Annotated in this window: 54 protein-coding genes (1 of these 54 only partly in view); 11 read left to right on the top strand and 43 right to left on the bottom strand. The window is 50.9% G+C overall.

The window, feature by feature from the left end; genetic code table 11:
• The 22 genes from CRP01_RS37595 to CRP01_RS37480 all read right to left on the bottom strand — a co-directional run.
• Positions 1-1027 carry the 5' portion of a gliding motility-associated C-terminal domain-containing protein gene (locus tag CRP01_RS37595; RefSeq protein WP_099155256.1) on the bottom strand. 557 nt of this gene lie to the left of the window's left edge, so 1027 of the gene's 1584 nt are visible here — the first part of the coding sequence; it begins with the start codon at positions 1025-1027; its stop codon lies off the left edge, out of view.
• Between the two features lie 51 nt (positions 1028-1078).
• The gene (locus CRP01_RS37590) at positions 1079-2290 is read right to left on the bottom strand and encodes a DUF4272 domain-containing protein (RefSeq protein ID WP_099155255.1); all 1212 of its coding nucleotides are present in this window, start codon (positions 2288-2290) and stop codon (positions 1079-1081) included.
• Between the two features lie 68 nt (positions 2291-2358).
• Positions 2359-3009: a hypothetical protein gene (locus CRP01_RS37585; RefSeq protein WP_099155254.1), complete on the bottom strand. Its 651-nt coding sequence runs from the start codon at positions 3007-3009 to the stop codon at positions 2359-2361.
• A 53-nt stretch (positions 3010-3062) separates the two neighbouring features.
• Positions 3063-3767, bottom strand: coding sequence for a hypothetical protein (locus CRP01_RS37580; protein WP_099155253.1), 705 nt, complete (start codon positions 3765-3767; stop codon positions 3063-3065).
• Between the two features lie 260 nt (positions 3768-4027).
• On the bottom strand, positions 4028-5335 hold the full coding sequence (locus tag CRP01_RS37575) for a T9SS type A sorting domain-containing protein (protein ID WP_170110719.1): 1308 nt from the start codon (positions 5333-5335) through the stop codon (positions 4028-4030).
• Between the two features lie 302 nt (positions 5336-5637).
• Positions 5638-6261 carry a hypothetical protein gene (locus CRP01_RS37570; protein ID WP_099155251.1) on the bottom strand — a complete coding sequence of 208 codons (624 nt, stop codon included), beginning with the start codon at positions 6259-6261 and terminating at the stop codon, positions 5638-5640.
• A gap of 54 nt (positions 6262-6315) precedes the next feature.
• The gene (arr, locus tag CRP01_RS37565; RefSeq protein ID WP_099155266.1) at positions 6316-6765 is read right to left on the bottom strand and encodes an NAD(+)--rifampin ADP-ribosyltransferase; all 450 of its coding nucleotides are present in this window, start codon (positions 6763-6765) and stop codon (positions 6316-6318) included.
• A 377-nt stretch (positions 6766-7142) separates the two neighbouring features.
• Positions 7143-7709, bottom strand: coding sequence for a dihydrofolate reductase family protein (locus tag CRP01_RS37560; protein ID WP_099155250.1), 567 nt, complete (start codon positions 7707-7709; stop codon positions 7143-7145).
• Positions 7710-7774: 65 nt separating this feature from the next.
• Positions 7775-8227: an SRPBCC domain-containing protein gene (locus tag CRP01_RS37555; RefSeq protein ID WP_170110718.1), complete on the bottom strand. Its 453-nt coding sequence runs from the start codon at positions 8225-8227 to the stop codon at positions 7775-7777.
• Between the two features lies 1 nt (position 8228).
• Entirely contained in the window at positions 8229-8567 is a 339-nt protein-coding gene (locus CRP01_RS37550; RefSeq protein ID WP_099155248.1) for an ArsR/SmtB family transcription factor, read from the bottom strand.
• A 278-nt stretch (positions 8568-8845) separates the two neighbouring features.
• A complete protein-coding gene (locus CRP01_RS37540) occupies positions 8846-9676 on the bottom strand; it encodes a 3'(2'),5'-bisphosphate nucleotidase CysQ family protein (protein ID WP_099155246.1) in 831 nt (276 codons plus the stop codon).
• Between the two features lies 1 nt (position 9677).
• Positions 9678-10625: a phosphotransferase gene (locus CRP01_RS37535; protein WP_099155245.1), complete on the bottom strand. Its 948-nt coding sequence runs from the start codon at positions 10623-10625 to the stop codon at positions 9678-9680.
• 117 nt (positions 10626-10742) lie between these two features.
• Positions 10743-11189, bottom strand: a complete 447-nt coding sequence (locus tag CRP01_RS37530; protein ID WP_099155244.1) for a hypothetical protein — start codon at positions 11187-11189, stop codon at positions 10743-10745.
• Positions 11183-11710 carry a hypothetical protein gene (locus CRP01_RS37525; RefSeq protein ID WP_099155243.1) on the bottom strand — a complete coding sequence of 176 codons (528 nt, stop codon included), beginning with the start codon at positions 11708-11710 and terminating at the stop codon, positions 11183-11185. Before CRP01_RS37525 ends, CRP01_RS37530 begins: the two co-directional genes overlap by 7 nt.
• 89 nt (positions 11711-11799) lie before the next feature.
• Positions 11800-12552 (bottom strand): hypothetical protein, encoded by a 753-nt coding sequence (locus tag CRP01_RS37520; RefSeq protein WP_143473715.1) that lies wholly within the window; start codon positions 12550-12552, stop codon positions 11800-11802.
• 89 nt (positions 12553-12641) lie between these two features.
• Positions 12642-13118 (bottom strand): DUF6714 family protein, encoded by a 477-nt coding sequence (locus CRP01_RS37515; protein WP_099155241.1) that lies wholly within the window; start codon positions 13116-13118, stop codon positions 12642-12644.
• 46 nt (positions 13119-13164) lie between these two features.
• Positions 13165-14004: a hypothetical protein gene (locus tag CRP01_RS37510; protein ID WP_143473714.1), complete on the bottom strand. Its 840-nt coding sequence runs from the start codon at positions 14002-14004 to the stop codon at positions 13165-13167.
• Positions 14005-14012: 8 nt separating this feature from the next.
• Positions 14013-14468, bottom strand: coding sequence for a hypothetical protein (locus CRP01_RS37505; protein WP_099155239.1), 456 nt, complete (start codon positions 14466-14468; stop codon positions 14013-14015).
• Positions 14469-14511: 43 nt separating this feature from the next.
• Positions 14512-14964: a hypothetical protein gene (locus CRP01_RS37500; protein ID WP_099155238.1), complete on the bottom strand. Its 453-nt coding sequence runs from the start codon at positions 14962-14964 to the stop codon at positions 14512-14514.
• Between the two features lie 63 nt (positions 14965-15027).
• Entirely contained in the window at positions 15028-15381 is a 354-nt protein-coding gene (locus tag CRP01_RS37495) for a hypothetical protein (protein WP_143473712.1), read from the bottom strand.
• 501 nt (positions 15382-15882) lie between these two features.
• Complete coding sequence (locus tag CRP01_RS37485) at positions 15883-16479, bottom strand: TlpA family protein disulfide reductase (protein WP_099155235.1); 597 nt, start codon at positions 16477-16479, stop codon at positions 15883-15885.
• 141 nt (positions 16480-16620) lie between these two features.
• Positions 16621-17022 (bottom strand): hypothetical protein, encoded by a 402-nt coding sequence (locus CRP01_RS37480; RefSeq protein ID WP_099155234.1) that lies wholly within the window; start codon positions 17020-17022, stop codon positions 16621-16623.
• 301 nt (positions 17023-17323) lie between these two features.
• On the opposite strand from CRP01_RS37480, the gene CRP01_RS37475 reads away from it, so the two are divergent.
• A complete protein-coding gene (locus CRP01_RS37475) occupies positions 17324-18439 on the top strand; it encodes a ligand-binding sensor domain-containing protein (protein ID WP_170110717.1) in 1116 nt (371 codons plus the stop codon).
• A 513-nt stretch (positions 18440-18952) separates the two neighbouring features.
• Complete coding sequence (locus tag CRP01_RS37470) at positions 18953-20047, top strand: thioredoxin family protein (protein WP_099155232.1); 1095 nt, start codon at positions 18953-18955, stop codon at positions 20045-20047.
• 73 nt (positions 20048-20120) lie between these two features.
• Here the strand turns inward: CRP01_RS37470 and CRP01_RS37465 are convergent, their stop codons facing one another.
• Together CRP01_RS37465 and CRP01_RS37460 are read right to left on the bottom strand one after the other, a co-directional pair.
• Entirely contained in the window at positions 20121-20657 is a 537-nt protein-coding gene (locus CRP01_RS37465) for a hypothetical protein (RefSeq protein WP_099155231.1), read from the bottom strand.
• The gene (locus tag CRP01_RS37460) at positions 20657-21421 is read right to left on the bottom strand and encodes a cyclase family protein (protein WP_099155230.1); all 765 of its coding nucleotides are present in this window, start codon (positions 21419-21421) and stop codon (positions 20657-20659) included. The genes CRP01_RS37465 and CRP01_RS37460 overlap by 1 nt, the downstream gene beginning before the upstream one ends.
• On the opposite strand from CRP01_RS37460, the gene CRP01_RS42055 reads away from it, so the two are divergent.
• A complete protein-coding gene (locus tag CRP01_RS42055) occupies positions 21420-21698 on the top strand; it encodes a hypothetical protein (RefSeq protein ID WP_143473711.1) in 279 nt (92 codons plus the stop codon). The two genes, CRP01_RS37460 and CRP01_RS42055, sit on opposite strands and share 2 nt — an antisense overlap.
• 78 nt (positions 21699-21776) lie before the next feature.
• Here CRP01_RS42055 and CRP01_RS37455 read toward each other — a convergent pair whose 3' ends face one another.
• A complete protein-coding gene (locus CRP01_RS37455; protein WP_099155229.1) occupies positions 21777-22493 on the bottom strand; it encodes a LytR/AlgR family response regulator transcription factor in 717 nt (238 codons plus the stop codon).
• Positions 22494-22565: 72 nt separating this feature from the next.
• Positions 22566-23591, bottom strand: a complete 1026-nt coding sequence (locus CRP01_RS37450; RefSeq protein WP_143473710.1) for a sensor histidine kinase — start codon at positions 23589-23591, stop codon at positions 22566-22568.
• Between the two features lie 260 nt (positions 23592-23851).
• Here CRP01_RS37450 and CRP01_RS37445 point away from each other — a divergent pair, with 260 nt between their 5' ends.
• Positions 23852-24991 carry a DUF2911 domain-containing protein gene (locus CRP01_RS37445; RefSeq protein ID WP_099155227.1) on the top strand — a complete coding sequence of 380 codons (1140 nt, stop codon included), beginning with the start codon at positions 23852-23854 and terminating at the stop codon, positions 24989-24991.
• A 130-nt stretch (positions 24992-25121) separates the two neighbouring features.
• On the opposite strand, the gene CRP01_RS37440 is transcribed toward CRP01_RS37445, so the two are convergent.
• Positions 25122-25460 (bottom strand): RNA recognition motif domain-containing protein, encoded by a 339-nt coding sequence (locus CRP01_RS37440; RefSeq protein ID WP_099155226.1) that lies wholly within the window; start codon positions 25458-25460, stop codon positions 25122-25124.
• Positions 25461-26122: 662 nt separating this feature from the next.
• Between CRP01_RS37440 and CRP01_RS37435 the strand changes: the two genes are divergently transcribed.
• Complete coding sequence (locus CRP01_RS37435) at positions 26123-26749, top strand: DUF2306 domain-containing protein (RefSeq protein ID WP_099155225.1); 627 nt, start codon at positions 26123-26125, stop codon at positions 26747-26749.
• Between the two features lie 71 nt (positions 26750-26820).
• On the top strand, positions 26821-27165 hold the full coding sequence (locus CRP01_RS37430) for a putative quinol monooxygenase (RefSeq protein ID WP_099155224.1): 345 nt from the start codon (positions 26821-26823) through the stop codon (positions 27163-27165).
• Positions 27166-27196: 31 nt separating this feature from the next.
• Here the strand turns inward: CRP01_RS37430 and CRP01_RS37425 are convergent, their stop codons facing one another.
• From CRP01_RS37425 to CRP01_RS37390, 8 genes are all read right to left on the bottom strand, one after another.
• A complete protein-coding gene (locus tag CRP01_RS37425; protein WP_099155223.1) occupies positions 27197-28888 on the bottom strand; it encodes an L-lactate permease in 1692 nt (563 codons plus the stop codon).
• Between the two features lie 278 nt (positions 28889-29166).
• On the bottom strand, positions 29167-29460 hold the full coding sequence (locus CRP01_RS37420) for an RNA recognition motif domain-containing protein (protein WP_099155222.1): 294 nt from the start codon (positions 29458-29460) through the stop codon (positions 29167-29169).
• Between the two features lie 262 nt (positions 29461-29722).
• On the bottom strand, positions 29723-30229 hold the full coding sequence (locus CRP01_RS37415; protein WP_099155221.1) for a cupin domain-containing protein: 507 nt from the start codon (positions 30227-30229) through the stop codon (positions 29723-29725).
• A gap of 223 nt (positions 30230-30452) precedes the next feature.
• The gene (locus tag CRP01_RS37410; RefSeq protein WP_099155220.1) at positions 30453-30728 is read right to left on the bottom strand and encodes an RNA recognition motif domain-containing protein; all 276 of its coding nucleotides are present in this window, start codon (positions 30726-30728) and stop codon (positions 30453-30455) included.
• A 210-nt stretch (positions 30729-30938) separates the two neighbouring features.
• Positions 30939-31457 (bottom strand): LPS assembly lipoprotein LptE, encoded by a 519-nt coding sequence (lptE, locus tag CRP01_RS37405; protein WP_099155219.1) that lies wholly within the window; start codon positions 31455-31457, stop codon positions 30939-30941.
• A 109-nt stretch (positions 31458-31566) separates the two neighbouring features.
• Positions 31567-32853 (bottom strand): sigma-54 interaction domain-containing protein, encoded by a 1287-nt coding sequence (locus CRP01_RS37400; RefSeq protein ID WP_099155218.1) that lies wholly within the window; start codon positions 32851-32853, stop codon positions 31567-31569.
• Positions 32854-32872: 19 nt separating this feature from the next.
• Entirely contained in the window at positions 32873-34312 is a 1440-nt protein-coding gene (gene miaB / locus CRP01_RS37395) for a tRNA (N6-isopentenyl adenosine(37)-C2)-methylthiotransferase MiaB (RefSeq protein ID WP_099155217.1), read from the bottom strand.
• 241 nt (positions 34313-34553) lie between these two features.
• On the bottom strand, positions 34554-36788 hold the full coding sequence (locus CRP01_RS37390; RefSeq protein ID WP_262510347.1) for a TonB-dependent receptor: 2235 nt from the start codon (positions 36786-36788) through the stop codon (positions 34554-34556).
• A gap of 468 nt (positions 36789-37256) precedes the next feature.
• Between CRP01_RS37390 and CRP01_RS37385 the strand changes: the two genes are divergently transcribed.
• The 3 genes from CRP01_RS37385 (at position 37257) to CRP01_RS37375 (ending at position 40675) form a co-directional block, all read left to right on the top strand.
• Positions 37257-38066, top strand: coding sequence for a T9SS type A sorting domain-containing protein (locus CRP01_RS37385; RefSeq protein ID WP_099155215.1), 810 nt, complete (start codon positions 37257-37259; stop codon positions 38064-38066).
• Positions 38067-38246: 180 nt separating this feature from the next.
• On the top strand, positions 38247-40061 hold the full coding sequence (locus CRP01_RS37380) for a T9SS type A sorting domain-containing protein (RefSeq protein ID WP_099155214.1): 1815 nt from the start codon (positions 38247-38249) through the stop codon (positions 40059-40061).
• Between the two features lie 53 nt (positions 40062-40114).
• Positions 40115-40675 carry a hypothetical protein gene (locus tag CRP01_RS37375; protein WP_170110715.1) on the top strand — a complete coding sequence of 187 codons (561 nt, stop codon included), beginning with the start codon at positions 40115-40117 and terminating at the stop codon, positions 40673-40675.
• Positions 40676-40873: 198 nt separating this feature from the next.
• Here the strand turns inward: CRP01_RS37375 and CRP01_RS37370 are convergent, their stop codons facing one another.
• The 3 genes from CRP01_RS37370 to CRP01_RS37360 form a co-directional block, all read right to left on the bottom strand.
• Positions 40874-41797 (bottom strand): sugar phosphate isomerase/epimerase family protein, encoded by a 924-nt coding sequence (locus tag CRP01_RS37370; protein WP_222845911.1) that lies wholly within the window; start codon positions 41795-41797, stop codon positions 40874-40876.
• Between the two features lie 77 nt (positions 41798-41874).
• Positions 41875-43155, bottom strand: coding sequence for a Gfo/Idh/MocA family protein (locus CRP01_RS37365; RefSeq protein ID WP_099155212.1), 1281 nt, complete (start codon positions 43153-43155; stop codon positions 41875-41877).
• 24 nt (positions 43156-43179) lie between these two features.
• Positions 43180-46101, bottom strand: coding sequence for an alpha-L-rhamnosidase-related protein (locus CRP01_RS37360; protein WP_099155211.1), 2922 nt, complete (start codon positions 46099-46101; stop codon positions 43180-43182).
• Between the two features lie 259 nt (positions 46102-46360).
• Here CRP01_RS37360 and CRP01_RS37355 point away from each other — a divergent pair, with 259 nt between their 5' ends.
• Positions 46361-49210, top strand: a complete 2850-nt coding sequence (locus CRP01_RS37355; RefSeq protein ID WP_099155210.1) for a M16 family metallopeptidase — start codon at positions 46361-46363, stop codon at positions 49208-49210.
• A gap of 101 nt (positions 49211-49311) precedes the next feature.
• Here the strand turns inward: CRP01_RS37355 and CRP01_RS37350 are convergent, their stop codons facing one another.
• The 4 genes from CRP01_RS37350 to CRP01_RS37335 all read right to left on the bottom strand — a co-directional run bounded on the left by CRP01_RS37350 (position 49312) and on the right by CRP01_RS37335 (position 55131).
• A complete protein-coding gene (locus tag CRP01_RS37350; RefSeq protein ID WP_099155209.1) occupies positions 49312-51465 on the bottom strand; it encodes a prolyl oligopeptidase family serine peptidase in 2154 nt (717 codons plus the stop codon).
• A 57-nt stretch (positions 51466-51522) separates the two neighbouring features.
• Positions 51523-53010 (bottom strand): T9SS type A sorting domain-containing protein, encoded by a 1488-nt coding sequence (locus tag CRP01_RS37345; protein ID WP_099155208.1) that lies wholly within the window; start codon positions 53008-53010, stop codon positions 51523-51525.
• Between the two features lie 213 nt (positions 53011-53223).
• A complete protein-coding gene (locus CRP01_RS37340) occupies positions 53224-54234 on the bottom strand; it encodes an isopenicillin N synthase family dioxygenase (RefSeq protein ID WP_099155207.1) in 1011 nt (336 codons plus the stop codon).
• 39 nt (positions 54235-54273) lie between these two features.
• Positions 54274-55131, bottom strand: coding sequence for a glycoside hydrolase family 16 protein (locus CRP01_RS37335; RefSeq protein WP_099155264.1), 858 nt, complete (start codon positions 55129-55131; stop codon positions 54274-54276).
• Positions 55132-55196: 65 nt separating this feature from the next.
• Between CRP01_RS37335 and CRP01_RS37330 the strand changes: the two genes are divergently transcribed.
• The gene (locus CRP01_RS37330; RefSeq protein ID WP_099155206.1) at positions 55197-56513 is read left to right on the top strand and encodes a sulfatase-like hydrolase/transferase; all 1317 of its coding nucleotides are present in this window, start codon (positions 55197-55199) and stop codon (positions 56511-56513) included.
• Positions 56514-56878: 365 nt separating this feature from the next.
• Here the strand turns inward: CRP01_RS37330 and CRP01_RS37325 are convergent, their stop codons facing one another.
• A complete protein-coding gene (locus tag CRP01_RS37325) occupies positions 56879-57088 on the bottom strand; it encodes a hypothetical protein (RefSeq protein WP_099155205.1) in 210 nt (69 codons plus the stop codon).
• Positions 57089-57135 lie beyond the last annotated feature (47 nt).

Genomic DNA, 57135 nt, shown 5'->3' with positions numbered 1-57135 from the left:
AGGTTTGGATGGTCTGCACAAACTGACTGGGCGGAGCGTAGCGGTAGGCCTTCGAAACCTTACACCCTTCGGGATCCTCCAGTCTGACCTGGTAACTTCCCCGGCCCGGTGGATTGAACAAACTACTTTGAGTGGCCTGGGGAATGGCTACCCCGTCTTTGTACCATTGGTAGCTGTATCCCTCCTGGGGGGTGATCTGAAAAACCAGATCATCCGTGCAGGCCTGCCCCTTGGCCTTTATCCCGAGATCAAAGTTGGTATTCTCCTTCAGGACCAGCTGGTCCACCAAATGGTAGGTATTATTCGTCGCGGAGCGCAGGCGGCAGGACGGGCCAAAAGCTACGGCCCTGATCTCCCGGTTGGGACGTACCTTGAACTGCGATTTCACCCATTGGTTTTCTCCGGAAACACTTACCGATCCCAGCTGGATCCAATCGGGACTGTTGGCCGGGCAGCCGAAAGCATTATCGCCGATCCCGAACGGTAGCGCGGCGCAATCGCTGGTCCCGAACAGGGCCAGTTCAATATCCGGCGAGGTGGTTTTGCTCAAAAAACCGGTATAGAACTCCAGACGGTATAAAGTGTCGGTTTCCAGAGGGGTTTCCAGGCAGATCCCGACGTATTCTTTCAAAGCGGGGATGTAGTTACCGGTGAACGATCCGTCGATTATGCCGACGTAGCCATCGCCGTCGGGTAGCGGCAGCGGCGGATGATGGGATCCTACATAATCGCAGATATGATAATAATCGGGCGTTCCTTCCGAGGCCTGTTTCCATCCGCTTGCGCAGTCTATTTGTGAATGATGGTCCGGGCAACAGTCCTGCTCTTCAAAAGATGGGTTGGGGATCAGGGAAGGTTGTTCCAGCGGCTCGCAGTAGCAATCTTCATCATTCAGGTCGATCCGCCCATCCTGGTCGTCATCGAGACCGTTGTTACATATTTCCGGACCCGGTAGGCTCACCGGAGCGGAAACGGTGAAGTTAATCCATACGAGGGCCCATAAACATAACTTGAGTTGGGGGGGCATAGGAAGGTCTAATTGCGAATAGTCAGATCGGATTATATAATAACCATTTGATCAGGTATTCGTCTGAACGTCATCCCAATCCTGGTCCTGATAGTTCGTCAGCCAATTTAAGGAATAATGTCTTTCATAAATAATAGCGGGATTAATATTTCCCGAAACCGCCTGACCTTTTATCCTGGCATCGACGCAGGCCCAGTTCATTCGGAAGGTGCGGTCCAATTCATCCAGTATTTCCGATTTGCTTCTTAATGCAACCGAACTTTCAAATTCCGCTCTCGATGGATGAAAGATCTTTCCGACTACGGTCTGGACCTCACAGATCTCATTGGGATATTTTAGCTCGTCCATTTTCCCCAATGCCCAGAGCATCGTATAGAGGCTTTCGTACCGCCAGGTAGCGTACGCCCTTTCCCGCTCATCGAGTGATGTTGCCCGGTAGATATAGTTTTCTTTCGGTGAGAACGAATCGATCTTTTTATCGGCAACGGCCCGGTTCAAATGTTCCTGCTCGATGCCTTCTCCCTTTACCGCGGTGATCAGCAGGGCGTACGCCCGGTCAATGACTGCTTCCAGCGCCCTTAGGTCAATAGTTGCCGCTGCGGGAGAACAGGGTAGGTTTTTATTGACCTTTATGCCGTTGGTCTCCAGAAAGGCTTCCGACTTTGCTTTTCGCTCCAGCTGTTCCGCCGTATATTCCGCTCTGGGGGGATCGTGGTATTTGGCGTTTACATTAACTTCGATATCCTGAATGTCACAGTGCCCTTGGGTGTCCAGGATCAACTCCAGGTTTTTATCCACGAAGTGTTGCCCGTTCGATCGGTTGAATACCCGGTTTGGCTGGGCAAAAACGAAGCCGTCCAATTTGTGGACGATCTTTCGTAAAACTGATTCGAATTCAGGAGTCATGGCCGGTTCCGCCATGAATGGGATCTCACAGTTCACCGACATCACTTTGTAAAGGAACTTATCCCTGACCGCCTCGTTGTCGGCGGGAAGCGATTGAATGAAGTTAACCATCCCCACCAAATTCTGACTGAGGGCGCAATCCGCTTGTTCGAGCTTATACGATGGGTTTTCCCGCTGCCGGTAGTTGATCTTCAGGGTTTTAGTCTTTCCGAAAAGGCCGCCCTTGATGGTTGCGATCAGGGATTTATGGAGTCCGCCGTCGTTGTATTCGATCCTGGCTTTGGGCAGGCCGGCTTTAACGATCTGCACTACTTTTTCAAAGTCAAGTTGGTGACTGTAGATGGTACAATTTTCCATTTGGTGTGTTTTGCTAATTTTTTACTTTAATTCAGTCTAGGGAAACTTAAAGGGTATTTGCTTCCCCTTTATTCCAAATCGAATACTACTTCAAACAACTTCAACTGGATGGTATCCGCCGGTTGGATCCATTGATCATGGGTGGATACGATCTCTTCCAGCAGCTCCTGTTCGGTTTTCTCCAGGCGGGCGGCTTCGGTTATGGTTAAAGCAAAATATTCCCTTTGCGCCTGGAAGTTGTCGTAGTAATTGAAATTATAGGCAAAACCCCGGTTTTCAATTGTAGATCCGTCCTTATCTGGATACCATGCGTAAGGAATTCCCGGTCCTGCTTCTCCAAAAACATAGTATATTTCGTTATTGATGTACGGTGTGATCGTATCCAAAGCGGGGAAACCGTCTACAGCCCGCGATACCACCCGCATGAGAGAGTCACTTTCAAAGGTGAATTCCAGGAACGGAAAAAATAGATCGTAATAATCAATGATTGCGGTCTCAATTTCTGCATCATCATAGTATTCGGGAAAACTGATACCCGGCAATTCGGTAAAGTTGGTGCCGCCTTCCCAACGATAATATTTCGATTCATGCTGCTCCAGACCGGCGTATAGATAAGTTCGGGGATAATCTTCCCCTGATTTCTCCGGGCCGTCCGACTTTTGACAGGATACCGCTAAAATTGCACATCCGAGTAACGCGATTAGTTTAGTTGTTTTCATGTAATTTTTTTTAGAGAAAATATTCAATTGGGAGATGGATTGCGGTCTTTCATCTACAAGCTATATCCCAGCCCGATCCGCCATTCGTTAAAGAAATCCATGATCAGATTACTATACAGGAACTCGTTTTGGCGTACCGTCAGATTGGGATTATCTCGCTGGCCCTTATCCCAATAGTAGGCCGTATTGATGGGGGTAGCCGTGAGGGTGAGCGAAAGTCTGGAGGAAAAATAAAGGTCAAAACCGAGGAAAACCGGCAGTTCTCCGCCGTAGTAGGTATGTTGAGCGGGATAACCGAAGGCCCCGCTTTCGTTGGTCTTCTCCCGGGCGTAGAACAGCCGGGGACCTATACTGAAGTAGTATTTAAACCACCGCTTCCGGGCCAGTGGTTTGAACAGTAGGGTTTGGTAGCGGATGAAGATCTCCCAGTTTTCATCCTGGGCATCCTCCAGTTTGGGGCGGTAGTACCCGATTTCGTATTCCCGAAACCGAACCGGGTTAAGATCCCGGCGCCAGGCAATCGAAATACCGTAGGAGCGGAGTCCCGGTATCCGGGATTCAGAACGCTGCGGCATCATGGATGCGGGATCGCTGCCGAGGCGGGTATACAATTTCAGGGAATTTGCCCGATAGGGCGAATGAAGACTGTTGAGGAGGTGGGGATCGATCGGATCGGTCTGAGCCAGCAGGCTGATTGCGGAAAAAACGCCCAGTACGGTCAGCACGGCGCTTTTCCGGATGAATCGGGAAAAGGTCATAAAGTTTACTTATCAGAGATTACGCAATATGGGACACCGGACAAGCCGGGCCCTGGGCCAAAAATAATGGCTATTTCCGGAAAGAAAAATTAAATGGCGGGGTATTAAATTTTTCTCGTTTGCAGGCGGCCTTTGGCTCCTGCTGATATTCTAAAGACAGGAGTTATCCCTCCTAAAATTGGGGACAACTCCTGTCTGTTCATTACAAATAATTACTTCCGGTTGGATCAGCTACATCCTCATTATCGATCTGCTACCCTTTAACGGGCAATCACCATCTGCCGACTGGCTTTCAGGTCCCCATCGACCACCAGGGAATAAGTATACATCCCCGAACTGAATGCCTCATTGGAAATTTCCAGGGTGCCGGCATCGGCGGGTGTCAATTTATACTGCTGGATCAGTTTACCGCCGGTATCAAATATTCGGATCTCCGCCGACTGACTCGTTGCGGGAATAGAGTAGGGGATTACCGTGTGATCTCTTGCGGGATTGGGCCGGTTCTGTCCCAGCTGGAAGATCTGCCCGCTGTCTGCCGGTACCTCGGAATTGGTTTGATCCTGGGAAGCCGGTTGTTCTTTTTGTAAAGTGGACGGGGGGCGGTATCCGGCGGGAAGTACTTCGCTGGCATCCCGGATGATCCGAAAATCCTCATAGCCCTTCCGTACTCCTTTGACCTCCCAGTCGAAACCGAAATTGCCACGTCCGCCTTTGAGTTCCTTGACGCGGATCCCTTTAGCCGTTTTTTCGATCACGGCCAGTCCGTAGGTATCCGCCGAATGTGGGGTAAGGATCACCGTCATGGTCTCGGGATTGACCACCAGTTGAAAGTGATCGGAAAAGGGGATGAATGTTTCTCCATACTGCAGGTTGGCGCTTCCCCGTTCGTAGGCCGCTGCTTCCGGACCTTCCAGACTGGCATACCAGATCTCCTTGCCCGGCTGCTCCGGATGGGCCATGCGAAAACTCTTGGTGTTACCGAATACCTCACCGGTACCGTCGGCATTTACAATCATCCCCACCTGGATGAATCCACTACCATCTATACAGTACATATATCCGTTATTGGGAAGACTGGACGGTGAGCTCAGTCCAGTATTAATACTGCCGTTTGCACCTCTGGTCTCGACGAGGCCGGCCCCGTTAAAATTAACGTACATATTGGTCCGTGCGGTACCGTTGTCATAAACGGACACATAACCGCGGGTCGGATTGCCTGTATCCGGACCGGCGGAAAAGATCAAACCGGTGCCGGTACCTCCGCTGAGATTGAAGGTGCCGGTACCGCCGATTCCGTTATATAACTGCGTGGTCAGCCAACCGTCGCTGTTAAAATTAGCCAGCCCGTCCCGATTTAGGAACGTACGGAGGTAAGAAATCCCGTTGGGCTCATCCTCATCGGTGAATATCAGATGGGTCGAATGTAATTCTCCAAGGTTCACCAGCGCTCCCGCATCGATTTGGCGCATGTGCAGGAACTCGGGTTGCAGGTTAGATTGGTAGGTGAGCTGTCCGCGACTTTGGAAAACGATCAGACTTAGCAAAACAGAGTACAGTAATGTTCTCATAGAATAGGGCTTTAGATGAACAATTAATGAAGGAACTGGTTTAAACTTATTCATCTGGACTGCGACCTAAAGTCTTGAATCTCCTGGACTTCAGCTTTTTTTCGTCCCAGACCTTTCCCAGTACGGGCCCGTATGGGCAGGTATGAAACTCAAAAAGAGCTTCGCCAGTAAATCCAATACTTTGGCCTCGTCTGCAGCCAATAAGATTAAACCAGTTCCAGGTAATATACCAAATACGCCCAGAGAAATTACCGGCTACAATGCCTTTTTAAGCCAGCCCTTACTTATTTTTGATCCAGCCTTTACTGGTCGGAGATCATTAAACCGTTGCTTTGGAGCACCAACTCGGTCGTATCGGTTTTTTCCTGGTAACAGAAATCAGAGGCATAGGTAGAGATCTTTCCCTTTTTCAGATAGGATTCCGTACGCATGCAGCCTTCCGCAATCTCATCGTAGGCAATGGTTGCAAAATCTATGACTTCATAATCTTTGGAAAAATTCACCAGACTTGTAAATAACTCACTATCACCTGGCTGCACGCCAAGGATCAGCGAAATAAACCGATCGGAAATATTCACTCTTTCCCGGATCCATACTTTATCAACGGTTTTTAGATCATGGGGATAGATCCGTTCCAGGCCTAAAAAACGGATCCAATCCGCACTTAGCGGTTCGTGCTCAGCAACATTGTCAAAGTTCGTCGAATCGTAAAATGGCAACTCCCGGACTTCCAGATCCTGGATCAGGGCCATGAGTTGGGAGGTATCCCGAACTAATTTTTTCGGGTCGTTGTCTGCGTTTGAGCCGTCAGCAGACAGCTGAGCGGCATGTGTCGATTCCTTGTCCTGGGGAGCAGCCTGACAGTGGAAGAAGCTACACGATACGATCAGAGCCAGCGAGCAAAAAACGATATTTCGGATATTCATGATTTTAGGTTTTTTGGTCTATTGTGTCATGTAGGCTCCTTTTCGTTCCCTGCTTTATTCGTCATTTAATGAATTGATGCCCTGTTCGCGGAGTTTCGCCAGGCTTGCTTTCATCGCTTCCAGTTGCTCGGGAGCATGCCCCTGCCACACTGTTACTTCTCCCACCACCCGGAACGGTTGGGTGGAACGGTAGGACATGGTCGGGTTCCCCGGAAATTTTCTATCGGTCAGATCGGGATCGTCTTCGATCTCCCCGGTAGGCTCTACCAGATAGATCCTTCCTTTGCCCGTCCCCATTGCCAGTTCGGCTCCCCAGATCGCGGCATCCAGGGTAGAGCTGAGGAAGACGTACTTTGCATTTTTTCTTTGGTCGAAATTGGAATTATAGCCGGCCTTGATCAGATCGCCAAGTTGGAGGTTCGCTTTGGTACCGTGGAAATAGGTTTGGGCAAAGGGCCGGGCCCCGGTTTCATTGGATCTTGCTTCGTCTTTTCTTTTCGCCATGGTCATTTTTGGATGGTTAATGGTTCTGCTTCTGCCTTTAAACAATCGAATTCGTGCACGATTCGTTCCATAACGGGAAACTTTGCATAAGTTTGGGGTAATCACCCCTCGTGCCGTAGGGCTGTTCAGTTCTCAAATTATTGAATATAAAAAAATGGCAATAGCAATTTCAATAACTCAAAATCAGGCGAAAAGGCCAAAATCGGAGCAGAAAGCTGCCTTTTGCTTGCTATTGCTATTGTGCTTGACATTGTAATTGAAAAATTCGCATTGCGTGTTTATAGAACTGAACAGCCCTGCCCCTCGTGCCGGGCAGTTGGCAGGGAATCAAAGGTAAGCGATTATGTGAACCGCTTATTTCCTAATTCTGCTTATGATCACTCCACAATATAATTCAGTTCCGTCACCCCACTGGCAAACTGCCGGGTACTCAGTAGTTTCAGGTTGACTTTTTCTTGCCTGTCGGCAAACAGCGGGGTTCCCTGCCCCAGAATGACGGGATTGACAAATAACCAGTAGCCGTCAATCAAATTTTCTCGCATCAGCGCCCGGGTAGCGGTCGGGCTGCCGAATACCAGGATGTCTTCGCCCGGCTGTTGTTTTAGGGCATTGATGCGATCTACAAGCTGGTCACTGATAATTTCGGTATTGGTCAGGTCCGAAGCCTGCAGGCTTTTCGATAAGACGACTTTGTGGACCTCTTTGTACCATTTCGAATGATCGATATCGTGCTTGGTGGCGTTCGGTTGGTCGGCGGCGGTCGGCCAGTAGGCTTCCATCATCTGGTAAGTTACCCGTCCGTACAGGGCCGTATCACCGTCGTTTATGCGTTGACCGACATGGTCGAAGAGCTCCTCATCGACTTTAGCCCAATTGAGTTCTCCGTTGGGGCCCGACACGATACCGTCAAGCGAAATGTGCATGAATGAAATTACTTTTCTCATATAGTTTTTTGAGTTGTTTGCTTTCTATGGTGTTGAATTTCAGGGTTTGATCCGTTTGGACCAGTTCACGTCTGTTGTTGTTGTTGCAGATACTGTCCAAGTCGCTCCATGTTCTGCACGAGACCCACATCGACTTGGAAAGCTCGGATGGCTTCTTCCATGGTGGGCACCGAATCAAAGATATTCTGCCAGATCACTTTGGTGCGGTCACCTTCGGAAAATAACCGGACGGTAATGATGAACTTTGGATGTTGTCGGTGTTCCATAACAATATTTTCCTTAGGCGTTACTTCCAAATAGTGAAAGGTATTCACGAAGTCGGTACCGTCCGGCCCGTGCATGGTGAATTCCCATTCCCCACCTTTCCGGACCTCCATTTTCCGGATGGTATTGGTAAACCCCTCCGGTCCCCACCAGATCTTGATGTATTCCGGGGTGGTCAGGACTTTCCAGAGCAGTTCGACGGGAGCTTCGAAGGTTCTGGTGATCTCCATCGTTCTTTGGCTGATGTCTTCCACTTTATTTTGATTTTGATTTTGGTTTTGACTTTCCCTGTAATTCATCCAGGAGATTATCCAGCCGGTCCAGTCGGCTGTTCCACAGATCCCGGAACGGTTCCAGCCAGTCTGCCACCTGTGCTAACTCTTGCGCTTCCAGTTTGCAATAGCGTTCTCTACCCACTTTTTTGATCGTGATCACCCCGCATTCCTGCAGGTATTTTACATGCAGGGAAACGGCCTGACGGGTCATTGAAAAACTATCGGCCAGTGTGTTTACATTTTTGGGCTCGGTAGTTAATGACATCAGTATGCTCCTCCGCGTGGGATCGGAAATGGCGTTGAATACATCTCTCCTCATGCTGTTTTTGTTTGAATACGCAAGTAATTACTTGCAAATATATGTGCAAGTTTTTGCTTGCGCAAATTTTGGCTCTAACTTTTTTTTTGGAATTGGGTTTTGGTTTTTGGAAGAGTGCCTTGGAGACGGGAGTGGGAGAAGGGGAGAGTGGGGGACGGGGAGACTCGGAGACTCGGGGAAGGGGAGACTGGGGGATGGTGCCTATTGCTAAAAATTGGACGGTGGTTTTTCAATTGGCATTTTTTGGCAAGGGTGGCGAGTGACAGTAGGATAGCCAATTATCCGGGGGTGATTAAATTCTTGTAAAAGACGCCCTGGTGGTTCATAAAAGTGCCATCTTTCTTGTTCAGATCCAGTTTACCGCCCGCAAAATTGGTGGCCGGTAGCCCCAGTTCCTGATAGATGCAGGCCGTAGCCGCATAGTCCCAGATGCTGCCTCCGCCGCGTTCCTTTTTCGGGAACTTTAACATACAGGCCGGACCGTTCTCCAGCACCAGAATGCCATTCAAAACGGAACCCGCTCCGGCGATTTCCCGGACGCCCTTCAAATTGAATTGCTCGACATATTCGTATAGCAGCTCTTCAATTTCGTCCGCACGGGGCGTATCGTGCAGACGTCGGTCGGTACAGTAGCTCAGATGATCATTGGCCGGCTTAATTACCCAGGGTGCCTCATTTTTGTAAGCTCCATGGCCCCGGACCGCATGGTACAAGTTGTCCGTACTGGGATCGTACACCACGCCAATAACCGGGCTGCCGTCCCGGGCGATCAACGCGATCGCTACCGAAAAGCCCGGCTGTTTATTGATAAAAGCCAGCGTTCCGTCCATGGGATCGATGCACCAGAAGTAATCTTTTTCGAACCGACTGCCATCATCCTCGGTCTCTTCCGACAGCAGGGCCAGATCGAACGCGTCAAAGGTAGGACGCAGGTGTTCCAGAATAATGGTTTCGCAGGCTTTGTCGACGACAGTTACCACCTGGGAGGCGTAACTTGTCCCACCCGTCTTTTTTTCCACCGTTACGTCATCGTCCGTATAATGCCGAATGACTTTTCCGGCAGCGAGCGCTGCTTTGATCGCGATATCGTTAAGTTGTAAAAGGTCCATGTTATAAACTATTGATCACTGCTGCCGTTACCCGTTCACTATAACTGTTAATCTTCCAGTGACCCGGACTCCAACCTTTCAGGAACCGATGAAAATCCGCCCAGGCTACCCGGTACAGTGACCGCCATTCCTGCTCCAGGGCGTCGTTTCTGGCCCCAATTGCAGCTTGTAAGTGCTCGAAATAAGTATCCAGGATCTGTGCTTCTAAGCGTTCACACTCCCTTTCGTCCAAACAACTGCCGATAAAGTAGGCCACATCCTTTATCCCGCATCCGCCACCAACGTACTGAAAATCAACCCCGGCCACCCCTCCGTCGTGAGCAAAGCAGAAGTTGGCCAGCTTGGCGTCTCCGTGCACGAAGGTTTGGTATTCACAGTTGTTCAGTTTTTCGTCAATGGCCGGAGCCGCGGCCCGTAAGCGGGCATCCCCCAGTACAGCCAGTTCCTGGGGCCTCGTTGCCAGATGCCAGTAGGTACCGACTTCCCAAAGTCCGTCCGGAGTTTTTCCCAGGTAGCTTGCGTGGAATTGGGCCAGCCAGGCCAGGCAGGAAGCTATGTCTCCCCAACCGACCGTACGCTTGCGCAGGGGATAGCCCGCTGCATCCAGATCTTCGAGCACCATCAGTACCTCGTCGTTTTGCGTTTCTACAGCCAGGCACTGCGGCAGCCGGGCCGCGCTGTCCGAACTGTAAGTAGCGTACCAGGTCGTTTCTACGGTATAGGATTTTACCTTTCGCTGGTGGCCGATATCCGTATTCCAGCCGCGGGGATGGGCCTTCGTTCCGGGGAGCTGCACGTGTTTCACAACTACACTTTCGACCGCAGCGTTCTCCAATCCGACCCGCATGATCTTTCCGTATCCACTCCACAATTCCTGGATCGTCTCCTGGACCGTTAGAGAAGATGCTCCGGTGCTTTGCAGAATGACCGACTTGAAATATTCATTCATAGGGGCGCAAAGATAATCAGTACCGCCGACTTCCAGTCGGCGGAAGTTCCTGACTGGAAGTCGGCAGCTGTTTTGATGGGGAAAACCAGCGGTCGTGCGTGAGTATTTCACCGCGCTTTACATTTTCCCACGCTTAAAATTACCGTAACTCGTAGCTATTCGGGTCCAGTAATTCTTTTGCTTATTCTCCGGCCAGATCAGGCACCAGACTTCCGGTTCATCCGGATTTCTTCGGTAATCAAGGCCAATGGGTTGATCGGAACCCAGTCCAAAATCTGCGATCAATATGATCCTTCGGGGATCGATCGTGCGATCTTCAGCTTTAGTGCTACGCGCTCCAAGCAGCAGCTCAAATTGCTCCTTATCCTGAAACTCAATTCGGGAAAAAGCATTCGTTTCGCTAAGCATTGTCGCCCCGTCGTAATAATGGATGTCCAGATCTAAATTGATGTTGTAGTTTTCCAGCAAACTTCGGATCTGGCGGTCAAACTGTCCTTCGGTCCAATCACCATTTTTAACGTCCCGAATGAGTTCCGTGGGTAGATGCAGGTGGTTAATTACCATCTTCCTTTTTTGAAAAATACGTTGTGAAATTTTGGTGACCAAAACACCAGATAGAAACTCCAGTTACTTCGGTAGGTGGTCGGATTGCTGGTCAGAATGTGGTGGGTCGGCTGTTCCATTTCGATGATCAGTCGGTCCGAGGGATGGTTTCCGGGATCGGTTGTCCTGATGGTCCCACGGTACGTTTTTAATATTTTGTCCTGATCGGTAAGATAGAAAAAAATGGAGTCCTGCTCGGTTATTTCAAAACGAAAATGATCGTATTGCCAAGCTGATTGTTTCCCAGGAAAATAGGTTCGGTTAATGACATATTTTCCGTAGTAATCTTCTTTATCCAATTCTGTTTTTGCCGTCAGCCAACGCACTATTCCCAAGAAAAATACCAGTCCAAAAATTCCAAGCCAGATCTGCCGCAGCATTTTGCCAAACAGGAGCTTGCCCGAGAGCAGCCAGGCTAACAGCAGTATTCCCGTAAATGGGAGAATGATGAAAACGATGAATAGCGCGAATCCGAATCCCATTTTTTTGTTTTTAAAGGGACAATAAACTCGTTTATTTAGTGAATGGGGTGTTCCCTGATAAAGCCTTGACAGTCATGCTTAAACTCCCCCTACCGCACCTGCAAATAACTCTCAAAAACCGGATTCCGGCTACCATCGTGTTGACACCGGACCCAGCCCAGCAGCGGCACACCCTGATCGTCCACCAATTTGATAGGAATATACAATATCTTTTCCCGGGTCCATTTGTCTTGTAATCCGGCCACTTCCTCGAGGCAGTCCTTGGCGCCGGGGTTGGGTTTGGGTTTCGTGAAGGGAGTACGGAACTGTTCCCAAAGGAGGTGGTCATCGATCACGGATTCTGCTTCCAGGCCTTCTACGTAGCGCACCCGGCCGGCGTAAAAAACGGTGTCGTGATCTACAGCAAGATCTTCCGGAGAAAAGTCGCTGCAATTTTCCCGGCAATCTTCCAGTACCTTTCCTTCGTAGGGGCCGTAAAGCAGGTGGCACATGCTGTATTCCCGCTGGAATAGCCCAAAGAAGGCGCGGTCATGGAGCGCCCGTAGAAACAAACCCGGCCGGTAGTGCGAGGGGGAATAGGAAAGGGTGGCCATAAATTCAAAATCCGCCACACCGTCCAGGTTGATATCCAGATTCAGTTTGGTGGAATCCCCGCGATCGGGATTGGGAACTTCCAGCAGGAGTTCCTGCAAGGTCCCGCAGACATTTTCGGATAGGCGGCCGGCGAGGAGCGTATCGGATGGGACGACCTCGCAGGGAACGGAAGGCAATCCGTCATCCGTTACTTGCTGACAGGCCCAAAATGCCAGGAGCAATAATCCGAAGAGCGCGAGACGAGACATAAGCTTTTAGGACTAAATTAATCAGCGCCAATCAGGTGAACAAATCCCGATTCGCGTTTAGTCGGCCGGATGCCATCCCATTAACCTTTTTAGGTCCAGTGATCCTTGATGGATTGCCGGATCGCTTCCCGTTTTGGAGAATAGCCGCTGCCTTCGACGTGCGACTGCAAAAAGGACCGTACGCAGGCGATTTGATCTTTACTCAGCAGAGGGATTAATTCCTTACTGGTTTCCCGACTGGCTAGCTGAGACGGTAAAGAGGCAACAACCGCCGAGCCGGAGCTGTCGTCTCCCTCGATATAATGGATCATACAGACCGGTAGATAAAACCGCAGGCCTTCGGCGTCGAGGAAGGAGAGCACCGATTGATACCGTAGGTCAATGATCAGATCCAGAGGTATGTTCTCCCAATTTTCTTTTTCATCGAGCTTTCTGACGGCTGCTCGTTCCTGATCACTGCCGTAGTCATCGATTATAGGTGCTTCCCGCCAGGAAACTCCGTCTCCCAGTTGTACTCCGGCAAAGGCCGACCGGATCTCATTGATCAATTTTCTAGTACGTTCCATTGTACTTTACTTTGAGTTGTTTTGAGTGGATTACTCCCTAACCGCATCATTCCCGGTAAATCCAGCCACTCTCTTTATACGCTTTATAACTTCGCTTTAGGGACTTTTTATCCAGATCTTCCCGAAATTTTCTTTTAACGTAGTAAAAACACCCCTCGCATTTGATCAGGGTATTGCTGATCATATTCAGTTTTTCTATTAGTTCCAGTTCCTGCCTACTGCGTGGTATGCCTTCCTGCTCTAAGTAGTACAAGCCTTCCGTTGCGTAGGCCTGGATCTCGGGATCAAATGACAACAGCCAGTTGCTCAATACCGCTTTATTCTTTTCATTCACCAGATCCAACATCCGGAGGGCGTAGGTTGGAGGCACCCCACCAATACTGCACCAATGTCCGAAGATCTTTATTTCCAGGGGAAACAGGAGATCGTCGCTCAACGCAATGGTACCGAAATCCTGCTCTTTCAACTGTCGGAGTTCCAGCATTTTTTCCCGGTCGGTATGTCGGAAGTTGATATCCTCGAGTCCACTTTCATACAGTTCCAGAGCTATGATTTGTCCATTCCAAAGGATGAGGGAAAAATATTCCTGGGATTTGGTCTGTAAGAAGTCTACCCACCATATCTGGTGTTCCGCGCCGTATTGCAAATTCCTCCGGACAATGGAAATGCTTTGATCGTCAACACCAAAAGCCTGCAACTGGGTTCCCAGATCAATGAGGTTTCTGATCTGCCGGGCGGAGCACGCTGCTTTGATCGTTTCAACCTTCAGACTGTCCTGTATCCATTTATCCTGATAGGACTGCCCCGTTGCGGCACAGGCAAAACCGAGGGATATCACAAAGATCAGGATGTATTTCATCATTTTGTAGTGATGTATTGATCGCATAAGTATTGTCAGCTTTCTCCGCTCCAGGTACACTGGCCATTCGCCCAGACCATCGAAATGACCTCCGGGTTTTCCGGATCGTAGGCTTCGAAGAGCAGATCAAACTCATTTTGGTCTACGTCCAGGGGATAGATCTGTTGCAGGTACCACTTTTCCTGCCACGCCCGTAGCTTGCCAGCCTCCGGATGGTCGGTTGGTAGTTGTCCGACAAGTTGTTCCTGGATCTCATCCAAGTTGTCCATGATCTGGTGAATGGCGTCCAACTGGGCGGGAAACGGCCCCCGGGCGTTACCCTCTACAATAAGTAGCGCAGTTCGCTTCTGTCGGGGGAGTTGTAATTCCGTGGCCCAGGAGTGTGATCCGGAAGAATCTGACGATCTGATCCGGGTAGTGAATGTACCGATTTTTTGATCGGTCACGCGTACCTTTTTGCCCAGAAAAAAGTCCTTTAGTTTTTCGATCATTGCTTGGTAAGGTTGGGTTGCCTGGTGCCAGTCTCTAGGCATGTCAGTTTTTTCCGTACCAGTCTACTTCATATTCCTTCAGGATGGAGCCCATCGGTTTCTCTGCGTGTAAAGTTTTGAAGAGATCGGTTTCCTGCCTACTCTGCTTACCGCCGCCGATCCGGATCAGCGCATCGATGTAACGGATAAAATCTTTCGATTCGTCACCGAAGCGTTCACCTTTTAAGATCACTTTATCGACCGGATAAACGCCGCTTCTGACCCGCAGTGCCTGCCGGGCCGAAAAACCTACGGTCGTAAAGCCGAATTGCCCGGACAGCTCGTACGCTATTTTGGGCACTCCCGAATTGGTATAACCACTGACGATCTCAATGTTTTTGGACGGGTGCTTTTGTCTGATCCGCTGGAACAGGTCCTGCAAAATTCGCTGGGCAGCCTGCTGGTCAAATTGGTTGCGGCTGAATCCGACTATCCCGTATTTGATGGTTTGTGTCAAGGTGGTTACTTTAATAGGGCGTATGATCTGAAGTTTTCGACTTCAGCCCTTTGGGGAGTTTACTTAAAAGTAGTGAAATCTTACCTTATCGGTAGACTCCAATCGTTCGAGCATTGAGATCATCGCTTCTATATCCTTTTCAAAATCTGAACTTAGGTTTTTGGTGTTGGGTCCCGATTCTACACCCCCGAAATACCTTTGCTGGCGTGGATCATCGAATCGGAATTTTTTACTGCTTACCGGCTCTTTTTTCAGACGTTTTTTCAGCCGGTTTAGTTCCCGGAGTAACCGATCGGATGATTGCCAGGCCTGCTCCATTCCCGATTTTATACTCGATAGATCGAATTCCGGCATTTCTTCCCAGGAGACTTTTTCGAATTCCCAGGGATTCATATCCTGGAATAGAGCTATTGGCATTCCATAGTAGGTTAAGATATTACACAGCACGGCACCGGTGCCCCTTTCGCTAAAATTAATGAGTTCCCGTCCGAATTGTCGGTTCAGAATAACCGAATGGTCAGTTTTATTCCTTACCTCAATCATAATATCCAAACTCATAGGTCGAAACGATTTAAAGAGCGGAAGCCATCCTTAGGCCAAAAAGGTTAGTAAAAAATAAAAGCATGGTAGCAGGCTAATGGTCATCCAGAGTACCTTCTAGTGTAAGGTGTTTGCCGATGTTTTCAGCTGTATTATGGTATTGGCAATGGCCGCGGGGACAGCACCCAGCGCTAGCAATAGCCCCAGAGGTTTACCGAGAGAGTACAGCCATCTCTGGTCCGAAAATCTGTAAGATTCAGCCAGATTTCCAATTAGTATTCCGGCCAGGAAACTGCCCAGAATGATTAAGGCAACCGTTCTTTCCCTTTGTAGATCATTAAACTTATGTCTCATAACCATCACTCAATTGCCTATCCATTAATCCTCCGCCAATACCTCCCTAATCCGTTTAATAAGTTCGTCCCCCTCACTGGGCTTGGGAGCATCGTGATCTACGACCTTTCCTTCCCGATTAACGATCATGTAGGTGGGATACGTAAATCGGGGTGAGTATTGATCAATATCCTTCATGAGCTGGAACACCTGGTCTTTACCGGTCAGATAATGATCACCGGTGAGGTTGAAACTGTTCACGACCTTTTTCCAGTTCTCCAGGACCGGGGCTTGTATTTCATTGGCGAAGTACACGTACTCGACCTCCTGATCCGCCAGTGCCGCTTTGACCGCTTTTAGATGAGGGAACTGGGCAACACAGGGTTTGCACCAGGTGCCCCAGATATCGACCACCAAAACTTTGCCCCGGTACTTTTCCTGTTGCAATACGCCTAACATACCCAACTGGAAAACCGGTTTGGGATAGAAGTTGATCTCGGCCGTATGCCGGTCTTTGGTGATATCAGCTTTATTTTCCGTTGGGGGAGAAAGCAGTTCGGAGCGCATTTCGGGCTCACCGGCGGCAGTGCAAAGCAGCAAACTGATGATGACCGGGATAGCAGTGATCTTGAATTTTTTCATAGCGCGACTGGTTTTAATTTATTGCTTCCAAGGAAAAAGGGGGTGGTATAAAGGGATATTGATCTACCTGTCCGCATATGGGAGGTAGTTCCTGAATTGATCTATGGGTAAATGATCGCGGAACAGGCGTACCTACATTCGCTAATCCCTCATACCATATTGATCGATCAGTTGTTGTTCCCCCGGTTTGAGTGTGAAACTCAGCTCCAGCCAGGCCGTACCCCTGATCCCTTTCAGGGAGACGCCAGTTTCAGTTTTGGTAAGCGTGAACAAAAAGTCACTGAGTTCCTCATCGGCTACCGCCGGTTCCTTCCTGATTTCCGTCATGCCGTATTGATCAATGGCCTGAGCGACGGTCTTGTTTTCATAACTGAGATCCAGCCACGCACAGCCTTCGGTGCATTTCATCTTGATCTCACCGTCGTTTTTTTCGATGACGATCTTAAAATCCTTGAGATTGGCAGACATTCCAGGATCAGCGGTGGGGGTGTTGAACAGCAAGAGCGTGGATGCCAGTAGAAAATTTAGGAAGAGAAGGTTCATAGAGTGCACGTATTTATTTAAAGGAAAAAATGATTGCAGTTTCCGTATTGTACCAATGAAAGTTAGAACAAAATTTAAAGAGTAGCAAGGATTCTATTGCTGGGATCGTAAGTGGTTAAGCCAATTATTGCACGCTGCGACCCGAACTGCTAGATTTTTTCGCCTGCTAACTGCCCCCTTTCCGGTAAGTCCGGTCAGCATTAACACCTTTTTACATCAATTTACAATGTACCCTGAGGTCCGGAGCCGGAGTCCGATATATTTGGGAAAATTAATTTTACATCAGGTCAAACACCAACTTATGCTACGAATAAGCTGCTGGATCCTTACCGGCCTTTTCCCAATCAGCCTCCTTATTTTTTCCTGTAATGGTCAGGCGCAATCTCCCTCCACAACGGAACCAGAACCGGTTTCGGAAACCAAAATACCCAAATACTACGAACTGAGTGATGCCGTACGCTGCGCTTTTCTGGACCAGGACGGGATCATGTGGTTTGGTACCAATAACGAAGGGCTTTACCGGCTGGAGGATTCGGTTTTCACGCAATATACCGTAGAGGATGGTCTGTGCAGCAATTATATTTCCTGTATCGAGGCCGACGACCGGGGGGATTTATGGTTCGGAACCGATGCGGGGCTCTGTCGCTACAACGGGCAGACGTTTACGCCGGTGCCTATTCCCTGGGACGGTAACGAAGATCTGTGGGGACCGGGAATGAACGCCAATCTGGTACTTTGTTTACTAAATGATCAAAAGGGACTACTTTGGTTGGGGACCTGGGGCAATGGAGTCCACCGTTTCGACCCCCGCCGGGAGACGGATACCGGTACCTACGAGTTTTCCAGCTATTTGCAGGATCAGGGATCACTCTACGAGGATAGCCTGCACCGCAACGTCATCCAAAGCATGCTGGAAGACCGGGAGGGGAACATCTGGCTCACCTCCATGAGCCATGGCGGGGTAAGCCGCTACGACGGAAAGACTTTTACTCAGTTTACAATGGAAGACGGTCTCAGCGACGATATGGTTTTTTCCTGCCTGGAAGACCACGAGGGGAACATCTGGCTGGGCATGCTGGGGAACCGCGCGGGAACCCTGCAAAAATACGATGGCCGGTCGTTCACCGAATTCCGGGAAGTGGATGGTTTGTGCAGCCGGAACATCATCAATATGTTCGAAGATCGCACGGGAAAACTGTGGCTGGGCAGCGGCAGAGGGGAATTATGTATCTACAACCCTAATGCTGCCGGCGAACTAAAATTCTCGGCCTTTACCAACGCGGACGGTAAGACCTTCAATAAGATTAGATTTATCACGGAAGATGCATCCGGTAATATCTGGTTTGGGGGCAATTATGGTCAGTTGTACCATTACGATGGCCATACCTTAAACGATTTTACCCAGAAGGGGAGCTAATCCCGACTTTAGCATTTTCAGTGAAGAGATTCAGTGCTCTCGAAAGCTGTAATCTAATTTTAAATCGAAATATCATAAACCGGATGGCTTAAAATCGCGCTTTGAATTCGCCGTCTCACTTGATAGAGGAATGCCATTTTACCTCCAGGTCTCTGCCCTTCCCCGACCTGATCTCGATTATGCAGCTACAAATATTTCAGGGATATGCCCTTATGAATGTCAGCAGCGTAGCTGGGAAAATATTTGCAGGTCTGTAAGAGGGGTTACATCGAAGGGCGTAGCTCTGGCCATGTATTGATCTGGAATGTCCGTTTCCCTGTTCTAATTCCCGGACGCCACTTAGTATGCTATAATGACTTGACATTCAGTGAAAAATTAACGGAACGGGTGAACCGGCCGATCACTTTCCCAGTTATGGATTAGAATTGTTCACGGCTATTCGCCAACGGCGAACCTTCGCATGTTGTAGTCATTCCTTTGTGGTATTCAACTAACCCTCAACCCGCTCTTAAAATGAAAAAAACGCTCGCTCTCGCTCTCTTTGTATTCATTGGAGTTTACGCATTCCCCCAGCCTAAAGAGAGTGCCTTTCTGGTTACTTTCGCAGACAGCGTTGCTACCAAGATCAAAATTTTTCCCGCCGACGGTGAAAGTATTGAAATTGCCAGTGACACTGCCCGACAGTCGATTCTGAAGTTTACCGCCAATTGCATCCAGCGTTCGAAGATCTGTGTCTATTATGAGGATGCTTATATGTGGAGAGATGCTTTTTATTATGACGATACGGTGCGGATCCGGATCGTAAAAGACGATTCTGATCTGGAATACATCCCAATCGTGGAATCCACTTATAACGACCAGTTCCTTCCGGTATACGGGCAGTTCCAGGAACTAAGCGGAGGGATCGGGTATCAGGTCAATCATAACGATAGTCTGTTTATGGACAGCCTGGTGCACCAGATCATTCCGGCATACCGTAAAAATGCCCTGCAGGCCTACGATTCGCTCGTCCGGCAGGATCTCCCCGTAGCTTACCTGGCTTTTATTTTAAACATGATCTACGACGGACTATACGCCAAATTCAATTACTCACCGGAGGAAGCGAATGCATTGATCAAATCGGTGGATCAGTTAATGGCGGAGCCATGCGCAGTACCCGACCTGGAATCATTGATGTATAAAACGAACAGTTTATTCGCCGACGACCAACGGGAATTATACCACCGGATCAGAACGGATAGTTCGGATAATTATCGGAAGATCCGCGAGGCGATGGCCGACCACAAATACGTGGTATTGAATTTCTGGATGAAGAGTTGCGGCCCCTGCCGAAATTTCAACCAGGAAGTTTCCGAAAGATACGAGCAGCTGCAGTCCGCCGGCATTGAGATCATCAATGTGAATGCGGATGCTTTTGACGAAGAGTGGTTATCCGCGGGTAGCTACGATCAATTGCGGGGATTAGATCTCTACGGCGGCCCGTTTTATCCCCTGCTCAACTACTATAATCCCCAGGGCTATTTCCCGTTAAAAGTGATCTATGATGGCGACGGAAATTACGTGGAGCATCCGACCCGTACGGTTGACGAGCTTTTGGCGCTACCTTAGAAACCAATGACGGTTTTCTGATCTGGAAGTTTGCCTTGCGCAGTACATGTTTTCAGTTTTCGGGTATTGTGGTTTATTCTTCCGCCCGCAAGCGAAAACCGTATTCACTGTGCGGGAAAGTGAACTCAATGACCTTTTGTACCGTATCGATGGCGATCACCTGGGAATAAACACAGCACGAACGGATGCGGCCATTCTCCAGTCCGCCAAATTCGAAGTACCTAAAGTCCGCTGGTGATCCCAACAGCAGTTCGTATTCCAGGAGCTGATCATCGTTCATCCATTGCATACGACCGTTTTTCAGCTTCACTTTGTCGCCTGTATTTAATTCCAGCTGCACGCCGGTAGATTGAAGCAGGGCATAATTGCAATTCGCCGGCTGGTGATTCGGTTGGCAATAAATGCTATCGATGATGAATGTATCCAGACTGCCCGTCTGCCCCAAATCATCCTGATCGGTGATGATCTCCCGGAACAGATCGTGTAGTAATCGTTGCTCTTCGGAGATCCCGTACAGCCAGGGCATTGGGTGACCACTGGAACCTTCTTCTTTTTTGCAGCCGGCCAGGCAGAAGAGCAGGCAAATGAATAAGATAGCTGGCAGTTTCATTATTCGCGGATTAACGCAACTACTCTGGCCGGAGCACCGGAGCCCCCCTTGATCTTCAAAGGGAATGCAGCGACTTCAAAACCCTGGGTCGGTAGGGCATCCAGATTCGTCAATTGTTCCATATGGCAGTATTCGTGATCTACACCGACCAAATGCGCTTCCCAGAACAATTCGGAATTGTTGCTTTTCTTGGCTTCACTGATAAGATAGGGCAGGGGGAGGTCCCATCCCCACTGGTCGATCCCCATTACTTTTATGCCCTGCCCGATCAACCATTCGGTGGCTTCGGCGCTCATGCCGGTACCTTTGTAGAAGAAGTCTTTGGTGCCCATCAGTTTATCCCGGCCCGTTTTGATCAGCACGATCATGCCCGGTTCCAGGGTGATATTTTCCCGCTGCAGAAAGCCTTTGATATCGGCAGTCGTTATGGGATCAAAATCCTCCTTATGCGCCATATCGATCACCACTCCGGGACCGTAGCACCATTCCAGCGGAACCTGATCGATCGTTTTGGCGGCCTGGCCCATACAGGTGGGCGAGTAATGCCAGGGCGCGTCCATATGGGTAGTGGAGTGAACGCCCATTTTTTTGATCACATCATCGGCCCAGCCACTGAACTTTTTGGGGAATAGCCGAAAGGGCAACCCAAACAGGCGTACCAGCCAGCGGGCACTCTTATGGGCTTTGTGCTTGATCTTCACCTTCATAAAGAATGGATCTCCGGCGTTGTACTGGATGGTTTTGGACAGATCGATGATTTGCATGGTTTTGAGTTATTTAGGCGTAAAATCCGGGATAGCAGCTATTCAAAGATCAGAAAAATCTCCGGAAGCAAAAATCGAAAACGGTGCAAGGGAATATGCGGGGGGAAGAAAAGACGGTCTAGATCCGGATGTAATAATAGTCAAATACCAAAGCCGTCCAAAAGATGAGCATTCCGTAAAGTGGCCGGTTCCGGATGCAGGTGTTTTTTCCGGACTCGAACTGCTGTTTTACCCGGGTCCAACTGGTACCGTCTTCTGGCTGCTACTGCCTGAATAATCCGGAAGAGATCAACACAAAATAAAAAGCCCGGGGCCAATATTCACAAAAACAAGCTGATATTACCCGTCAAGCCCTTCACAGCCGATGCTCCATCAGTATGGCCAGTGCTCGGTCCTTGTACTGCCGTCCGATCGGAATCTGTTTTTCCCCGATCTCAACGTATTGCGGGGAAAAAGCCTGCACGTGGAGCCGGTTGATCAGATAGGAGCGATGGATCCGTAAAAAGCGATCTTCGGGTAGTTTTTCTTCCAGTTGACTGATCCGCTGGTGCGCGATGATCCGTTGATCCTGCGTGATCACTTTAGTGTAGTCCCGGATACTTTCGATGAACAGGATCTCCTTTAAAATAACCTTCACCAGTCGCTTTTCGGTTTTCAGATACACAAATGCTTCTTCGAAAATTGGGGAGGGGCCCGCCGCAGTTACGGCTGTTTGCGGCAACTGACCGCAGACTTTATTGATGGATTTAAGAAAACGGGCAAAGGTGATCGGTTTCAACAGATAGTCCGCCGCGTCCAGCTGAAAGGCATCAAAGGCATATTCCTTGTAGGCCGTAGTGAGGATGATCTTCGGCCGGTGCTGCAGGGTTTTGATCAGGTCGATGCCCGTCAGTACCGGCATCTGGATGTCGAGAAACAGAAGATCCACCCGTTTCTGGCGGAGAAAAGCACCGGCATCCAGTGCATTGGCGCACCGTCCGGCCAGTTCCAGATCCGCCATGGCCTGGATATGACCTTCCAGCAGGTCGAGGGCAAGTGGTTCGTCGTCTACGATCAGGCATTGCAGTTTCATGCGGGTGCATTTAAAACGGGGGAGGAATGGGGCGTCAAAAACTTCGGGTCAGTGTAACCCGATTCGGCCCATTCACTGCCCCAGGTCTATTTTTAAAACGATCAGATGACTTTCCGGACTTTGGGTGACTCGCAGTTCGTGCCGTTCCGGATAGATCAGATCCAGTCGTCGTTTAACGTTCTTCAGGCCGATCCCCTCTTTGTAGCCCATTACATCCTCCTGGCTGCTGGGCAGGCTGTTCTCTACTTTAAAAGTCAATTGCTCTCCCTGCACCGACAGGTGGATGGTGATCCAGCAGGCCGTCAGTCGGCCGCTGACCCCGTGTTTAAAGCTATTCTCCACAAAGGGGATCAAAATAAGCGGAGCGATCTGCAGGCCGTCGGTAAGGTCAGAGCGGGTGAAGGCAATCTCCAGTTTCTCTCCGTAACGGATCTTTTCCAGTGATATATAATTACGGAGGTATTCGATCTCGTTGCTCAGCGGCACAGTGCGGTGATTGGCATCGTAGGACATGTAGCGCAAGAGGTCGGATAGTTTTTCGACGACTTCCGGGGCGTGGTCGGATTTGCGCAGGGTTAGCGTATATAAGTTATTGAGCGTATTGAACAGAAAGTGCGGGTGGACCTGGGCTTTAAGGAATTTAAGTTCGGCTTCCAGGCGGGCGTGACTCAACTCCTGGATGTATTTTTCCCGCTGGTGCCAGAAGCGGAGCAGCTTCAGTGCGAGCGCGAGCGCCAGGATATAGGCGTTGAGGATAATACTCGAAACGACCCACATCCAGCTCCAGGCTTCCTCGCTGGTTTCGGCGTGGATCAGGTACATGATCCGGCTTTGCAGCGCCGCAAATACCATGACCACCAACGTACTGAAAATAAAGAAACGCAGATAACTGCGCCGCAACAGATAGCGGGGGAAAAGTGCGTAGAACACAATATAGACCGGCAGCATTTTGAACGGAAGGCTCAAGAGTTGTTCCTGGATCGCACTGCCGAAGGGCGCATTCGAGAGCACGGTGAAAAGCAATAAATGGATCAGCCAGAAAGCCGTGTGCAGCCCCAGCCTTATCCATTTGTTCTTCGAAAATAGCAGGTCCTCCATGATACCGTTATGCACCAGGTGCCGAAAATAACGGTCTGTTCCCAATTGGCCGCATCTATCTAGACCAACGCCCGGTATTTTCGTCAAACGACCGTTTTCCCGGACGGAAGTAGCCGGACGCCCCCAGTGGTTGAGTATCGATCCAGCCGGTGATTGGGCGAAAAGCCCGGCCGGTTGCCCGCAGGAAGTTTAAGTTTGAAACGGATCACTTCTACGGGAGTGAAATGTAATTACCCGACTTTTTAAAAATCACCTGCAACATGAGATCATTTTATCAAAACTTTTTTCTGATCGTTTTATCCCTACTTTCATTCGCTCCGCTGAGCCGGGCCCAGCTCACGGTACCGCAATCCAGTCCCAAAGCAAGGATCATGCAAACCATCGGCCTGACCGAAGTGACGGTGGAGTATTCCCGGCCCAACGTGATCCTCGATGATGAGGATCGTACCGGAGCCATCTGGGGTAAACTGGTACCCTGGGAAACCACCCCGAATCAAATGACCGGCAAATCCTATCCCTGGCGGGCGGGCGCGAATGAGAATACCGTAATCGCTTTTTCCAGTGATGTGCAGATTGAAGGAAAAGACCTGCCGGCCGGCAGCTACAGCTTTCATGTCATTCCGCACGAAGACGGGACCGCTACCCTGATCTTTAACCGCGACGACCACCAGTGGGGCAGTTTTAATTACGATGAAAGCCAAGATGCCCTCCGGGTGAAAGTGGAAACGAAGGAAGGAGCCCAGACCAATCAGCTCACCTATTATTTCCCGGAAGTCAGCAAGGAATCGGCCGTTTGTGAATTAGCCTGGGAACAGAAGCGCTTCCCTTTTACCATCGGCGTGAATACGCACGAGGTGGCTCTGGAACACATGCGGCAGGAGCTCGGCCAGTCCACAGGATTCGTCTGGCAAACTCTGAACACGGCGGCGAATTACTGCCTGGACAACGAGGTTGAACTCGAACAGGGCCTGCAATGGATCGATCGGGGTATTCTGTATTTTGGTGGGAATTTTACCATGCTAAACACCAAGGCTCGGCTACTGGAGAAAATGGGCAAAGCGGAAGATGCTGAGACGTTCCGCAAAAAGGCCGTCGCCATGGGTACCGTCAGAGAATTGTACATCAACGGCAGTACTTTAGTCAATGCGGGCGAAACGGATAAGGGGCTGACCATCCTGCAAAAGGCTTATGACAAATACCATGCACTGGGCTATAACGATCCGGTGGATGAGTGCCTGGTCAATCTGGGCCTGGCTTCGGCCTACGCCGCAAAAAAGGATCGGAAAATGGCCCTGAAATACGGCAAGGCCGGGATCGAAAAAGCGCCGCCCAACCTCAAGGCCGTGGCCGAGGGATTTGTGGCCAAACTCCAGGAGCCCGACAGCTCTTCCGGTAACTGATCGGTCAGAGCAGCGCCGGCCTCAAAGCAGATCATAAGTGGTCGGCAATAAGAACCCCCGGATCGGTACGTTTGTCCGATCCGGGGGAACTGTATTTTTATCGAAAGGGAAGATCAATTCCCATCCGAGATTAGTAGTTACGGCCGTAACCACCTCCGTAGCCGCCGCCACTGTAGCCACCGCTGTAACCGCCACTGCCGCCATAACCGCGGTCCCGGCTTCTGCTTTTGCGGGGTTCTGCTTTTTTCACTACGATCTGGCGACCGTCCAATTGCTGATCGTTCAGGTTGTTGATCGCGGCCTGGGCATCTTCGTCATTCGGCATTTCCACAAACCCGTATCCTTTGGAACGACCGGTATAGCGATCCATAATGATCTTCACGGAGTCAACGGCTCCAAATTCTTCAAACGCGTAGCGCAGGTCACTCTCAAGAGTGTCATAATTTAATCTGGCAACAAAAATATTCATAATAAAAAGTAAAAAATGAAATGAGCAATTTAGCAGGTAGGATAGAAAGAATTCAGTACGAGAGAATAACTAACAACTAGACAAGAAAATTAACTCAAAAATTAATGGTTCTCCACTAAGTTAGGAAAAATTGAGCAGAAATCGGGACGAAGCGCCGAATTTCTGAGGATCGAACTCGCATAATATGAGCCACTTAGCTCCAAATTCTTGCCCTTTGCAAGCATTCTTTCGGTAAATCAGGCGCAAAACTCCATTCCCATTCGGAAAATCCGGCGGACACATCTGGAAAAGAATAATTTTCCCGATATTAGACAATCCTCATTACCCCAATTGCAACGTTCGACCCATGTTTTTAAACCGCCGGTATGCCCTGGTTTTTCTGCTACTCTGCAGTTTTTCCTGCAGTGATCGGCCATTGCGGAAATCCTATCTCACTACATTTAACCTTTCTTTCGCCCGGGAGTATGGTCAGAAACCTTCCGAGACACGTATCTGATTGAATATGAGTGTATAGTTGCCGGGTTGGCCATAAGGCCGATACAAATATTCCAATCCCGTTTGATCGAATTCAGCCAATCTGTGACGAGTCCGTGCAAACAGTGGCTCGCTTCCCATCCTACCTTTACCTACAGTTGATAAACTTCCAATTTAATCCGGTAGTTATGAAAAAACAGTACTACTTAGGCATCTGGGGATTGATCATTGCGGTCAATTTTTATTACATCTATAATTTCCCGCTTAATTATTTTAATGTCGAGGCCTGGCAGGCCGCCTTCGGTCCGATGTTGATCACCCACATTGTTTTTGGGTTGATCGCCATTGTGGTCGGACCCTTCCAATTCTTCCCCTCCATTCGTAAAAAGCACCCGCATTTCCACCGGCTCAGTGGACGCGTTTATCTGTTCTCCATCTTAATCGCGTCGATCGCCGCTATCTGGCTGGCCGTCTTCCACAAGATCCTGGTGGATAAACATTACATCTTTGCCCTCGGTGGAATTGGACTGGCGGTAGCCTGGCTGACGACTTCCGGTATGGCGCTCTGGGCCGTCAAAAAGCGGCAGTTCGATCAACACCGGGAATGGATGGTTCGGAGTTATGTTGTGACCTGCGGTTTTACCACCTTCCGGATCGTGGCCGTTAACCTGAATGCCTACATTCAAATGGATGGATTTGTTATCGGAGATATCATGGCCTGGGCCTGCTGGGCGGTCCCGCTATTGTTTGCCGAAGTGATCCTGCAGGCCCGGAAAATAAACAGAGCGGAAAAGTTATCGCCCGGCATGAACTAGCATCCAGCAGCAGTTAAGAGGAAACAGTGAGCAAGTCTCAAAACACAATTTCCACCTAAAATCAAATACAAATGGACCCATTACAAGTGATCGTTACCATGCACATCCACGCTGGTAAAAGCGAAGAGCTAAAAAACATTGCGACAAAATGTATGGCTTCAAGCCGGGAAAAAGATCCGGGCACCCTGCAATACGACTGGTATTTTAATCCGGATGAAACGGTCTGTACCGTGATTGAACGCTATCAAAGTTCCGAAGCGCTACTCGCCCACATTGGCAACCTGGGGGAGCTGTTCGGTCAGATCCTGGCGATTACCGATTTCTATCCGGCGGTTTTCGGCGAGCCCTCGGAAGCACTGGTGCAGGCAACTGCGGCCCTGCAACCTAAAGTGCACCAATTGTATCAGGCACTTTGATGGCCCTAAGCCTCATTTATTTGCACACTGATCACTGCAAAGGATCACTTATACCGAGCAGCCACAGCGCGATCAGCCCGATCAATCCGGTAAGGAATACGTAGTATAGGGTAGGAATGATCGTCTTTCGCAGCACATTGCCTTCCTGTCCGAGCAGTCCGACCGTGGCGGAGGCGGCCACCACATTGTGAATGGCGATCATATTGCCGGCTGCCGCGCCGACGGCCTGCAGGGCCAGAACGAAGGAGGCCGAAAAGCTGAGCGATTTCGCCACGCCGAACTGAAACAGGCTAAACATCAGATTACTCACGGTATTGGAACCGGCGATAAAAGCTCCGAGTGCACCAACAGAGGGTGCAAACAGCGGATAGATCCGGCCTACGCGATCGGCTACCCATTCGGCCATCGCGATGGGCATACTCTCCATCCCGGAAGGATTCATTCCGGAATTGATGTAAATACGCACCATGGGCACCGTAAAGATCAGCACGAAGCCCGCGCCGAGAATGATCTTGCCCGAATCGGCAAATGCAGCGCTGATCTCACCCGGCTTCATCCGGTGCAGATAGTAGGTGATCCCCACGACCAGTAAAAATACCGTTCCGGGTAAATAGAGAACCGCGGAGCTGCCACTGATAGAAGTACCGAAAATGTTGTTCCAGTCCACCGTTATACCGGATAACCAGGCCTTGAGCGGGAGCTGACTCACACGGGTCAGCACCAGAAAACCCGCCACCAGCAGATAGGGCGTCCAGGCCCGGGCGAAACTCATCGGCTTTTTACCGACCGGATCGGTAATATCCATGCGCAAACTACCCAGCCAGTGGGCGGGCCATTCGCTACTGGGGGCAAAATCCCAGCTTTGCCGGGGCAACAGCCAGCCTTTCCGGGCCGCGGAGACCACAATGGCCATGCCGACCAGTGCGCCCAACAGACTGGGGAATTCCGGACCGAGAAAGATTCCCGTCAGCAGGTAGGGGATCGTAAAGGCGAGGCCACCGAAAAGGGCAAACGGCCAGATGGCCAGGCCTTCCCGCCAGGAGCGGTTCTTGCCGAAAAAGCGGGTCATCATCGCCGACATAAAGAGTGGCATGATCGTCCCGACCAGGGTGTGCAGGATAACTACATTCGTCGTAATGATCTGAATATAATCACTAAAACTAAACCCCTGCGCGGCTAGTTGCTCCCTTAATTCTGGATGATCCAGGCCTCCGCTGATCCCGACCAGAATGGGGGTACCTACCGCGCCAAAAGTAACGGGTGTGCTTTGCACCATCATCCCCAACATAACGGCACCCATGGCGGGAAAACCCAGGGCGACCAGCAGGGGCGCAACGATCGCAGCCGGAGTGCCGAAACCGGCCGCGCCCTCAATAAAGGAGCCGAACAGCCAGGCGATGATCACCAGTTGTACCCTTCGGTCGGGACTGATATCCGAAAAGCCGTTGCGGATCACGCTGACAGCGCCGGAATATTTCAGGGTGTTCAGCAAGACCAGCGCTCCGAAAATAATGTACAGGATGTTGAAAGTAATGAAGAGGCCCTGAACCGTGGATGCGGCCAGATCGGTACCACTCATCTCCCATCCCCAGAAGGCGATGAGTAGCGTCAGGACATAAACGACGGGCATGGCCCGTTTGGCGGGTTGCCGGAAGGCGACCATCAAAACGGCGGCCGTCAGGATCGGCAAGAGGGCTAAAAGGGCTTGTAGGCTTAGTGACATGTCTGCTTCGATTGCTTTGCGAAGCTCTAATTTAAAGATTTACCGCCCTTTTTCTAAGAGACTTTTTGAAAACCTCTCACTGGGTTACCCGTACGGGCCGCCACTTTGCACCTATTTTTAACTCCGTAGCTGGGCTATGCAGTGAAAAATAGCTTTCAATTGACGCCAAAATCCGGGTTTTTCTCCGGCAGCAGAAGTTTTCAAACAGTCTCTAAAAAAACAAAAGCGCCCTCCGGAAAACCGGAAGGCGCCTTTATTCCTAAAGTGGAATTTTCGGATCAGTAGCTACTACCGCTGTAGGTACTGCTGTAAGTATTACTGCTGCGGCTGTTCCGCGGATTGGCTTTTTTCACCACGATGGTTCTGCCGTCGAGATATTCGTCGTTCAATTCGGCGATGGCCTCTCTGGCTTCACTGTCGTTCGGCATTTCTACAAAACCGTAACCTTTGGACTGGCCGGTGTAATGATCCGTAATAACTTTGGCGGAGTTTACTTCTCCAAATTCTTCAAATGCGTAACGAAGGTCACCCGCTTGGGTGTCATAGTTTAATCTAGCAACAAAAATGTTCATAAATAGAAATAAAAATAAATAGTGAATTGAGCAATTTAAAAGGTAGGATGGAAAGAATTCAAAACGAGAGAATAACTAACAACTAGACAAGAAAATTAACTCAGTAAAAAATGATTCACCACTAAGATAGGAAAAAATAAGCAGAAACCAGAATAAATGGGCAGGTTTCTGAGGATTAATGCCTTAAAAATGAAGGTTTAGGTCATATTGGGCCTAAATTACTCTTGTTTTCGGGACTCTCCGCACGCAGCGGGTCCTGGATTTATTTCCACAGATCGGTCAGAGGGCCGCGGACACCGTAAACCGGATCCTGTTCGGGTAGCGGTACCCGTTGGATATTGTCCATTTTGATCGGTCTTTCTTCGGCTTTTCCGTAACAAAGGTCCCAGTCCATTCCGTTCGGATAAGCACCTACTACCTGAAAATCGGCGCTGCTGTCCTGATTAAAATGCCCGACTCCGGCCGGGATCACGATCACGTCACCGGCACTGACCTGAACCTTTTCACCCGCCTCTCCTCCCAGGATCAAAGTTGCCTGGCCGCCGGTGACACCGAGTACCTCGTGCGTAATACTGTGGTAGTGATGAAAGTTGTAGACCCCGTTCACCCAGCTGTTGCGCCAGTTGCAGCTACGGAAGAGCTCCCGGCAGGCAGCGGGCGATCGCTGTTCCGGAAGTAGCACCTGCCGGTAATAGAGTAGTGGAAGGGTAGGGTGGTTGGGAATTTTGCCGTCATCAGCAAAAAGAAAAGTCTTTGGATCGGTTTTCATGGTATCGGGTTATCGAGATTTCCAATGGATTGGCAAAGTTACCCGAATTTGTTGCAGCGATCAACTCTCCATGCAGTTGGGTGGAATGAAATTCGGATAGCACGAGTATCCTGCAGCAGTGGCTCTTAGACGCTAAAAAGCCCCCCGGAAATCAATCCGGGAGGCTATTCTTCACTTTATACTTCGAGGGCTTGATCCACCCGAATTATATCGCATGCAGTTGTTAGTATCTGCCTCTTCCACCGCCTCCGCGGTTTTCACGAGGTTCAGCCTTTTTAACAACGATCGTTCTTCCGTCAAATTCGCGGTCGTCCAATTCGGCGATCGCATCTCTGGCCTCATCATCGTTCGGCATCTCAACGAAGCCAAATCCTTTTGAGCGGCCGGTGAATTTATCCATGATGATCTTCACGGAATCAACTTCACCAAATTCTTCAAACGCATAGCGCAGATCACCCTCTTGGGTGTCAAAGTTAAGCTTTGCAACAAAAATGTTCATACAAACAATTAATAAGTGAAATGAGTAAACTTAAAGGGTAGGATAAAATGGATTCTAAAAGAATTCGAATTACGCTAGACTTGAAAATTGACTCTAATATTTTAACGGTGCAAACTTACACTAAATAAAGCTTATGTTGGTTTTTTTCTGAACCTAATTCGCAATTTTTTTCAAAAAAAATCAGCAATTGGTTCACCAGCTACCGAAAAGCTACCAATCTGTAAACGCCTTGTTGAAAATATCCTCCATCATCTGATCGGAGATCACCTCGATGGCCTCGTCCTGTATGGAGGAAAGGTCCGTATTGCTGGGATAATCGTAAAAGAAGGAAAAGTTGCTTTTCCAGCCTTTTTCTTCGTCCTTGTAATTGATGTATTCGATAGCCGTTACGATCGTAAGGCGGTTCACGGCGGTTGATTCCCGGTTGTTGCCTCCCTGGGGCGCTTCGGCCGTTACCCGGAAATCAACCAGGGTACCCACAAATTCGATGTCCGGATCTACATCCGACTGCACGAGCCGGGATTCCCGGCGTACCTTTTCCCGCAGCGCTTCCGCCAGGGTTTGGGGAAGGATGGGAGGGGAGTTCAGCGCATTATTTTGGAAATTACCCACATAGTAGGTCTTCATTACCGTGTAATCCACACTGATGCCGGAAAAGGTGTAGCAGGAACTAACCATGCTCAGCAGGAGCAGACCGGCAATAAATGGAAATGGTTTAGATTGGAACATGCTAATGAATTAGTGGAAAATGGCTTAACCAAAATTAAGACTAAGAAAAGACGAATGTATACAATCGGACTCACCTTAACCTTTTGTTGAGCATACGCCTGCGCTGCGCCTACAATTCGTACTGCTTAATCTTGCGGTAGAGCGTCCGCTCGGAAATGCCGAGATCCTTTGCCGCTTCTTTCCGCCGACCGTTATGCTTTTTCAGCGCTTTGCTAATAAGGTCTTTTTCGTGATCCTCGAGGGATAGGTTTTCCTCTACCTCCTCCATATCGTCAAATACCTCCTGCTTCTTCTGGGTACCGAGGATGATCGGCTGGTGGTGATGCTCCAGCTCTTCCTTGAGGGCTTCGGCACTATCCACTTCCGGGTAGTGGGAATGATCGGATGTGAAAACGTTGCTGTCAATACTTCCGGGATTCAGGGCGCGCAGTCCCCGCATACTGCTGGTATTGGAGGGGACCTGAAGGTCGTTGTTCTTGATGAGCCCGTACACCAGGGATTTCAGGTCATTGAGATCCCCTTTCATATCGAAAAGCAGTTTGTAGAGTATTTCCCGCTCCTGTAATTCCTGCTCGGAAGATCCGTTGGCCAGGGCCGGCAGGTGCCGGCTGGTCAGATTGGGAATGTATTGCACCAGCTTTTCGCCGTTGATCTCCCGGTCTTCGACCAGTACGGAGAGTTGCTCCACTACATTTTTCAGTTCCCGGATATTACCCGGCCAGCTGTAGTTTTCCAGCACGGAGCGTGCGCTGCTGTCGAGTTGGATGGGTTCGGTCCGGTATTTCTCGGCAAAATCCAGCGCAAATTTCCGGATCAGCATGTAAATGTCTTCCCGGCGGTCCCGGAGGGCCGGCAAAAAGATCGGCACGGTATTCAAGCGGAAATAGAGGTCTTCCCGGAATTTGTTTTTCTTGATGCGGTCCTGGAGGTCAACATTGGTGGCGGCAATGATGCGCACGTCAGTTTTCTGGACCTTATTGGAACCCACCCGGATGAACTCTCCGGATTCCAGTACCCGCAGCAGAAAAGCCTGGGTATCCATCGGCATTTCACCGATCTCATCCAGAAAGATCGTGCCGCCGTCGTAGGATTCAAAGTATCCTTTGCGCTCCCCGGTAGCGCCGGTAAAGGCTCCTTTCTCGTGTCCGAATAGTTCGGAATTGATGGTGCCTTCGGGGATGGCCCCGCAGTTGATCGCGATGAATTTGTTGTGCTTGCGCGGGCTGTTGTCGTGGATGATGCGCGAAAAGATCTCTTTACCAACGCCGCTTTCCCCCTGGATCAATACGGACAGATCGGTATTCGCTACCCGCAGGGCCGTACTGAGCGCCCGGTCGAGAGATTCCGACCGGCCGATGATTCCATAGCGTTGCTTTATACTTCGTAGGTTCTCCATTATTTGTCAGTGGTAACGATCAGTCAACAATTTCTCCGATAAGGGTCGCGCTGGTCACTTCGTTGACTTTTACGTAACAGTAATCCCCGGGCTGAAGATCACTCTTCTTGGGAAAAACCAGCATCTTATTCTGCGTATTCCGTCCTTTAAAGTCCTGATCGGACTTTTTGGAGTCGCCTTCGATCAATACCTTAAAGGTTTTTCCGATATCCTTCTGGTTGTGCTGCAGGGAAGTTGCGGTCTGCAACCTGACGATCTCCTGGAGGCGTCTTTTTTTGATCTCCTCCGGGATGTCATCTTCGAATTTCCGTTCGGCCAGCGTACCCGGTCGCTCGGAATACATGAACATGTACGACATGCTGTACTGCGCGAACTCGATCATGCTCAGCGTTTCGGCGTGCTCTTCCTCCGTTTCCGTACAGAACCCGGCGATGATATCGGAAGAAATGGCACAATCGGGCATGATCTCGTAGATGCGGCGCACTTTATCCATGTACCATTCCCGGCTGTAAGTCCGGTTCATCAGGTCCAGTACCCGGCTGTTGCCGGATTGGACCGGCAGGTGGATGTATTTGCAGATGTTCTCGTTTCTGGCCATTGTGTACAGCACCTCGTCCGTGATATCCTTCGGGTGAGAAGTAGAGAAACGGACCCGCAGGTCCGGATGCACCTGGGCTACCATTTCCAGCAATTGGGCGAAAGTGACCGGGGCGCCCGTTTCGGGATTTTCCCATTTGTAGGAATCCACGTTCTGACCGAGCAGGGTCACTTCCCGGTAGCCCTTTTCGTAGAGATCAGTGGCTTCGGCTACAATACTGAAGGCGTTCCGGCTCCGCTCGCGGCCGCGGGTAAAAGGTACCACGCAAAAGGAACACATATTGTCACAACCGCGCATGATGGAAATAAATGCAGTAACGCCATTGCTGTCCAGCCGCAGCGGACTAATATCCGCGTAAGTCTCTTCCCGGGACAGGAATACATTGATCCCTTTATCGCCTTCTTCGGCGGTGGAAATAAGTGCGGGCAGGTCCCGGTAGGCATCGGGTCCGACTACCAGATCTACGAGTTTTTCCTGTTCCAGGAACTTGCTCTTCAGGCGCTCGGCCATGCAGCCCAGTACACCCACGAGCGTACCCGGACGGGATTCCTTGACCTTGTCAAAGATCCGCAGACGCTTGCGTACCGTTTCTTCCGCTTTTTCCCGGATAGAGCAGGTATTGATCAGGATAAGATCGGACTCTTCCATGTTGCGCGTAGGCCGGTAACCGGATTCCGCCAGTATGGATGCTACGATCTCACTGTCGCTAAAGTTCATCTGGCAGCCGTAGCTTTCAATGTAGAAATGCTTATTGCCGGCATCGGCCGTATTGGCTGCCTCTCCCTGGAAAAAGACTTCGCCCTGTTTGCTTTCGTCAATTTCCTTTTTCAGTCCTTCGAGAGTCGGATTGTCGTTATACATACATCAATTTCCTTTTGCGATTTGCGCCGCAAAGGTAAATAGAAAAACTGACAAAATGTCACTTTTTTTGTGTTAAAGTAGAAAAGGGGAGGGGAGGGAAAGTTAGGAAGGATCAAGGCGGAAAAGTAAGGCCGTAACATCACTTTTCTGCCCATTGATCTATCCGGACAAACCTTAAATTGATTGAGTCCTGAGGTATTCAATACGGTCAGGACCCAACCAATTTGCGAGCCATAAATATTTAGAATTTAAAATCCAGCCGTGCCGTCAAATTTCGTGGACCTTCCAGCAACCCCGGACGGATGCTGTACTCCCGGTTGGTCAGGTTTCCCAGGATCATGCTCAACTTGATATCTTCGGTAAAGCGGTAGGCCGCCCGGACATTGTGTACCAGATAGCCCTGATTGTTCATCCGGAAACTTTCCAATCCGGGAACGATGAGATTAAAGATCCGGTCGATCGCTTCGATCTGGCTGCCGGAAATGGTTTCCCATCCCAGACTAAAACGCCGGAACCGGCTTTCCAGGTCGAGCTTGAACGTATGCCGGGACCGGTACTTCAAAATATTGTCCTCCGAAGAAGAGTTATTGGCATTCACCTGACCACGACTGCCCGTCTCGCCGGCGGGGATCTGCGTATTGTCAAATTCTTTAAACCGTGGATCGATGTAGGTATAACCCGCCAGTATGCTGGTAGGTAGCCCGAAAAGACTGCCGCGACCGGCTACGGTGAATTCCATACCCTTGATCTCCGTACCACCGATATTCGAAGCCTGGAAGCCAAATCCAACCAGGTTGAATTCCATCATATCCTCGTAGCGCATCAGGAAGCCGGAGATGTCGATAAACCCTTCAAAGGAAGACAGCCGGAAGCCCTGTTTGATCCCGATCTCGGTTGACCATCCCGTTTCGGAGCGCAGGGTAGGATTGGGCGTAATGAAAAACCCACCGGCATCGGTGAAGATGAATTTTTCGGCAACCGTCGGGAAGCGATATCCCTGTCCCCAGGAGGCGCGCAAAAAGGTATAATCCGCCAACTCGTAATTCAGGCCGAGCCGGAATACTGGTTTGGACTCCTTTTCTTCAGACGGATCTACCGTTCCCTGCTGGTAGGTGAAACCCGGGTTATTCAGTACGTTGCGTTCGTAGCGAAACCCGGCGGAGACATTCAGCCGGTCCAGGAATTTCTTTTCCAGCTGCACAAAAGCGGCCAGGTTGCTGGCGGTGAAAGTGGTGTCGCCGTATAGTTCCGCGTCGATCTGATTACCGGAAACCACCAGCCCGGCCGTGGTGACCAGCCCGATATCGGCAAAGCGGCGCTGGAACTGGTACTCCCCGTAATACCACTGCGAGGAGTTGGACTGGTTGCGGTCGTTGTTGTTGTCGACGTAGTAGTAGCGACCCAGGATCTTATGCCGGTTACCGGATCTGTCAAAATAGGTGATGGTCGGATCGACATTAAAGCGTAGGCGTTCCCGTTCGGATAAGGTAGTGGGGGCGCCTTCGAAGGCTTCTTCTGCGGATTTCCAGTAAAAATAACTGCCGCTGGAGCCCTGGTTGATATTGGAGGCCAGTCCGAAAGTCAGCCGGTCGGTAGCCCGGTAGCGGGTATTGAAATTAAAGCGTCCGAATTTCTTATACGTATCCTTACGGAAACTTTCCTGATTGATGTAATAACCGCCCAGGACGAGGTCCAGCTTACCCATTTTCCGCCGGTGGGCCAGACTGGTGGCAAAAGTGTTGGGCGCTTCGTCCCACCACTGTTTGTTCTTGTCTTTCGGCGCGAAATAAGTCGTGTAAAAGGTGGCTAGTTTGGTTTCCGGTTCCGCTTTGGCGTAGGCGGTACGCACATTGATGATGCCGTTCAAGGCGGAAGAACCGTAAAGCGCGGAAGCCGCACCTTTCACCACTTCGATCTGCTCGATGTTCTCGATAGGCACGTCGTCCCAGTTGGGGAAACCCGCATCCGCCTGGAGGATGGGTACATCGTCTACCAGCAGCAATACCCGGCTGCCGGCTCCCTGCGAATAACCGGAACCGCCCCGGATATTGGCCTGCCCGTCGATGATCGTCACGCCCGGTACTTTCTGCAGGGCTTCGTCCAGCGTGGGTTTGCTGGTACTTTCTATCAGTTCCGGCTGGATCACTTCCAGGGATACCGTCACTTCACTCAGCGGTGTTTCGTATTTGCCACTGGTGACGGTAGCCGTATTCAGAATGGTGGATTCCGGCTCCAGTGCTATTGCCCGTTCGATGGTTTCGTTGGCTTCGATCCTCAGCTCTTCGCTGTAGGTCGTATAACCGACGTAAGTAACCTGCAGGGTATAATTGCCGGGAGGGATCGCGAGTTGGTAGGTGCCGTCCAGTTCGGTAACGACGCCCGTTGCTCCAACCGAGACATTAGCAAAAAATAAAGCTTCACCGGTTTTTTGATCCGTCACGGTGCCTTGGATTGTTGCATTTTGTGCAGTAAGCATTCCAGCCAGCAACAAGCAGCCGGATAGCAGCCATAATTTCATTCCGTTCATAAGCTGTGTCTTGTCTTGCTCAGGTTTTTTCCGGAAACGATTTTCCGGGCCGGGCAAATGAGATCAGTAAAGTTGCTGTTGCGTGGGTGCAGGGAGTGGGTGTGTGGTTGAGTGCTTCCGATGACAATCTTCCGTACTTCTGGATTAATGACTTTGTAGGGCGTAAAACTCGTCGGATTTCCGACAAACCCCCAACTTGAATTTACAGGGCGTTTCTTTTTGAAACCGGACAAAAGTAAGGGTAATCAGTGATAATTTCTAATCTTTGTTGAGAAAACGGTACCCGGTAGCTGGTATTCGGCGGGGCATACCGGAAATGTTAAAAACAATTTTTTGTCCCACGAAATCCACATTTGCCGTACTTTTGTTTCTTAACATTTACCATCATTGCTAATTGAATCACGAAAATCGCCAAGCATGAAAAACATTTTACTCATCCTTATTTGTGTTGTCATAGCTTTCAATCTGGGGCGTTCCCAAACCTGTATTCCGGACAATAATTTGCCGGATTCGGTGATCGTCTCTCCGATACCTTACCAAGATACTATTCCAGGTTCCGGGATCATGGATACGGCCTGTGTGAATTCTTATTTCGAGACCGTACTGCAGTTTCAGGTGCCGTCATCAGTTACGATAAGTAGTATTAACGTTCCCATTCAGAGTGTAGATCTGGCCACAGAAGGAGCCGTTAAAGGTGCTCCGGCGGGCTTTGATTACGTTTGTAATCCGCCAAACTGTGTTTTTGAAAGTGATACTACCGGATGTATCCTGCTGTACGGAACTCCGGCAGCCGGTTCCGAAGGCCTGTATCCGCTTTCAGTAGATATCGTCATTCGTTCCGCTATCGATTTCCCCCTGACGCTACCGGACGGAACTATAGTAACCGGTAGTTATGCGGTGGCGGTGAAACCCGAAGGTTCGGAAAACTGCACCATTCCGAATGCTACCAATGATTACCTGCAACAGTACATCAGCCTGAGCAACGTGCCCAACCCCTTCGGAGATTATACGGAGATCCGGGTAACTTCCGAGATCAGCGGTCCGTTCTCATTCGAGGTCTACAATATGCTAGGTCAGCAGGTACACCGTCGCAGTGTACGTTTGCTGGAAGGGCCGAACTACATTCCTTTCGAAAGTAACAACCTCAGCAACGGTATGTACCAGTACGTACTGCGCAATCAGCAGGGCGTCATAAGCGGCAAAATGCTGTTGAGCCGGGGGCAATAATAGCACTTTGCGCGTAGTGACCGGAGCGGGAAAACGGCCAACTCCGGCCACTACGCCCAAGTTCAGATCAAAAAGCTCAAGAGCAATTCAATAATTGGCGTAAAGGCCTGCACACTCGAACTTGATCTGTCCATACTCCACACCCTGATCTCCACGCCCCGAACCAGACAAACTCCAATTATGATGAGAAAACTACTAATCTTTACTTTTCTGAATTTACTGTTCTTTACCGCTTACAGCCAGTCCGGATGCCCGGGATGTGCGGTCAGCCTGCCGGATACCCTTGGGCTGGATACTATATTTCTTACCGCTGCTCCGGACGGACAGGCGGGGGTATATTACGAAGGTGACGTCAGCTTTCGACTGCCCAAAACGACTACTCCGGTAGCCGCCGTCGATCCCGATATTCCTTCCGGGCTGGGTATTTCAAAAATCACCATCAGCGGCGTGTCCAATGTGCCGCCGGGTTTGAGTTGGGAAGCCAGCCAGATGGAATTTGATACCGAAGAACAGACCGACGGCTGTGTCCGCTTTTGCGGTACGCCACTCCAGCCCGGCCTCTATCTGGTGGATGTGACCATCACGGCCCGCGTGGTGATCATTGACCAGACGGCCAATGTTACGATCCCGATCCTGATCCTGCCGGCGGAAAGTACGACCGACGGGTTCAACATGATCAATAATTCCGGTTGCGGAGCGGTAGCGGTGACCTTCGAGAATAATGTGCCTTCCAACGGTCGGGCCGGCTACAGTTACCGCTGGGATTTCGGCAACGGAAACGTTTCTATGGAGGAAAATCCCGACTTTCAGCTGTATGATATGCCCGGCAATTATCCGGTTTCCTACCAGGCTCTAATCGATACGACGGGGTATTTTCTGACAAAGGTAAACGTCACGACCGTTGGTTGTAACGATCTGCTGGGCGGTAGACCCGACCTAAAGGTAAACGTCATCAACCCGGACGGAGTGCTTTTCTATGTATCCGATATTGTACAAAATGCTTCCACCCCGGTAACCTTCGAAATGAATATTCCGCTGGATACCGGCAACTATGTGATCGCCATTACGGACGATGACAGCGGCCTGGGCGGAGCGGATGATCAGTGCGGAAACGTTATCTTCAACCGCAATACTTCCGGCAATTTATCGGACGGCAGCCTGGCCTTGCGACTGGAAATATTACATCCGGTAGATACCGTCAGCTCAACCGATACGGTATTCGTTTACGACCAGCCGGATCCGCCGCTGATCACGGAAGCAGGGCCCTCGCCCTTATGTATAGGAGATACGGTTCTGCTGATCGCGAGTTATTCCGAAAATATCCAGTGGTACCGCGATAGTGTTCCGCTGCTGAATGCCACCGATGATTCCCTGGCCATTATGGTCAATGGTAATTACTGGGTCGTTTACACTTCCCCGGATGGTTGTATTGCCGAATCCGAACCGCTGAGCCTTAGTTTCGGCGAATTGCCGGAGTCGGTACTTTTTGTTAACGATAACAACGAACTGAGCCTTTTCGATCCGGGGATACTCCCGGCGAGCGCTGAAATTCGCTGGTATCAGGACGGCGTTCTGTTGGAAGGGTTCGCCGAAACAACTTACTGTATCGATGCTTCCGCAACTTATACCATCGAGGTGGTGGATCTGGCCACCGGCTGTTCGGCTTCGTATTCGCAGGCTATGACCTACGATCCGCTATATCCCAACTGTGTATCACCGGTAGTGGACAGATTACCCGAGGGCGTTACGGCGGTGCAACTATTTCCCAATCCTACCCGCGGACCTTTACGTTGGTCCATCCAAACTGACCGCGCACTGCCGGTAACGGTAAGTCTGCATACGGTAACTGGACAGCAACTGCAGGAGGAAAACTGGCGATTGAATGCGGGTGAGCAGACCCGGGAATGGGAACTGTCCGAATTGCCGGCCGGTATGTACCTGATACGGATCGGTGCCGAAGGGCAAAGCAAAAGCTGGCGGATAGTAAAATATTGATCAACGACCGGGATCCTGAAGATGCAGGATTGCGGGAACGGTACCTGATTATCATGAAAATATCGCAACTTCCTGTGGTGCTCCTGATTTTGGGTAGTTGGAGTTGCGGTGATCCTCCCGAAAGCTCCGGTAAAGGAAAAGAACATCCGACACCGGAGCTTTCGGATACCTTATCGCTGCCACCCTTTCGGGTTTCCCGCTCCAGGGATAGCCTCTACGCCCGAGCCTACTGGTACATCTACCGATTCAATGCCCTGTCCTCCTCCGCAAAAGAGGTGTTTTTAGTCAACCAGAACGGTGATACTTTGCGCAAAGCTCCGTTTCTCACCGTTTCCATTCCGTTGATGAGTACTACCCACAAGGGAGATACCGCTACCTATACATTCAATCTGCGGGATCAGATGGTTCCCGCCGGCCGCTACAATGCGCTTTTTTACCAAATTACTTTTGTAAAAGGCCAGTTGCATTCCGGCATGAGTGACGACAATTTTATCATGGACCTTCGGGATTATCCGGACCAGGTTGATACGCTGTTTGTGCAGGAATTACACCGATACCGCGGGGAGTTGCCGGACATTCTTAGAAAGGAGGCGATCCGGAGAGCGGTTTATTGACATGACCTACTACTGGACAAAATAAGCGAGACGGGGTGACCAGGAGACTTGGAGAAGGGCATTTGCTTGTTCTCTAAGTCTCCCCATCTCCTAGTCTTCCAGTCTCCCATTTTGAAAAAAAGTATCCAGTAGATTACACGGAACTCGGTCTGGACGTTTGGTGTGAGATTTGAGGGGGCAGGAGCGAGGTGTCAGGGATTAGGAGGCGAATTTGAAATTCTTCATGTATTCTGCATCCGCCCGGGCACTCTCGATCGGGGTGGAATCCTCGTAGCGTTCCTGCTCTACGATGTAATATTCCATTTTTTTCTCCGCCGCTACTTTCAGGATCTTCGGGAAATCGATCTGGCCGGTGCCCAGATCCACTGAAGCGTCCCGTACATCCGCTCCGATGCCTTTCTCCCGGTCTTTGACGTGGCATAGGCGCCAGCGGTCCGGGTATTTATTGAGATAAGCGATCGGATCGGCTCCGCCGGTGACCACCCAGTAGATGTCCATTTCGTAATCTACCGTGGCGGGGTCGGTATTGTCCATCATCACGTCCTGGGGCATCTGGCCGTCCAGTTCTTTGAAGGAGTAGCCGTGGTTGTGGTAGGCAAAACGCAGGCCGTTCTCTTTGCAGATGGCCCCTTTCTCGTTGAACTTCTCGGCGATCTTTTTAAAATCATCGATCGATTCCTGCGGGCCTTCCCAGGGTGAGATCAGGTACTTCATGCCGATCTCTCCGGCTTGGGCTGCCTTCTCCGCAAAGTTTTCGTTGATATTGCAGTGGGTGGATACCATGGTAAGTCCCAGGCTGTCCAGGTAATTTTTCCATTCCGTGTGGCCCATGCCCCAGAAAATACCCTGATCGCCTTCGTAACCCTCGATCTGGGTGTACCCCATATCGGCGATCTGTTTCAGTACTCCTTTCGGGTCCTGGGGGAAAACATCCCGCAGGGTATAGAGCTGAATACCGAAACGGGCTATATCGGGAGTGGTCGGCTCCATAGATTCGCTCTGCTCTTCCGTTTCGCTACTATCGGTAGCGGTCTGGATGTTACAGGCCCAGTGGGGCAGCAGCAGACCACCGGCAGCGATCCAGCCGGAAGTTTGAATAAATTGACGACGTTTGCTTTGCATGATCAAGTGTTTTAAGTTTTAAGACAATGGTCGGCTTTTCGGCCGGAGCCGGAGATTCCTAATACAGATTCCGATTATCAGACCGGATATTCCCATTCACCCCGGTATTTTCGGGTGAGCAGCTTGTTGGCTTCCGGATCGTTCAGGATCACCTCTTTATCTCCGTCCCACTCGATACTCCGCCCGAGCTTGTAGGAGATCATACCCAACAGGCTGATATTGGTGGCCAGGTGGCCGTGCAGAATATCACAGACCGGTCGGGTGCCGTCTTCGATCGATTTTCGGAAGTCTGCCCACAATTCCTTGATATTCTGCTGGTCCGGTTCGTTTAACTGAGGCTTCACATTAATGACCTCGGCGTTTTTATTGCGGGGATAGAACGTCCAGCCATCCTGCCAGCCCATATGGAAGGTACCTTCCGTACCGTAGAACATGGCCCCGACATTATGATCGAGATAACCGGTGGGAGCGCAGGCACGGTTCTCCCAATTCATTACAAAATCTTCGAACTCAAAGGTAGCCAGCTGGGTATCCGGAGCGTTGGTATTATCCTGTTTCACGAAGCGATCGCCGGAAGAAAAGATCCGCTTGGGAAAGCGTTCTTCCGTCCACCACAGAACCTGATCGAACCAGTGGATCCCCCAGTCGCCCATGGTGCCGTTGGCAAAATTGAGGAATTGCCGGAATCCCCGGGGGTGGATCTTCGGATTGTAGGCGGTTTCCGCAGCGGGTCCGACGTACATATCCCAATCCAGCCCTGCGGGTGCCTCCTGATCCGGCTGGGCTTCGCCGGGCCCCTGGCCGTAATTGACGAAGCACTTCACCTGACTCACTTTGCCGACTTTGCCGGAACGCAGGAATTCCAGACCCGAAATATTGTGCGGTGATACCCGGCGGTGCGTACCTACCTGCACGGTTTTTCCGTGGTCCCGGGCGTTTTTAAGAATGGCCTGACCTTCTCCGATGGTGTGCCCGATCGGTTTTTCCACGTAAACATGCGCGCCCTGTTTGATCGCAGCAATGGCGGTCAGAGCGTGCCAGTGATCCGGCGTGGCCACGATGACGATCTCCGGCTTTTCGGTCGCGAGCAATTCGCGGAAATCTTTATACAGTTTCGGTTTGTCGCCTTTCAGGGTTTTGACCCGTTCGTTGGTACGGTCCAGTGCGGATTGGTCCACATCACAGAGGCCTACCACCTTGCACTCCCCGTAGGCCATGGCTTCGCCCAGAATATTGTTGCCCCACCAGCCGCAGCCGATGAGGGCCAGCTTGTAGTTTTTTACTTTGGAAAGGGCCGGCATGAGCGGGAGCGCGGACAAGGTGATCCCGGTGTTCTTGACAAATTCTCTTCGTTTCATATGTTTTCGTTTTGTTGAATGTTCTTAGTGATTGGATCTCAGGTACTTTTCGCCGTTGACCCAGAGTTCCAGTTCCGCCAGTCGGCCCCGGGGAGCTACCGCCCATTTGATCCCCTCCGGCACCTGGCATTCCAGCCAGAGATGACTGCCGCGGACTTCCCAGCTGATATCAATAGGACCCCGGGGATGCGGTACGGTGCCGGACGCCCAGTTGACGGTGGCGGACTGCGGGGCGATCAACAACTGATCCGGATCGGTTGGGGTAGGCCAGCCCAGTTCTACACCGAGTATCTGGGTAGTCAGGTAATAAGTTGGAGCGGCGCTCCAGGCGTGACTCAGGGTGCCGAAACTCGTATTGTCGAAATTTTCCCAGGTGGTGTCATCCCCCTTGTAGACCATTTCTCCCCAGTGCTTGCGGATAAAGGCTTCGGCCGTTTCCGCCATTTCCTTTTTGTACAGAGCCCCCAGCACGTAGAATGAGCCGTAAGGCGTGATCTTTTTCCGCCGGCTGACACTACCGATGTCCTCTAACTCCCGGTCAATATAAGGGAAAATTGTTTTTTCCTGTTCCGCGGTGGTAATCCCGGCGTGGAACGGCCAGACCGATGAGATCGGGTAGAAATGATCGATCGGTGCTCCGGCCTGAAGGCCGTCGGTGTACAGGCCCCGACCCTTGTCCCAGAGGTGTTGCCGGATCTGTTCGCTCAGATTTTCGTATTCCGTCTGGAAATAGGTCGCTTTATCGAGACGACGGAGCTGGGTAGCCAGGCGTGCCAGCAGCCGACAGGACCGGGCCAGTATCGACTGGTAGGCAGTATTGGTGACATCCGATTTCTGGATCTGTGTCCATTCGATGAATACCCGTTCATTGTGTACTAGTCCGTTCTCGGCACGTCGGTCGAGGGCATCCTTCAGTAACTTTTCGTAGTTGGGAAACAGTCTTTCGGCGAATTCCAGATCACCGGTCCGGTCTACATACCAGCTCAGCGCTTCCAGGGTAAGCAGGGGATAATCCTCCAGCAAAGCGATCTCATCCGGATGTTTGGGCGTATTCTCGTAGAACAGATCGGCGTACATATCCTGGAACAATTCGATGGATCGTCTCACCAGGCGCAGGTCGCCGCTACCCGCCAGTGTGACGGCCATCTGGGGCAACATATCACCGGCATAAAGGCCCCGCTCCCGGTAGGGCGTGTCCGTATAACTGTCCTCGGCACAGACCCGGAGCGTCCGCCAGCCCATTTCCCAGATCTTATCGAGTAAGGGATCCGAGCAGTTGAAACGGCCTACCTGCTCAAATGGATAAACCTGGTGCAACACCCGTACTTTTTTGATCCGGACCGGACCGGTATGCCCGTGTACGTTCACCTGTAGGTACCGCAGTCCGTACGGGCGGAAGGTCTCTATCCGGCCACTGCCGCCGGCGGCAATATGCCGGTTTACCATATAAAGTCCGTTGCGCTTCATCACGTTGGCCTGGCCGGCGACGAGGTCTTCGGTAAAAGCGACGTCCAGCACGGTACCGGCGGGAGCATCATATTCAATAATGATACGCCCCAGTCTTTTGTAGCGGAAATCGAAAAGCAAGGCGGTTCCCTGCTGAGCCGGGATATCAATTTCATCGATCTGCCAGTCCGGAATTTCCAGCGCCCGCTCCGGCTCGATGTATCTCCAGGCCATTTCGATGGCCGGATTACCGTTGTTATTACTTTGTTCCTCCCATCGGTATTCCAGTAGCCGGTGAAGATCAGTTTGCCGCAGATCGAGGACTTTAACCGTTTCGGCTGCTTCGCCGTAAAAGGGAGGTGTAGTTCGGAAAAATACCGGATCGTCCAGTATTCGATCAGGGGAAAGCTGGAGCCCGGCTTCCCTGGGCAATGCCAGTTGGAACGCCCATTTACCAAAAAAGGAATTGCGGCGGACAAACAAATAGTTCCAGCCTTTTTTTAGGTGGAAAATCGCCTGTTGCCGGTGCGGTCGTTCCCGTCCCGCCTCCGTCTGTTCGATCGGTCCCTCGCCGTTCAGATAGTGCTCGCCCCACCAGATGCCGACTTCGACATCCTGTTCCTCCGGGGAATAGACATAAGTATAGCCAAGAAAGGGGACGGATTCCCGAAAATGTTCCCAACTTTCGTCCCTTTTACGCACCTGAAACCCGTAGAGTTGCTCGTCCGTTGCCCAGGGATACACGCCCAGCAACTGGTAGGGCCGGGTCTCTTCCTGAGTGAGGTGCGGGATACTTCTGGGCGTAAGCTCTCCCCAATATTGCGGATCGGCGACCGGTACGGCCGGTTGCCAAATCGGGCTTACGGTATATCCCGGCCATTCCCAGCCGCGGATCTCCCGGTCGGCACGGGCATCGTACACTTCCATCGGGGCAAGGGCAAAATTCATACGTGGAGCAAAGGCATCGTAAGCCCGGCTGCGGTAGGTCAGCCAGCTACCGGGTGTTTCCAGGCGGTGCGTTCCGTTTGGCCACTCAACACGGCCCCAGGCAATGAATGCCGGCGGACCGTTGCGCAGCTGAAAATTGGCCGTACCGTTGGAAAGCACCTTTACGGCAATTACATTCTCTCCCGTACGGAGATACGGACGAAGATCGTAAGTATCGTATTCCGGGTGCTCCGGATAGAATCGGGCTGGGCCGAAATTTACAAACTGCCCGTTGACCAGCAGATGGTAGCGACTATCGGCAAAGAGGTGTAGTTCGGCGCTGATGGCTTCGCCATCACTGACGAAAGAAGTACGAAAGTAAGCGACCTGCAGGCGTTCGCCCGGTTCGCCGGCCGCCCAGACCATGCGGGCCGTATCCGGCTGCCGGGCAGTCTGGGCGTGGCCGTCGGGAACGGCCGCAGCAAGCAGGCAAATGAGCAGTAAGATCTTTTGGTAAACAGCTGGTATAAAATGGTCTCCCGGTAGCCGGGATCGTGTTTTCGTCTTGTTCATAACAGGTTCCTATCACCGCCGGTCAAACATTAAAGCGGTTTTTTGTTGCGGTTTTGGTGCATGAAAGTAACAAGAAAAACCGACCAAAAAGAACAAAACATAGATGAGTCGGGCTTATTTTTTGGCCGAAAGGCAGGTATTGTCGGGAAAATATTAAATCCTAAATAATCTCCGATTTTTCTCGTTTTATCTCTAACAACTTTAGTAATTTTCCTTTTAGAATTTAGGTTTTTTTAATAAAACACTTCATTATTTCATTATGAAAAACTTGCTCTTATTATTTGCGCTCCTTGTTTCGACTTCCGTTTGGTGTCAGACCAAACTGATCGAAAAGGTCACAAAAACGGGTGATGAGATCGTTATCCCGTACGAGAAGTACGAACTGGAGAATGGTCTTACGCTGATCATCCACGAAGATCACTCTGATCCTATAGTCCACGTTGACGTTACCTACCACGTTGGCTCCGCTCGGGAAGAACTCCAGAAGTCAGGCTTTGCTCACTTTTTTGAGCACATGATGTTCCAGGGTTCCGAAAACGTTGCCGACGAAGAACACTTCAAGATCGTTACCGAATCCGGCGGTACCCTGAACGGTACCACCAACCGCGATCGCACCAATTATTTTGAAACGCTTCCCTCCAACCAGTTGGAAACCGCACTTTGGCTGGAATCCGACCGGATGGGCTTTTTCCTGGATGCAGTTACCCAGGAGAAATTTGAAGTGCAGCGCGCTACGGTGAAGAACGAAAAAGGACAGAACTACGATAACCGTCCCTACGGTCGCTACCGCGAACTGCAGGCTGCCGCCATGTACCCTTACGGTCACCCTTATTCCTGGCTGACTATCGGTAAGCTGGAAGATCTGGACCGGGTAGATGTGGAAGACCTGAAAAGTTTCTTCATGAGATGGTACGGCCCCAACAACGCTACGCTGACCATCGGTGGTGACGTAGAGCCGAAAGAAGTAGTGAAACTGGTAGAAAAATATTTCGGTGTGATCCCCAGCGGACCGCAGGTGGATCCCCTGAAGCTGACGCCGCCCGTACTGGAATCCGATCGCTACGTTTCCTACGTGGATGACAAGATCCGTTTCCCGGCTGTGATCTTCTCGTACCCGACGGTGCCGAGATTCCACCCGGACGAAGCCCCTCTGGACTGTCTGGCGGAGATCCTGGGTAGCGGAAAAAGCTCTTACCTGTACAAGAACTTCGTACAAACGCAAAAGGCTATCAGTGCTTCCGCTTCGCACCCGGCGAGTGAACTGGCCGGTGAGTTCAGCATGTTCGTGTTGCCTTTCCCCGGACAGACCCTTTCCGATTTCGAGAAAGAAGTACGTAACATCCTCGAAGAATTTGCCAAGAATGGCGTAACGGATGATGATATCCAGAAGTTCAAGGCCAACCAGGAAGCCAGTACCATCAACAGCTTGTCCAGTGTTAGCGGTAAAGTTTCCCAACTGGCCAGTTACGAGACTTTCTACGGTGATCCCGATGCCATCAAATTTGACCTCGATCGCTACCTGAATATCACCAAGGAAGATGTGATGCGGGTATTCGAAAAATACATCAAAGGGAAACCGGCGGTTGTCCTCAGCGTTGTACCGAACGAAGAAACCGCTCCGGCCCAACCGGATAACTACGAGATCCCAACCGAAGGCAAAAGCGAGTATCCGACTACGGATTATTCCGGACTGGAATACAAGCGCCCGGAGGGTGACCAGTTCGATCGCAGCGCCCGTCCGGGACTGGGTGACAATCCGGTTGTAAAAGTTCCGGATTTCTGGGAAGACAAATTCGAAAACGGTATCAAAGTGATCGGTACGGAATCGGACGAGATCCCGACTATCACCCTGCAACTGACGCTGAACGGCGGGCACAAACTCGAAGCCAAGGACTTGTCTAAGGCCGGTGTGGCTTCCCTGACCGCAAGTCTGATGAACGAAGCTACGGAGAACTTCACTTCCGAAGAGATCCAGGAAGAACTGAGAAAGATCGGTAGCCGCATCAGTGTCGGTAGTGGTCAGACCAGCACCAGCGTGTACATTTCCACCCTGGTCAAACACCTGGACCGTACGCTGGAACTGGCCGAAGAGATCATCATGCACCCGGCTTTCAACGAAGATGATTTCGAACGTCTGAAAAAACAGCAACTGGAAGGTATCCAGGCCCAGCTGAAGGATCCGGCGGCTACCGCCAGCCAGATCTTCCAGAAACTGCTCTACGGTAAGGGTCACGTTTACGCGGTACCGGGCAGCGGTGAGGAAGAAACCGTCAACAATATCAGCCTGGACGATGTAAAAGCCTTCTACGCTGAGTACTATTCACCGGCCGTTGCGGAACTGGTGATCGTTGGTGATATTTCTAAAGATGAGATCATGCCCAAACTCGATTTCCTGAAATCATGGGAAGGCAAAGACGTGGAGATCCCCGAATTGCCGAAGACCAAAAAGGCCGACAAAACCAAGTTGTATCTGGTGGATAAAACAGATGCTCCACAGTCCCAGATCCGTATCGGTTACCTGACCGATCTGGATTACGATCTGACCGGAGATTACTTCAAATCCTACCTGATGAACTTCCCGCTGGGTGGTGCTTTCAACAGCCGGATCAACCTGAACCTGCGCGAAGATAAAGGCTGGACCTACGGAGCTCGCTCTTATTTCGCATTCGACGATCCCGAAGATCCGATCGCCTACGTGGCCACCGCCGGGGTAAAAGCCGATGCTACCGCCGGAGCGGTTAACGAATTTATGAAGGAAATCAAGGAGTACCAGAAAGAGGGAATTAGCGAAGAGGAACTGGCATTTATGCGTAAGGCCGTTGGTCAGCGTGATGCCCGGAGCTACGAAACGCCCGGCCAAAAGGCCAGCTTCCTGAGAAGGATCATCCATTACGATCTGGACAAATCATTCGTTGATAAGCAAACCGAGATCATCGAATCCATCTCTAAAAAGGAGATCGATAACCTCGCCAAAAAATACCTGGATTACGAAAAAATGTACATCCTGGTGGTAGGTGATGAAGCTTCCAACCTTAAGCAGTTGGAAGAACTGGGTTACGAGATCGTCAAGTTGAACGAGGAAGGAGAACCCAAAGTGATCCGTCCGTAATCTGACTGGTGTTCGGAGTATCCGAACCGGTAAAAAATAAGAAACGCTCTTCGGGCCATGTGCTTCCGAAGAGCGTTTTTTATTGCGGTATTTAAGCCGAATTAATTCGGCACCTCTTTGGCAAAGGTGGGCTCAATCCCCATATTGTGCCAAACGAACGCATAGCGATCGGCCGCCAGTTCGATACCCTGTTTGGTGGATACCGAACCGTGCCCGGCCTTGGTTTCGATTCGGATCAGCACGGGATTAGCTCCAACATGCGCTTCCTGCAGGCGGGCCGCAAACTTGAAAGAGTGGGCCGGAACCACGCGGTCATCGTGATCGGCGGTGGTGACCATGGTAGCGGGATAAGCCACACCCTCTTTCAGACTATGGTAAGGCGAGTATCCCTTCAGGTACTCAAACATCTCGGGCGAATCTTCCGCGGTACCATAGTCAGCCGCCCAACCGGCACCGGCTGTAAAAGTATGGTACTTCAGCATGTCCATTACCCCTACTGCCGGCAGGGCTACTTTCGCCAGATCAGGCCGCTGGGCCATGGTGGCACCTACCAGCAGTCCACCGTTGGAACCACCCGAAATAGCGAGGTAATCACTCGACGTATATCCTTCCTGGATCAGATACTCTCCGGCTGCGATAAAGTCGTCAAACACATTCTGTTTGTTCATCTGGGTGCCGGCCTTGTGCCATTTTTCACCGTATTCACCGCCGCCGCGGATATTGGGCTGGGCGTAAATGCCGCCGTTTTCCAGCCATACGATACGGGATGCGCTAAAACTCGGCGTCAGGCTGATGTTGAAACCGCCATAGGCGTATAGATAGGTGGGGTTGGTACCATCCATCTTCAGGCCTTTTTTGTGCACGATGAACATGGGCACCCGCGTGCCGTCCTTACTGTTATAAAAGACCTGCTTGGTCTCGTAGTCGTCCGGATTGAAATCCACCTCGGCCTGGCGGTACATTTCCGATTCGCCGGTGGCAATATTGTAGCGGTAGATCGTACTCGGATAGGTGAACGATGTGAAGGAATAGTAAAGGTGGGTATCGTCTTTTTTGGCGCCGAAACCACCGGCCGATCCGATGCCCGGCAACTGAACGTCGCGTTCCAGTTTCCCAGTCATGTCAAATTGCTTGATCGCCGTTTTGGCATCTACCAGGTAATTGGCGAAAAATTTCCCGCCACCTGAATTCACGCGCAGCACATTTTCGGTTTCGGGAATGACGTCCTCCCAGTTGGTTTTTTCCGGCTGCTGGATATTGACTTTGACCAGCCGGTAATTCGGTGCGTCGATGTTGGTGTTGAAATAGAAGTCGTCTCCCTCGTTTTCGACATAGCTGAAACGAGCAAAATAATCGTCCTGCAGCTGGATGAACGGGCTATTTGCTTTCCGGAGGTCCTTGACGTAAACCTGGGCACCGCTGGTATTCTGCGCGCCGGTTACCACCAGATAATTACCGTCTTCGGTAACGGTACCTCCGATGTAGCGGTTCGGTTGTTTGGCACCGCCGTAGATCAGTTCGTCCTCGGATTGCGGAGTATTCAACTGATGATAATACAATTCGTGGTGCTGGGTTTTGGCCGACAATTCACTGGTCTCTTTCGGGTTGTCGTAACTGCTGTAGTAAAAACCTTCATTGCCCATCCAGGACAAACCGCTGAATTTGACATCCACCAACGTGTCTCCGATAATTGCTTTATCCCCGGTATTGATCACAATGACCTTACGCCAGTCCGATCCTCCTTCCGTGATCATATACGCGGCCAGAGAACCGTCTTTAGTGAAGTATACACCGCGGAGGCCGACCGTGCCGTCATCCGAAAACGTATTGGGATCCAGGAAAACTTCCGGCTGGGCATTTTCGTCTTTCAGAGGGGTGCGGTACAGTACACTGTGGTCCTGCAGGCCGTCATTTTTATAGAAATATTCGTAATCGCCCTCTTCGAAAGGAGCCGAAATACGTTCGTAATCCATCAGTTCTTCGATGCGGGCTTTGAGCGGCTCCCGGAAATCGATCTTATCCAGATAGCCATCCGTCACGACGTTCTGGGCCTGCACCCAATCGGTCGTTTCTTCGGACAGGTCGTCTTCCAGCCACTGGTAAGGGTCGGCCACTTCCACACCGTGGTAGGTGTCGACGTGATCCCCTTTGGTAGTTTCCGGATATTGCAGCGCTTCCGCCTCCGGTTCCACTTCAGTATTACACGCAAATAAAAAGCTTAAAAAGAGCATTTGCAGCAGCAATAGCTTTTTCATAATTTGATTTTAAGATTTAGGGAAACTGGTTTTACCGGTCGAATATACGATCAATACTTACTGTTTGAAAAATTTGAATGCGTAAGTATCTTCACTTTTTTCGAAGTCAACCGCGATGAGGTATAAGCCGGTCTGCAGGGCGCTGATATCGATCCGGCGGAAAAACTCCGACTGACTTTTGTAGTTTTCTTCGGCCCAGACCAGACGGCCGTCGTAGCGAAAGATCCGGATGTTCAGGTGGCGCAGGGCGCGCTCATTGCGCAGGAATAACTTCAGTTCATCACCGGCCGGATTGGGAAAGATCAGGCCATCGGCCAGCTGGGAGTTATCGACTTCAATGATCGTCAGGGCGTTGTTGTTGCGCTCCGTTCGCTCGATCACCTGATTGTCGGCGTCAATGACGGCTTTCAGGTAATACACACCGGTACCCCGGGTGATCGGAAAGTTGAGGTCGAAACTAATGGGAAAAACGGATTTTCCCGGCTGCAAATTCAACACCTCTTCGTACACCAGCAGACCGATCCCGTCGGGCTTGTCCGCCAGATGGATCTTGAGTACGACATTGTAGCCCCGCTCGGCGTTGACCTGGCTGAGATCATAAGATAGATTGATATCGCTGTCCGATCGGATCTTCAAGTAATCGACCTCCTGCCGAATGGCAAAATCCGGGTAAAAATCGCAGTTCCGGGTGATGTAGGCATTTTCCGTCTGGTGGATCTCATGGATGAGCTTTTTTTGTTCCTCGGAAAAGAAGTGTTGGCAATTGGCGGGGGCGTAGGACATGAAGTTGGAAACGGGAGGATCGTAGGCATCGCCATCCTGGTCCTTTACTTCCCCGATGTAGTTGCAACCCGACATCAGATTAGGCCGTCCGAGATTGGGATCGGCGGCGGTATCGCACATCTGGTCTCCGGCCTTGCCGCAATTGCTGCGGTTGACCAGTTCCTGCCCAAAGCGGGTCTCGTGGGTATGAAAAAGTCCGTAAAAGTGACCGAGTTCGTGAGTCAGGGTAGCTCCGTCGGTAGCGCAGAGCTTGTTCATCATGATGTAGCGGTTTTCCGGAATATCCACAAACGGGAACTGAGCGTAGCCGCAGAGCCCCTGGCCGGAGTTGGTGATGATGTCGTTGACAAAATAGATGTTGATCGTATTGGGAATATAGGAGAATCGGTTGAGGGCATCTCCTTTGGTGAAATCGTAAATGACCTCACCGTTTAAAATCCGGGGCGTACCGCAAATGAAAAACAGGATCCCGGCTCCGGCAAATGCCTGGTTCGTGATTTCGATCTCCCGTTCTACATCCTCCACCGTAAATTCGATACCGCCGGAATTCCCCGAGGGGTTGATGATGTGCACGGTGACGGCTACCGAATCCACATTGTTTGTTTTTTCCAGCGGTGGCCGTACCCGTTCGGCGAAGGCGCGCGCCTGCTCCCATTGCTTTCCGGAGAGGCGGCTCAGATCGGAACCACACCAACTGCTTTGCCCATCGGTCCTGGATAGTCCGCTTAGGAAAAAAATTACGAGGAGTAGCACAGTACGCATGAACGCTTATTTGTTCTCGAATTCTCCGGAAGGTCGAATTCAGTAGTGATTTAAGTTCGCCCGCAGGCAATTCCGGCGGTTGGTGCCACCCGGCTATCCGGCCGGACCAACGCTTATTCCTCCTAAATTTAAAATTTCTTAATGTAAAACCCTTTTCGTCGAAGGTCTTGCGGCCAACTTTTTTTAAAAATGTCTAACGGGAGACCACAGTTGTCAGTCCACCGCCCTTTTCAATTGGGGAAATACCTTGGAAACTTTATGCAAAATGTAATCTCCGTAACTGCCCTCAAAGGCATGTACATCGGCGCCGTCCCAGCGATCCTGGTGTTTTTCGGGCAAAGGGCCGAGGTGTTCCAGGTCAATGGGTTCCACCCGGACCGAAAAATTAGGATCGAAGAAGAAGGGAAAGGAGAAGCGTCCGGAACTGGTGCGATTCAGTACCCTGTGGGGAGTGGAGCGATAGCGCCCGCCGGTCATCCGGTCCAGCATATCCCCAATGTTACAAACGAAGGTATTCGGAATGTAGGGCGCCTCGATCCACTGATCTTGGGTCTTGACCTGCAGCCCGCCGATGTGGTCCTGTTTGAGGATGGTCAGTACCCCGTAGTCCGTGTGTTCTCCCACGCCCCAGGGGGCATCCAGCCCGGCGTGTGCTTCCCGGGAGGGATAGTGGAAGATACGAAAGAGCACCAGGGGATCCGCGGTATAGCGATCGCTAAAATAGTGCTCGTCGAGGTCGAGGCTAAGGGCAATGCCCCGCATGAGATGATGGCCCAGTTCGGTAAGCCGGCGGATGTATTCCAGTACTACTTGCCGCATGCTGTCGGGCGCTTCCGGAAACAGATTGGCTCCGTGCAACGGGATTTTCGCCTGCACCCGTTCATCCTCTTCCGGCAGTTCCTCACCGAAATAGATGCCCTCCTTCAGGTCGGGTTTGCCGGAGGTCAGTTCGTCTCCCAGGGGGAAGTAACCCCGCCAGGCGCGGCCACCCAATTCCATACGGATCCGCATTTTTTCGGATTCCGGGCGATTGAAAAAATCATGGCTCAGCGCTTCCAGTTGTTCCTGCAGCGCGGTGGAAATACCGTGACCGGCGATGTAAAAGAACCCGTATTCCCGACAGGCGGATCCGATCTGTCGGGCTACTTCCGACTGACCGGAGCCTTTACGGATCAGTTCGCTGATGTCGATCAGGGGAACGGATGGTGTTGTTTCATTTTTCATAATATGGTCAATTTTGGGATAGAATATGGGTTGGGCTATTTATTGCTGATATACCCGAACGTAATCAATCTCATAGCGGGTCGGAAAGGCCGTTCCGGACGGATCTCCGCCGTTTTTACCGCCGATGGCCAGATTGAGCAGCAGGTAGTGCTCGGTTTCCCGAAACGGATTTTTGACGGCACCGCGTTGGTTGATGGTCTCTTCCAGGTCTATAGTATTGAGCAATTCGTCATCCAGATAGATCTTAATGGCCGCTTCGGTCCAGTCCATCCGCCAGATGTGAAAGCGATCGTCCCAGTCCGGATCATTAAAACTGTTGACGGGTTTGCGCAGATCATCCCAGACAGCCTGCCAGCGACCTGCTGCCGCCCAGGCGGCATTGGCGAGGATGTTCCCCCCGTAAAACTCCATGATATCGATTTCTCCATTGACGGGCCATTCGTGCCCCAGGCCCAGGGTCCAGATGGCGGGCCAGAGGCCGGCTTCGGTTTTGATCCTGGCCTTTATTTCAAAACGGCCGTAGCGCCACTGGTGTCGGCCCTGAGTGGTTACACAGGAGGAAGTATAGTTGATCTCCGGCCGGTTGGTGCGCCAGTCATTACTGTCGGCCTGGTAGTCGGGATTGGGCCGGGTTTCCCGCCTTCCTTCGATAATGAGCATCCCATCTTTTACGAAAGCATTATCTTCCTGGTACCATTGCAATTCTTCATTCCGGGTGAATCCCCGTTCGTACGTCCAGTTTTGGGGATTCGGTGGGCCGTCGGTATCAAATTCATCCGACCACACCAGCTGGTAAGTTTCGGTTTTCGTTTCAGCACTTTCATGGGAAGCCGTTTTCGGGCTGCAGGCGATTAACCCACCGAGAAAGCATAAGCGTACAAATTGTATTTTTACCATGATTCGTTCGTATATCCCGTTAAGGTAATCCATTTCCTTTTTCCAACAAAAGACAATGTCCATTTATGAAAATCATCTATACCATCCTGCTATTTACCGGCTTTTTGCTGCTGATCGGCTGTGCGACCACCCGGGAGACTAAAGCGGAACGACCGCCGAATATCATTCTGATCATGGCGGACGATCTGGGCATGGAAACGGTAGGTAGCTACGGTGGCGAGGATTACGCTACACCCCGGCTGGATCAGCTGGCCGCCGGAGGTATGCAGTTCCAGCACTGCTACGCCAATCCCCTGTGTACACCTTCCCGGATCAAGATCATGACGGGTAAGTACAACTTTCGAAATTACATCGGTTTCGGCCTGCTCGACCCGAAAGAACAAACCTTTGGCAATATCCTCCGGGATGCCGGCTATACGACCTGTATCGTCGGCAAATGGCAGTTGTACGGAAACGCCCGGCAACGGGAACTGGCCGGACGGGGCGGCACTTTGCCAACGGACGCCGGATTTGATAACTATAAACTCTGGCAGGTAAAAGACCGGGGATTTCGCTACAAAACGCCCACACTGGAAACCTCCGGCACCGGTCTCGAAACTTACGAAGAGGCTTACGGTCCGGATAAATTCGTAGACTACCTCGATGATTTCATCACCCAAAACCGCGATACCAACTTCTTCGTCTACTATCCGATGTGTCTGGTGCACGATCCCTTTCTGCCCAGTCCGGACTCGCCGGATTATACCGCCTACGATCCGGAAACCAGAACGAATGATACGACCTATTTCCGGGATATGATGGCCTATATGGATCACGAAGTTGGCCGGATTGTCGATCGGGTCGAGGAATTGGGTCTGACTGAAAATACACTCATCATCTTCACCGGGGATAACGGCACAGACCGCAAGGTGGTTTCCCGCTGGAACGGGCAGCGGGTTCCCGGCCGCAAAGGCTATACGGAAGAGTGGGGGACCCACGTTCCGCTGATCGCCCACTGGCCGGGCCGGATCGCTGCCGGGCAAAAAAATGACAACCTGATCGAATTCACTGATTTTTTACCGACGCTACTGGATGCCGCCGGAGTACCGATGCCGGCCGATCATCCGCGGGACGGTCTGAGCTTTTATCCGCAATTGCTGGGCGAGGATGCGCCGGTCCGGGAATATACCTACTGCTCCTACGATCCGCGTTGGGGTAATTTCACGGCCCGAACCTACGTACAGAATAAAGCCTGGAAATTATACGAGGACGGAACGTTCTATCATTTCGCCGAAGATCCCCGCGAGGAAAACCCGATACCGGATGAACGCCTGACGGCGGAGGAGAAGGCGATTAAAGTGCAATTTGAAAAAGTGCTGGCGGAGATGCGGGAGGGTAGGTGACTTGGTGACACGGAGATGGGGTGACACGGTGAGTGGGAGAGTGGGTGATGGGGTGACCGGGAGAATGGCGTTGGGCTTTTCTTTTTGCTGTTCTGGGTCATTATCTCGCTGCCCTTACTGGTTGATGACTTGGAGAAGGGGAGAGGGGGAGATTTGGAGAAGGGGGACGGGGAAAAATTAAACATTGGGCATTTTTCCTTATTTGTGTTTCGAATCTTTAGCGCGTTGCCCTCACTTTTTGGAGCGTGATTTCATGTCCTAAATTGAAGCAATAGCAGCTCCAACCATTGAGCAGGACTAGATGCGGGAAAACAAAAAAATACCCAGCCAAAAACCCCTCACCAAGTCTCCACCTGGTCACCAAATCACCCCCGCTCCAAGTCACCCAAACTACGCAGCACCAGCTCCTTATAATTCCGCCCAATAGGCAGCGCCCGGCCGTTGACTTCCACCGTAGTGGCTGAGTACGCTTCGATCTTATGAACGGCTACGACATAGGAACGATGTAAGGGGCTAAAAACAAAAGGCTCACCTTCAAAAAACTGCGATTTTTTGTTTAAGTAGCTGTTATTCATACACTTGCGTGGATTTTAGCGGATTTTGCAACTCAAATCAAAACACT

Source organism: Flavilitoribacter nigricans DSM 23189 = NBRC 102662, from assembly GCF_002646595.1.
Taxonomy (GTDB): Bacteria; Bacteroidota; Bacteroidia; order Chitinophagales; family Saprospiraceae; genus Flavilitoribacter; species Flavilitoribacter nigricans.
This window is presented reverse-complemented; position numbering and strand designations above follow the sequence as displayed.

Excerpts from the sequence above, each read along its gene's own strand:
- CRP01_RS37570 (WP_099155251.1), bottom strand. The coding sequence starts at position 6,261 with ATGAATATCCGAAATATCGTTTTTTGCTCGCTGGCTCTGATCGTATCG.
- CRP01_RS37475 (WP_170110717.1), top strand. The coding sequence starts at position 17,324 with ATGCTACGAATAAGCTGCTGGATCCTTACCGGCCTTTTCCCAATCAGC.
- CRP01_RS37525 (WP_099155243.1), bottom strand. The coding sequence starts at position 11,710 with ATGGGATTCGGATTCGCGCTATTCATCGTTTTCATCATTCTCCCATTT.
- CRP01_RS37400 (WP_099155218.1), bottom strand. The coding sequence starts at position 32,853 with ATGGAGAACCTACGAAGTATAAAGCAACGCTATGGAATCATCGGCCGG.
- CRP01_RS37470 (WP_099155232.1), top strand. The coding sequence starts at position 18,953 with ATGAAAAAAACGCTCGCTCTCGCTCTCTTTGTATTCATTGGAGTTTAC.
- CRP01_RS37340 (WP_099155207.1), bottom strand. The coding sequence starts at position 54,234 with ATGAAAAATGAAACAACACCATCCGTTCCCCTGATCGACATCAGCGAA.
- CRP01_RS37415 (WP_099155221.1), bottom strand. The coding sequence starts at position 30,229 with ATGAAAACCGATCCAAAGACTTTTCTTTTTGCTGATGACGGCAAAATT.
- CRP01_RS37370 (WP_222845911.1), bottom strand. The coding sequence starts at position 41,797 with ATGCAAAGCAAACGTCGTCAATTTATTCAAACTTCCGGCTGGATCGCT.
- CRP01_RS37590 (WP_099155255.1), bottom strand. The coding sequence starts at position 2,290 with ATGGAAAATTGTACCATCTACAGTCACCAACTTGACTTTGAAAAAGTA.
- CRP01_RS37480 (WP_099155234.1), bottom strand. The coding sequence starts at position 17,022 with ATGAACCTTCTCTTCCTAAATTTTCTACTGGCATCCACGCTCTTGCTG.
- CRP01_RS37420 (WP_099155222.1), bottom strand. The coding sequence starts at position 29,460 with ATGAACATTTTTGTTGCTAGATTAAACTATGACACCCAAGCGGGTGAC.
- CRP01_RS37410 (WP_099155220.1), bottom strand. The coding sequence starts at position 30,728 with ATGAACATTTTTGTTGCAAAGCTTAACTTTGACACCCAAGAGGGTGAT.
- CRP01_RS37585 (WP_099155254.1), bottom strand. The coding sequence starts at position 3,009 with ATGAAAACAACTAAACTAATCGCGTTACTCGGATGTGCAATTTTAGCG.
- CRP01_RS37390 (WP_262510347.1), bottom strand. The coding sequence starts at position 36,788 with ATGCTTACTGCACAAAATGCAACAATCCAAGGCACCGTGACGGATCAA.
- CRP01_RS37495 (WP_143473712.1), bottom strand. The coding sequence starts at position 15,381 with ATGCCAATAGCTCTATTCCAGGATATGAATCCCTGGGAATTCGAAAAA.
- CRP01_RS37535 (WP_099155245.1), bottom strand. The coding sequence starts at position 10,625 with ATGAATGAATATTTCAAGTCGGTCATTCTGCAAAGCACCGGAGCATCT.
- CRP01_RS37335 (WP_099155264.1), bottom strand. The coding sequence starts at position 55,131 with ATGGTAAAAATACAATTTGTACGCTTATGCTTTCTCGGTGGGTTAATC.
- CRP01_RS42055 (WP_143473711.1), top strand. The coding sequence starts at position 21,420 with ATGGTTTTGAGTTATTTAGGCGTAAAATCCGGGATAGCAGCTATTCAA.
- CRP01_RS37485 (WP_099155235.1), bottom strand. The coding sequence starts at position 16,479 with ATGAAAAAATTCAAGATCACTGCTATCCCGGTCATCATCAGTTTGCTG.
- CRP01_RS37330 (WP_099155206.1), top strand. The coding sequence starts at position 55,197 with ATGAAAATCATCTATACCATCCTGCTATTTACCGGCTTTTTGCTGCTG.
- CRP01_RS37540 (WP_099155246.1), bottom strand. The coding sequence starts at position 9,676 with ATGGACCTTTTACAACTTAACGATATCGCGATCAAAGCAGCGCTCGCT.
- CRP01_RS37520 (WP_143473715.1), bottom strand. The coding sequence starts at position 12,552 with ATGTCTCGTCTCGCGCTCTTCGGATTATTGCTCCTGGCATTTTGGGCC.
- arr (WP_099155266.1), bottom strand. The coding sequence starts at position 6,765 with ATGGCGAAAAGAAAAGACGAAGCAAGATCCAATGAAACCGGGGCCCGG.
- CRP01_RS37425 (WP_099155223.1), bottom strand. The coding sequence starts at position 28,888 with ATGTCACTAAGCCTACAAGCCCTTTTAGCCCTCTTGCCGATCCTGACG.
- CRP01_RS37375 (WP_170110715.1), top strand. The coding sequence starts at position 40,115 with ATGAAAATATCGCAACTTCCTGTGGTGCTCCTGATTTTGGGTAGTTGG.
- CRP01_RS37530 (WP_099155244.1), bottom strand. The coding sequence starts at position 11,189 with ATGGTAATTAACCACCTGCATCTACCCACGGAACTCATTCGGGACGTT.
- CRP01_RS37550 (WP_099155248.1), bottom strand. The coding sequence starts at position 8,567 with ATGAGGAGAGATGTATTCAACGCCATTTCCGATCCCACGCGGAGGAGC.
- CRP01_RS37350 (WP_099155209.1), bottom strand. The coding sequence starts at position 51,465 with ATGAAAAAGCTATTGCTGCTGCAAATGCTCTTTTTAAGCTTTTTATTT.
- CRP01_RS37560 (WP_099155250.1), bottom strand. The coding sequence starts at position 7,709 with ATGAGAAAAGTAATTTCATTCATGCACATTTCGCTTGACGGTATCGTG.
- CRP01_RS37465 (WP_099155231.1), bottom strand. The coding sequence starts at position 20,657 with ATGAAACTGCCAGCTATCTTATTCATTTGCCTGCTCTTCTGCCTGGCC.
- CRP01_RS37435 (WP_099155225.1), top strand. The coding sequence starts at position 26,123 with ATGAAAAAACAGTACTACTTAGGCATCTGGGGATTGATCATTGCGGTC.
- CRP01_RS37510 (WP_143473714.1), bottom strand. The coding sequence starts at position 14,004 with ATGCGATCAATACATCACTACAAAATGATGAAATACATCCTGATCTTT.
- CRP01_RS37360 (WP_099155211.1), bottom strand. The coding sequence starts at position 46,101 with ATGAACAAGACGAAAACACGATCCCGGCTACCGGGAGACCATTTTATA.
- lptE (WP_099155219.1), bottom strand. The coding sequence starts at position 31,457 with ATGTTCCAATCTAAACCATTTCCATTTATTGCCGGTCTGCTCCTGCTG.
- CRP01_RS37345 (WP_099155208.1), bottom strand. The coding sequence starts at position 53,010 with ATGCGTACTGTGCTACTCCTCGTAATTTTTTTCCTAAGCGGACTATCC.
- CRP01_RS37515 (WP_099155241.1), bottom strand. The coding sequence starts at position 13,118 with ATGGAACGTACTAGAAAATTGATCAATGAGATCCGGTCGGCCTTTGCC.
- CRP01_RS37365 (WP_099155212.1), bottom strand. The coding sequence starts at position 43,155 with ATGAAACGAAGAGAATTTGTCAAGAACACCGGGATCACCTTGTCCGCG.
- CRP01_RS37445 (WP_099155227.1), top strand. The coding sequence starts at position 23,852 with ATGAGATCATTTTATCAAAACTTTTTTCTGATCGTTTTATCCCTACTT.
- CRP01_RS37460 (WP_099155230.1), bottom strand. The coding sequence starts at position 21,421 with ATGCAAATCATCGATCTGTCCAAAACCATCCAGTACAACGCCGGAGAT.
- CRP01_RS37430 (WP_099155224.1), top strand. The coding sequence starts at position 26,821 with ATGGACCCATTACAAGTGATCGTTACCATGCACATCCACGCTGGTAAA.
- CRP01_RS37580 (WP_099155253.1), bottom strand. The coding sequence starts at position 3,767 with ATGACCTTTTCCCGATTCATCCGGAAAAGCGCCGTGCTGACCGTACTG.
- CRP01_RS37380 (WP_099155214.1), top strand. The coding sequence starts at position 38,247 with ATGATGAGAAAACTACTAATCTTTACTTTTCTGAATTTACTGTTCTTT.
- miaB (WP_099155217.1), bottom strand. The coding sequence starts at position 34,312 with ATGTATAACGACAATCCGACTCTCGAAGGACTGAAAAAGGAAATTGAC.
- CRP01_RS37575 (WP_170110719.1), bottom strand. The coding sequence starts at position 5,335 with ATGAGAACATTACTGTACTCTGTTTTGCTAAGTCTGATCGTTTTCCAA.
- CRP01_RS37355 (WP_099155210.1), top strand. The coding sequence starts at position 46,361 with ATGAAAAACTTGCTCTTATTATTTGCGCTCCTTGTTTCGACTTCCGTT.
- CRP01_RS37455 (WP_099155229.1), bottom strand. The coding sequence starts at position 22,493 with ATGAAACTGCAATGCCTGATCGTAGACGACGAACCACTTGCCCTCGAC.
- CRP01_RS37450 (WP_143473710.1), bottom strand. The coding sequence starts at position 23,591 with ATGGAGGACCTGCTATTTTCGAAGAACAAATGGATAAGGCTGGGGCTG.
- CRP01_RS37440 (WP_099155226.1), bottom strand. The coding sequence starts at position 25,460 with ATGAATATTTTTGTTGCCAGATTAAATTATGACACTCTTGAGAGTGAC.
- CRP01_RS37325 (WP_099155205.1), bottom strand. The coding sequence starts at position 57,088 with ATGAATAACAGCTACTTAAACAAAAAATCGCAGTTTTTTGAAGGTGAG.
- CRP01_RS37505 (WP_099155239.1), bottom strand. The coding sequence starts at position 14,468 with ATGATCGAAAAACTAAAGGACTTTTTTCTGGGCAAAAAGGTACGCGTG.
- CRP01_RS37385 (WP_099155215.1), top strand. The coding sequence starts at position 37,257 with ATGAAAAACATTTTACTCATCCTTATTTGTGTTGTCATAGCTTTCAAT.